This window comes from Nocardia sp. CA-107356 (assembly GCF_050946365.1).
Classification (GTDB): Bacteria; Actinomycetota; Actinomycetes; order Mycobacteriales; family Mycobacteriaceae; genus Nocardia.
This window is the reverse complement of record NZ_CP191992.1, coordinates 10031011-10087725: the sequence shown is the minus strand read 5'-3', so window position 1 is coordinate 10087725 and position 56715 is coordinate 10031011. Positions and strand designations below refer to the sequence as shown.

Sequence of the window (56715 nt, the reverse complement as noted above, 5' to 3'; positions counted from 1 at the left end):
CGGTGGGGACCGGAGCCGGTTCTCGGCGTGCCCGACGAGTTGCCCATGTGCGCACGAAAGTCAGTCGATGTGACCCTCCAGCGGGGGGAACATGGGCGTTGTGCAGTCCGGCCGCCTAGGGTGGTGCGCATGCCGACCGGACTCGCCGCCCGCGACAGGATCGCGGGGCGTCGTGAGCGAGCGCAGCGAGCGAACCAAGAGCGCAGTCGCCCTGCGGGGCACAGCGGAGTCGTGACCCGCAGCGCGGCCCTGGCGGCGGTGGTGGTGTTGCTGTGCGGGTTGACGTTGGCGCTGGCCTATCTGAACAAGGCGCGTTGCGCGGGTGCGCCGTTCGGCGAGGATGGCCGCAGTGCGACCTTCGACGTGATCAAGGATTCGGATGTCTGCTATTCCGATATCCAATTTCTGTGGCTGGGTCGCGATATCGACCAGCATGTCTTTCCTTATATCGACGGCGGCATTACCGATGACGGCGCGCTGACCGGCGGTGCGGTCGAATATCCGGTGCTCAGCGGCGTATTGATGTGGCTCGGCGCGGTCGGCGCCGATAACGACGCGGAATTCCTGCTGCACTCGGCATTATTATTGGCGCCGTTCGCCCTGCTGACCGCGTGGCTGCTGGTCCGGCTGGCCGGGCGGGCGGCGCTGTTGTGGGCGGCGGGGCCGCCGCTGGTGCTCTACGCATTCCACAACTGGGAGCTCCCCGTGGTCTGTATGGCGGTCGCCGCGGTGTACGTGGTGACCGCGCTGACTCGATATTCGTTGCGCACCAGGGGAATTCTGGCCGCCGTACTGCTCGGCATCGGGTTCTGTCTCAAGCTGTATCCGGGTATCTTCGTCCTGCCATTGCTGGCCTATGTGCTCACCGGCGGTCAGCGCGATATGGACGGCCCGACGCCGACTCGGCTGGATGTGCGCGGTGCACTGATGACCGCGGGCGCCGCCATCGGCACGGTGATCGTGGTGAATCTGCCTTTCGCATTCGCCGGTTACGAGGGCTGGCGCGCATCGATCACCTTCCAGCAATTGCGGCAGGCCGATATCACCACGAATTCCATTTGGTACTGGGGACTTCGGCAGATGTTCGGCCAGGACGTCGCGAGCGAGACCGCATTTCAGCATGTGGTGTCGATCGCATCGCCGACGCTGGTACTCGCCTCGTTCGCGCTGGCGATGTGGTTGGGCTGGAAGCGATTCACACGGACCGGCGCCTTCCCGTGGATCGGGGTCAGCGGCGCGATGCTGTGCGGGTTCCTGCTGTTCCACAAGGTGCATTCGCCGCAGTACACGCTGTGGCTGGTTCCGTTCCTGGTGCTGCTCGAGGTGCCGTGGCCGGCGATCGGTGCCTACCTGGTCGCCGATGCGGCGATCGGGATCGGGGTGTTCCGGTACTTCTATTCGATCGGATCCGGCACCTCGGTGGATTCGATGGAGAACGTGGTGCAGTTCGGCGTGTGGGGGCGTGCCGTTCTCCTCGTGGTGTTCTTCTTCGTATTCGTGCGGGCCATGCCGCGCGGAACCCGGCTCGCACCGCCGCCGATACCCAGGTTCGAATCCGGCAGCCTCGTCCCCGTCGGCTAGTTCCCGCACCCGTGCTCCCCAGCTGGATCAGCCACCGGCAGCATCAATGTTCGTAATGTGCCACGACCGCGCCCACACCATCGCGTCTCAGCCCCGGCGGCTGAGCGAGACGGTCAGTCGGTGTGTCTGGCGCGGAAGGCGGCGCTTTTGGCGCGGTTGCCGCAGATGGTCATATCGCACCAGCGGCGCGACTTTCCGCGTGAGGTGTCCAGGTACAGGCGGGTGCATTCGATGCGCCCGCATTCTTTGATCAGACCGCGTTCGGGGCCGCCGAGCATTTCGATGGCGGAGCGGGCGATCGCGGCCAGTGCCGCGTCCGGATCGCCGTGGCGGGTGATCGTCGCATCGGAGCGCAGCGTGAGCCGGGGGAGTGCGCCGCGGGCGAGTTCGTTGACGATCTCGCGGTCCGCGTCGGCGACTGGTTCGTCGCGGGCGGCAGACAGGGCGAGTCGATAGCCCGCTTCACGCAGGCGTACGGCGCGGTCGAATATCGCCGTGTCGCAGTGCGGTGCGGTGTCGAGGAGGTCGGCGGCGCGCAGCCAGGTGTCGAGATCCGCTGGTGTGCCGAGGAAGTCGTCGAACGTCGTGGCACGGGCCTTGACCGTGCCTGCGAAGTCCAAGGCGAGGTTACCGCTCACGAAGACGAACACCCTCTCATAGTAACCACCTTGACAGGTTACCCGCAAAGATGCGAAGTTAATAACCGTCTTAGATGGTTATCCGGCCTGTGCTGGCCGATCGAGGAGTGCACGTGAAGACGCAGCTCTTGGACCCGTTATTTCGAGCGACCGGCAAGCCATCGCTAGCAGCGGGCATGCAACCACTGTTCGTCGTGCTGTGGAGCAGCGCCTTCATCGCGGGAGTCGTCGGCGTCGGCGCCGCACCGCCGATGATGGTGTTGTTCGCGCGGTTCGCCATCGCCGCGGTCCTACTCGCGGTGTACACCACCGTGATTCACGCGCGCTGGCCCAGCGGGGGCCAGCTCAAACATGTCGTCGTCGCGGGATTGCTGATGCAGATCGTGCAGTTCGGCGCTTTCTACACCGCGATGAGCCTGCACGTCTCGGCCGCGATCATCGCCCTGGTGCAGGGGCTCAATCCGGTGGTCATCGCATTGCTCGCCGGATTCATCGGCGAAACCGTCACCGTGCGACAGTGGTTCGGCTTCGGTATCGGCGGTGTCGGCGTCGGGCTGGCCGTGCTCGATCAATCGAGTATGTCGCTGGTCGGTCTGCTGCTATGCGTGGTCGGTTTGCTCGGCCTGAGTGTCGGCACGATCTACCAGAAGCGCTTCGTCCCGCAGGTCGATTCGCGCGCGGCGACCGCGATCCATATGGCTGCGAGCGCACCGGTCGCGGGCGTATTGGCTTGGGGCACCGGACAATTGCATATCTGGGATGCGACGCGATTCGCCGAGTCGCTCACCTGGATGGTGCTGGTGAATTCGATGGTCGCATTCCTGCTGTTGAACGCGATGCTGAAGCGTTGGGAGGCAACGCGGGTCGGCCGATTGTTCTTCGCGACCCCGGCGGTCACCGCCATTCTGGCCTGGCTTTTCATCGATCAGCCGTTGCATCCCCTGGCCGCCGCCGGACTCGGCGTCGGACTGGTCGGCATGGTGTTCGCCTCGCGTCGCCCAACGCCCGTGGTCGAGCAACCGCAGCCCGTGCCCGTGCGGTGAATTACTTACGACCGGCATGCCACTGCATGCCCCAGTTGTACGCCTCGTCGATCGCCCGCTGAGCACCGTTGATGTAGTTCACTTCCCGGTGCACGGTGATGCCCGAGCCCTGATTCTGCAGCAGGGCGATCGCGCAGGAACGCGCACCGTTCACCGGGGAGTCCAGCCGGACCTCGATCTGCGGACCGGAAGTCGGAAACAGCGTGACCACACCATCGGCCGCGGCCCAGTTCGGCACGCCCTCGTAGATGAAGGCGAAGATCAGAATGCGCCGGAACAGTTCGGGCCGAGTGAGATCGATGTGCATATTCTCGCCGCTCGCCGAAGCTCCGCTGCGATCGTCGCCATCGAGCTGGATGAACGGCTCGGACTGCAACGAGCCGAAATTATTGCCGATGGCCTGCACCACACCCTTGGCGCCGTTGGACAGTTCGTACAGGCAGCCCAGGTCCAGATCGACGGCCTTGGATCTGCGGAAGAAGCCCTTCGGACCGCTGGACCAGTTCAGGTTGACCCGCATGATGCCCTGCTGGTCACCGGGTTTGGTGAGTGTGATGCTCGGCGTGGCCTTCGACAGGGTCACCTTGGACAGATTCACGCCAGGAGTGTTGTTCGCCATCGCCATTCCCCCCTCGGGAAAGAGAAGCGGCAGCGGCCAGATGGGCCGCCGCTAGCGACTGCTTGCAGGTCGCTCGAAAAGATCCGCCGCTCGAGTTCCTCGGCTACGTGCCGAAATTCAGCCTACCGGGGTGACCTCTCGTTCGCTCTCGACTTCGTCGGCATCCTCGCCCCGATTCCGAATGATGCTGGTAATGAACGCCGCGCCGATGAACGCCACGCCGACGAGGCCGGTGATGATGTCGTTGATGTGCACGCCGATCGAGACGAACAGGATGACCGCCAGCGCACCGATCGCCCAGTGCGCACCGTGCTCCAGGTACACGTACTCCGACAGCGTGCCCTTGCGCACCAGGTACACCGTGATCGAGCGGACGAACATGGCGCCGATCAGGCCGAGGCCGAGCGCGATGATGATCGGGTCGGAGGTAATGGCGAAGGCGCCGATGACACCGTCGAAGGAGAACGACGCGTCCAGTACCTCCAGGTATAGGAACAGGAAGAATGCGGCCTTTCCAGCGGCCTTGACCAGCTGGGACGGACCGCCGTCGGCCCCTTCTTCGAACTCTTCGGTGTGGAACAGCGAACCGAGCCCGTCGACCACGATGTAGGTGATCATGCCGAGCAGACCGGCGACCAGCACCGTGGCGCGTTCCTCGTCGGTGGCGATGAGCTCCGCGGTCAGCACCAATCCGATGCTCGCGACGACCACCGAGAGCATGTCCAGCTTGCCGAGCCGGGCCAGCGGCTTCTCCAGCCAGGACAGCCAGGTGATCTCGCGCTCTTCGAAGATGAAGTTCAGGAACAGCAGCAGCAGGAACATGCCGCCGAATGCGGCGATCTGCGGATGCGCGTCGGTCAGCAGCTTCTCGTAGCTCGGGCTGCCGTCCGCAAATACCAGCGCGTCATCGGCGGGCGGGTTCAGCGCGAGGTCGAAGGCCTTCACCGGGTTCAGGCCCGCGGTGATCCACACGATGGCCAGCGGAAAGACCAGCCGCATACCGAATACGGCGATCACGACACCGATGGTGAGGAAGATCTTCTGCCAGAACTCGTTCATCCGTTCCAGCACAGTGGCATTGATGACGGCGTTGTCGAACGACAGCGATACCTCGAGCACGCCGAGGATCGCGGCCAGCGCCAGCGCGGTCGGCCCGCCGTAGAGGAACGCCACAATGAGCGATATCACCGTGACGCCGATGGACATCCCGAAAATTCGCAGAACCACGCGGAGACCCTTTCCGTGCGGCGGTCGAATGTTTGTCCGAGCGCCCTTAGCTGATGTAACCCGAGGGCCGTGCAACCCGCGGTGGCGATGATGGTTCCAGCGTGAACGCGGAACCGTCGATTGTCCAACGGTGCGCTGTGGCAAATCGTTCCGTGGACGCGGACAGGGGGCCCGTCGCCGGGCCCCCTGCGCTGATCGTTCGAGCGACCTGCTCCTTAGACGTTCACACCGTAGTCGCGGGCGATACCGGCCAGACCCGAGGCGTAGCCCTGACCGACGGCGCGGAACTTCCACTCGGCGCCGTTGCGGTACAGCTCGCCGAAGACCATCGCGGTCTCGGTCGAGGCATCCTCGGACAGGTCGTAGCGGGCCAGCTCGGTGCCGTTGGCCTGGTCGACAACGCGGATGTAGGCGTTACGCACCTGGCCGAACGACTGCTGACGAGTGTCCGCGTCGTAGATCGAGACCGGGAAGAAGATGCTCTCGATCGTCGGCGGGGTGTTGGCCAGGTCGACCTTGATGACCTCGTCGTCGCCTTCACCTTCACCGGTCAGGTTGTCGCCGAGGTGCTCGATGCTGCCCTCGGGCGACTTGAGGTTGTTGAAGAAGATGAAGTGCTTGTCGGACACGACCTTCTTGTCCGCCCCGGTCGCGATCGCACTGGCATCCAGATCGAAGTCGGTGCCGGTGGTCGTACGAATATCCCACCCGAGCCCGACGGAGACAGCGGTAAGGTTCGGCGCCGCCTTGGTCAGCGAGACATTGCCGCCCTTGGACAAACTGACACCCATGCGGGGTTCCCTTTCAATAGACGTCTGAGGTTCCCAGCATGTCCGAATCGCCGGGTACGCCTTACGACAGTAGTAGGTTTCACCGGACTTGCGTAGGAACTGAGGTAACCCCGGCGAAGTGGTACACCGCCTACCATCGGGGCGTGACAGGCCGCAGGCGTGGATGGTTCCGGTCGTCCGGGAACAACGAATGGATTTCGCAAGCCCGGTCGACAGTGGCGGCCGCGTTTCTCGATATGGATCAGCGTCAGAGCGCGGCCGAGGCCGCGGTACACGCCAGCGAGCAGGTGTTCCCGGAGCGGCGGATGAGTACGCAATGGGAACCCGTGCGGAGCCGGTGTTATGACGCGGCGGGCGCGTATCTGACATTGACCGAGGAATTGGACAATGCCGAGCGCGACAGCACGTCGATGCCACAGGGGCAGGCGCGGGTGGACACCCTGGTCCGGCAGTTGACCGACGCGGCCCGCGCCGTCGACGAATTCTATCGCGGCAACCGAACCCAACTCGAGCACGCGGTCGCGGTGCTCGGCACGGTGCCGCAGTTCGCTCATCAGGTGAAGGTCGCGGCGGCGGGTGTTCGCAGGCAGGCCGCCGAATCCGAATACGCCGACTACCCTTCGGTACGTCAGTACGCCGCCGCGGTGGATGAGTCGCTGCTCACACTGGAGGCCCTCGGTAACGAGGTGCCGGCGGCGACCGTCCGTGCGGCCGCCACCCGTCTGGAATCGGCGACGAAAGCGCTGGCAGAAGCGTTGGCGCAGGCCCCATCCCGTGCCGCGGCCGCGGCCAACGCAATTACCTCGGTCAGCACCAGAATGGCCGCGATGCGCACCCGTGGCGAGCGGTTGGCGCCCGCCTACTCGGAGTTGCTCCGGGAGTTCAATGCTGCGAGTTCGGCGGATCTGGCTAACAATGGGCAGGACAGTCAACAGGCCGTAAATGCCGCCGACGCTGCCCTGGTCCGGGCACGTGCGGCGGCGGCCGAGAACAATCCGGAGTTTGCACTTGAGCTGACCACATCCGCACGGGGCTACCTCGCCGAGGCAGAACAGAAGGTAGACGCTGTCACCAAACGGCTGACATTGCTGCGCGAGGTCCGTGAGAATCCGCAAGAGAAGGCCAAGGCCGTACGATTTCGGCTGCGGGACGCGCAAATGCTCGCGGTGAGCCGTGGGCTCGTCGACGAATGGGGATCTGTGCTCGATGCACAGGTCGACCGAATCGATCGAATCACCGAAAACCTGTCGGGGCGTCACCCCGACTACTGGGCCTATGTGGCCGAATTGGATGCCGTCGCGGAGTTCGTAGCCGGGGTAGTGGATCGAATGAGAAAACAAGCAGGACCACGACGAGAATGAGGCCAGAGGTATGCGGCCACCACCACGAGGGATGAGGACAGCGCAACGATGACCGCGGGCATCGCCGTCCAGCAACAGATCTCCCTGCGAAAGCAATTGCCACTGCGCCATTTCCGGCAGCTGCACGGCCCGGAGGCACGGCGCCTTTTCCATCGACAACCCGAACCGTTCGGCGATCACGCCGACCGGGAACTGCTTGCGCTCGCACTCGGCGCCACCCTGTACGCACCGGCGACCCGGCCGGATCTCGCCGTGACGATCAGCCGGCGGGCCGCGCGCGGAGTGTGCTCGATGGTCATCGATCTCGAAGACGCGGTCGCCGATCACGAGGTGGAGTTCGCCAAACAACAGACCGTCGCGACGCTGAATCTGCTTGCGGACAGCCCTGATCCGAACCCGCTGCTGTTCGTTCGGGTTCGGGACGTGGATACCGTCACCGAGATCGTCGAGCAGCTCGGCGCTGGTGCAGCGGTGTTGACCGGATTCGTCTTCCCGAAGTTCGACAGTGCGAGCGGGCCGAAATATCTCGCGGCGCTCGATGCGGCCGGGGAGCGGCTGAGCCGGCCGGTGTACGGCATGCCGGTACTCGAATCGGCGGCGCTGGTGCATCGCCAGACCCGTGATCAGGAGCTGACGCAGATCGCGGCGCTGCTCGCCGAGCACCGGGAGCGGATACTCGCGGTGCGCGTCGGGGCGACCGATATGTGCTCGACCTTCGGCATCCGCCGCGACCGGGATCTGACGATCTACGACGTGCGAGTGGTCGCCGACGTCATCGCCGATATCGTGAATTACCTCGGGCGTTCCGATGGCTCGGGTTTTGTGATCACCGGGCCGGTGTGGGAGTACTTCGCCGACCATGAGCGAATGTTCCGGCCGCTGCTGCGGACCGCGCCGTTCGAGGAATCCGATGCGGTGCCGTTCCGGCGTTATCTGGTCAGCCGGGATCTGGATGGTCTGCTACGTGAGATCACACTGGACCGGGCCAATGGGATCCAGGGCAAAACGGTGATCCATCCGTCGCATGTGGCGGCGGTGCACGCGCTGTCGGTGGTGACGCACGAAGAGTATTCGGACGCGCTGGATATTCTGCAGGTCGACGTCGGTGGGGTGGCGGCGTCGGGATATCGGAACAAAATGAACGAGATGCGGCCGCATCGCAGTTGGGCGCGCCAGACGCTATTGCGGGCCAGGGTTTTCGGTGTCGCGAACAAGGGTGTTTCGTTCGTCGATCTGCTGACGGCATTGGTGATCGAGTGAGCGGGAATGCTTGGGCGACCAGGAATTTGGGTATCGAACTACGGCACGAACGCTCACACGGTGCTGCCGGATCGGTGGATGTGCTGCCCGCCGAACTGCCGATCGCGACGCTGATCCAGCCCGGGCTGCGGCGCAATCCTCGCCGTGCGCATCTGCTGGTGTCCACCGTGCTCGGGAAGCATCTGCCGACCGATCCGCGAGTGGTACTCGGCGCGGGAAATCGGCTCGGTGACCTGGTGCGTGCGGCACTCGGTGAGCGCGAGGCGGTGGTGCTCGGATTCGCCGAGACGGCAACGGGATTGGGGCATTGCGTGGCGGCCAGGATCGGGGCCGGGTGTTATCTGCACTCGACCCGTCGCGAGGTGCCCACCGCTGCGACGCTGACCGGATTCGAGGAGGGGCATTCGCACGCCACCTCACATATGCTGCAGCCCGCGCCCGCAGATATCTTCGTCAACGATCTGCCGCTGGTGCTCGTCGACGATGAAATCTCCACCGGGGATACCGCGATCGATGCGGTGCGGGCACTGCACGGGTTCTCGCCGCGTTCGCATTATGTGCTCGCGTCGCTGGTGGATATGCGGACCGCGGCCGATCGGGCGCGGTTCGAAGCGGCGGCCGAGGAGTTGGGCGCGCGGATCGACACCGTATGCCTGGCATCGGGGCGCACCCTGCTGCCCGATGATCTGGTCGAGACGGTGTCCGCGATGCCGGATCCAGAACTGAATCAGACTGCGGCGCAGCGTGGTTCGTTCGATCAGATCGAATTGCCCTGGCCCGCTGCGGTGCCCGAGGGCGGCAGACACGGGATTCTGCGATCGGATACCGATGCGTTCGAGGCGGCGCTCGCGCAGGCGGCCGGGGCGTTGCGGGTTCGGCTCGCCGAGGATTTCGCCGAACGGCCCGCGATCGTGCTCGGGCACGAAGAGCTGATGTACCTGCCGCTGCGATTGGCGGCCGAACTCGCCGAGGCCGGGATCGCGACACGATTCCAGACGACCACTCGCTCGCCCGCGTATGTACTCGACGAACCCGGCTATCCACTGCGGCGCGGATTCCGGTTCATCGCACCCGAACCCGGTGAGGCGCAACCGCGCTATCTGTACAACGCGCACTGGATCGAGGACGCGTTGTCGGATCTCGCGGCGATGGGCGACAGCGCGACGCTCGGCGACCCGGCATTTGCCGACGGTGCGATGCTGGGCGACCCGGCGCTGGGCGACCCGGCGCTGGGCGACCCGGCGCTGGGCGAGGGTGCGGCGCTGGGCGACGTTGCGATGTTGGGCGAGGAGGCCTTCGAACACGCGGAGCTGTCCATAGCGACGACACCTGTGCGGTCTGTCGCGGTCGACCCGGTTCTGGTCGTGGTCATCGATGCGCCAGCGGATTCCGCTCAACTGCGCTCCGAGAGTGGATTGATCGATGTGCTGACCGCATCCGGCGCCGACGTCCTGTTGGCGGTGCTGCCGGGCGCGGATCCGCGAATGCTGCACGCCGATCGCAGCGACGCGACACCGATCGCCGTCGTCGTGCCCGAACCGAGAGTGCTATGAGGTCGAACGCTGTGCCGGAATCGAATACCTCCCCGCAATCGGCACTACAGCTGCCGGTACCGCTACACGGCCCGGCCTTCGGATCGTATGCGGCTCACGAGGTTTCCTGGCTGTTGAAGGATCTGTCCGAGGTCGACCTGGAAGCCGATGTCGCCGAGCGCGAGCACCGAATCCAGTCCGGTGCGGCGCATTACGCGGAATCACTGCCGATCGAATATCAGCCGGATGCCGCATATCGCTCGCTGTTCGACGAGGTGCTCGCCGACAGTGCCGAGCGGCTTGCGCTCGCCGTCGCTACGGTATCGGAACTCGTTATCGCCGAACGCGGTGACAATATCGTGCTGGTGTCACTGGCCAGGGCCGGGACGCCGATCGGGATTCTGATGCGGCGCTGGCTGCGCGGCGGGCGCGGGGCGGATCTGCCGAGCCTCGATGTGCCACATTACGCGGTGTCGATCGTGCGCGATCGCGGCATTGATGCCGCAGCGTTGGATTACCTTGCGCGTCATCATGATCCGGCGTCGGTGGTATTCGTCGACGGCTGGACCGGCAAGGGCGCGATCACCCGTGAACTCACCGAAGCGCTCGATGCGTATCACGCCGCTGGCGGCGCGCGATTCGACGACGAGCTCGCGGTACTCGCCGATCCGGGACATTGCGTGCGCACCTATGGCACCCGCGACGACTTCCTCATCGCCCCGGCCTGCCTGAATTCGACAGTCTCCGGGCTGATTTCGCGCACCGTGTTGAACGACACGTTGATCGGCCCCGGCGAGTTCCACGGCGCGAAGTTCTACCGCGATTTGGCGGGCGATGACGTATCCGGCCGCCTGCTCGACACCGTGAGCGCGGCCTTCGATACCGTCCGCGCCCGCGTACCCGCCGAACTGGCCGCCGTGCGCGCTGCCGACCGGACCCCGACCTGGACCGGTTGGGCCTCGGTGGACAAGGTCCGCGAGGCGTACGGCGTCGCCAGCGTGAATTTCGTGAAACCCGGTGTCGGCGAAACGACTCGGGTGCTGCTGCGACGACTGCCGTGGCGGGTGTTGGTGCGTGAGCCGGATGCGCCCGAGCACGCACATATCCGGCTGCTCGCCGCGGCTCGCGGTGTTCCGGTCGAGGTCGTACCCGATCTCGCCTACTCGTGCATGGGATTGATCAAGGACGTACAGCAGTAATGCACCTACGAAAACTACGAAGACATGCTCTGATCGCTACCGATCTCGACCGGACGATGATCTACTCGCGCAACGCTTTCCATGCTGCGACCGACGTGCCGACGGTCTGCGTGGAGCATCTCGAGGGCGCGCCCCTGTCGTTCATGACGACCACCGCCGCCCTGCGGATGCAGACCCTGACCGAACCCGCCGCGGTCATCCCCACCACCACTCGGACCATCAAGCAGTTCGAGCGGATCCAACTGCCCGGCGCTCCTTGGCGATACGCGATCGCCAGTAATGGCGGCAATATCCTGGTCGACGGCGTACCGGATATGCGCTGGCGCATCGATATCGACGCGCAGGTGCGGGCCAGCGGCGCGACGCTACCGGAGGTGAATACCGAACTGCGCGCGCGCATCGACGACTCCTGGGTCACCAAATTCCGCATCGCCGACCATCTGTTCACCTACCTCGTGGTGAAGCCGAAGGAGGTGCCGGCGGGCTTCCTCGCCGAATGGGACGCCTGGTGCCGCCCGCGCGGCTGGTCGGCCTCCCAGCAGGGCCGCAAGATCTACACCATGCCCATGGCCGTCTGCAAGAGCCACGCGGTCCGCGAGGTCCGCCGCCGCCTGATCGACAGCGGCGAACTCACCGATGCGGCGATGACTCTCGCCGCGGGCGACGGCGCCCTCGACGCCGAAATGCTGCGCACCGCCGACTCCGCCATCCGCCCCCGCCACGGCGAACTCGAACAACTCAACTGGACCCACCCCAACCTCACCATCACCCGTGCGTCGGGAATTCTGGCGGGCGAGGAGATCATCAACTGGTTCATCAAGGCAGCCCCGGGATCCGCCGAGTAAGGGCTTGCGTTGACACCGGCGGCAACCTTTAGCGTTGCCGTGACGGTTCGAAGGAGATCGAATGCTGATCGGCGAGCTCGCGGAGCGGGTTGGTACGAGCGCCCGTACGCTGCGGTACTACGAGGAACACGGGCTGGTCCGGGCACAGCGCTCGACCAATGGGTACCGGGTATACGACGAATCGGAGTTGCGGGTCGTACACAAGATCCGGACGCTGCTGGATGTGGGTTTCGACCTCGAGGATATTCGGCCGTTCGTCGCATGCCTACGTGCCGGGAACCCGTCGGGTGATGTCTGCCCCGAGTCCGTAGCCACCCTGCAGCGCAAGCTCGACGAGGTCGACGCGGCCATCGATCGGTTGACCGCGGTGCGCGCGCAGCTGCGCGACCGGATCGGACGGGCCACCCGATGAAATTCGGAATCAGCTACAGCACACCGTATTACGGCACCGACCCGGACCGTCTGATGGCCTTCGCGCAGCATGCCGAGGCGTGTGGTTTCGAGTCGATCTACCTGCCCGACCACATCGCGCTGTATCCGGGTGCGCAGGTCGGCGCGCTCGAAATGCCGTCCACGTTGCCATTTCCCGATCCCCTCGACTGTCTGAGCTTTGTCGCCGCCGCGACCCGGCGCATTCTGCTCGGCACGGGGGTGCTGTTGTTGCCGTATCGGCATCCGGTGGTGCTGGCCAAACGTCTGGCGACCATCGATGTGCTGTCCAAGGGCCGGATGCGGCTGCTGACCGTGGGACTCGGGACACTGCCGCGTGAGGCCGCGGCGCTCGGGGTGGACTTCGCCGGTCGCGGTCGTCGTGCGGACGAGGCGATCGATGTGCTGCGGCTGCTGTGGTCCGGCGGTGCGGACGGCGTCAGTTATCACGGCGAGTTCTTTTCCTTCGACAACCTGTGCGTCTATCCGAAACCACATGAGACACAGCAGCTTCCTATCCACATCGGTGGCTCCAGCCGCGCTGCCGCTCGCCGGGTCGGCCGTCGCGGTGACGGCTATTTTCCGGGTGGCATGCTGATGCCCGCCGAACGTGCCGCCCAGTTGGAGCTCGCCCGTGCGACGGCGGTCGAGGCGGGGCGTGATCCGTCCGCACTCGAGTACACCCGCTGGGGATCGATCGTTATGCCGCCGGAGCGGGTGGCTGGGTTCGCCGCCCAAGGTGTGACCCGCATCGTGGTCGGCGCTACGGCGGCCGACCGCGCCGAGCAGTTCGACGAAATGTCGGCCTTCTCCGAACGTTTCGGGCTCGCGGCGGTCGATCGGGCCGAGTCGGATGCGTAGGTCCGGCGGTCAGCGGCGTCGCCAGCATTGGGCGGAATCGGCCAGGTTCCACCAGGCGACATAGCCGGGGTCCTGATCGATCAACTCCCAATCCGCGTCCAGCGCATCGAAGAAGGCGGTGTCGGCGGTGCGGCCGCCGGGTGGTTCGCCGATGTAGATGAGCAGATCGCCACCGACGCGCTGGTAGGCATCGAGCGCGCCGGATGCCATGGGGTTCTCCCACCCCGGTGGCCAGCAGAGGAACAGCACATCGGCGGCATCGGCAATGTCGCGGTAGGCGTTGGCGTCTCGGAGTTCGTGGATCGGATGCCAGATATGCGGTTGCCCGGCCGCCGAGGGAAAGGATGTGTTGTTCGCGCGGTCCGGTGGATGGGTATCGAAAGCCCTGATCCGCACACCGGATTCGGCGAGTTGGCGGGCCCAGTAGCCGCGCCCCGCGCCGATCTCGGCAACCGATCGCCCGCGCGTGATATCGGCGATCCACCTGAGCGTCTCCGGGGCCGCAACGGCATAGGCGTAGGTCGCCTGCACGACGATCTGCGCATACCCGAGCCGTGCACTGCCTTTCGCACGGCCACCATTCACCTCGCGCCGCCCGCCGTGCTCCGGCGGCCCCGTCGACGCCGACGGCGCGACGATATCCCAATACGGATTGGCACTGTTCCCACCGGTCATGAAGTGCAACAACCGCAGATCGAATGCCGCATCCGCCACCGCATCCCCGGTCCCCGCCAACTGCCCGGCCATCGCCAAATAGTCCGCCACCCGCGGATACGCACGCTCGAACGCGGCTTCGTCCCGCACCAGATCCGCCAGCGCCGCGAGTCGTTCTTGCGGCAGTGCGAAGGGTGGCATCTTTCAATTGTCCAGGGCCCGACCGAAATCAGTGATCGAATCACCTGAGCTGGCCGGTGTTTCGGCTCGGGTTCCTGCCCCCTCGGCGCCAGCCGCACTCCGCCGCGACCGATCGGTCATCGGCGGCTGGAACATCTGATCCCGACCACACTCGAGCATCGTGTCTCAGCGGTTGCGAGTGCGATTGAGCCAGTCGAGGGCATCGCGGAGGGTAGGGGAGCGGTCGATGCCCGGAGGCGGAGCGGAGTCGCGACGGTGGGAGGTGGGATCGGTCGCGGGCCGATGTGGCTGGGTTTCGTAGCGACGAGGATCCGGGCGGGGGTAGGCGGGGTCGGTGGGGAAAGGCAGTCTCGGGGACCGGGATTGCGGCTGGGTGGGGTGGGTCTGCGGCAGGAAGCGGTCGAATATGGAGCCGTCACGGTGGTCCGCGGAGGCGTCCCTGTCGGGGGCGAAGGGGATGCCGGTCGATAGGGCGCGCAAACCGAGGGTCAGCATTTCGCCGACCATGCCGATACCGATGGACAGGGTGGTGGGCCGGGCGTCGTGGTGCATGCCTATTGCGGTGCCGAGGGTGCTGATACCGAAGCCCGCGACCATCGAAACGGCCCATACGGCAACGGTCCACCTGGTGTAGCGCTGCCACAGGTGGCCGTCGCGGGTGAAGATTTCGATGGTGGTACCGCGGACCGCGCCGAAGGCCAGGCCGACGCCGCCGCCGATGATCAGCCAGGTGATATCGGTGCCGTTGAGGTCCGCGACCTTGGTGACGCTGTAGATACCGATCGCCAACAGGATGACCGGCGGGCCGAAGGTGTCGCGGGCGTTCATCGGTTCGCCGTAGAACCGCTTCACCACCACCGCGATGACCGCCACGATCGCGATCACCGATCCGATACTCATGATTGCCTCCCAACGCGATGGCTGTTGTTGGGAAAGCTAATGATCGAGCCCGGTGCCGCGAGTCCGCCGAAGGTAGGACTACGAGGAGGATCCGGAGGTCATTCGGTTCAGTAGTCGCGTTGCTGAGCACCCAGTTGCTGGGCGATGACGCCTTGCAGCCGCTGCAGGCCGCCGACGGTCATACCGCTCTGGAGTTGGCCTTCGATGGTGCGCACCACCGCCGAATCGCTGAGGATCTTCTCGCTGGATTGGATGAGAACCGTTCCGGCACCGGTGAAGTCGAACTGGCGCTCCTCACCGGAATTCACGCCGAAGCGGGCGGCACCGGCGGCGAGGAAGTTGGAGACCCAGCGCTGGTCGTAGTGATGGCTGGGGGACGGGCAATCCGCCCACCCGACAAGGGCTTCCGGGTCGACGCGCAGTGGCGGTTCGGCGAACATGACCGGGCCGTTGGAGGAGGCCAGGAACTTGCCGGTGCCGATGAGGGTGAGGAAGCCGGGAACGATCGACTGGTTCAGCGATAGGCCGGGTTCGAAGGCCAGCAGGTTGGCGGCGCGAATGGTGAGGTTGCCGTTGTCCTCGAGGTCATAGGAGTTGATGTCGTAGCCGCGGTCGCCGATGATCAGCTTGCCGTGGCCCTCGGCGATCACATAGTCGCCGGTGAACAGCGGTGCGGAGAACTGCTGGGAGACCATGTGCAGCAGTCCGCCCTGCAGCCCGTGGGTGAGCATCTGGAACCGCATATCGCCGTAGTAGGCGATCATCGCGCCCTTGCGCATGAACCAGGGCTTGGTCAGGTCGATGCAGTAGGCGTAGCTGTTGCCCGGAATGTTGTCGCTTTCACCGAGATTCAGCGGATTCAAAATCTCACTCATGACTGCGCCTCGTTGGCGCTCGGCTCCGTCATGAGTGATGCACGCTGTAACATGACTTGCTCGCTTCGCTCACTCATGGTTCACAACTTCTCTTCCGAGGCCTGCACATAGACGACGCCCTGTCCGACGCAATGCAATTGCATGGCCTCCCCGGAGCCACGGCCGACCGCGTCGCGCCAGCTCAGCGCCGTCTTCAACTCGGTCTGCACATTGCCGTATGCGGCAACGAAGGCCTGCGGGTCGACCACGATCTGCCAGGGGGTCTGGGGGTTTCCCCCAGATGAACCGAGCGGACCGCCTACTGGAAGTTCCATGAATCCGCCGTGTGCGAGCAAGACCGCCGCACCCTGTCCGGACAGTTGCGTGGTGAACATGCCCTGGCCGGTCAGCGCACCACTCGCGGCGCCGCGCAACGCGCCCATCAGCCCGCCGCCACCGCTGCTGCCGCCCGAACTCATCACGGACACAATCGAACTCTGCAGCGCGGCGGTATTGGCCAGCAGTCGCGAGGCCTCGACGCGCAGTACCGCGCCCGGTTGCATCTGCACCACATGCACCTCCAGCCCGGCGAAGCCGTAATGCACCTGGCCATTGCCCGTCGCCAGCATGGTGCGCTCATGCTCACCGGCCATCATCCGCCCCGCCATGCGCATGATGCCGCCACCGCCCATGCCCGGGGCCGCGCCCGGAATCTGGTGCGGTGCAAAGGAAATATCGCCGGTGTAGAACAGCATCGCGCCATTGCGCGCGACCACCCCGCCCGCCATGCCGACATCGACCTTGACGACCTTGCCGTTGACCTTCTCGAACATCGCAGGCCCCCTTACCGTTCCGCGGGCTGGATCAATACGACGCCCTGACCGTCGAAGCGCAATGAGAACGCCTCCCCGGCATCTTGGCCGACGAAGGTGCGCCACGACACATCGGTGACGAACGACTGACTGAGATTGCCGCGGCAGGCGACGAAGGCATCCGGATCCACGATCAACGGATATTGCGGCGAGACCTCCAGGTGGATCAGCGGCCCACCGGCCGAGAGCAGTGCGACCTGGCCCTGTCCGGTCACCGTGGTGGTGAACAGGCCCGCTCCCGACGATGCGCCGCGCAGACCGGCGAAACGCACATCGGTACGCAGGTTTCCGGCGAAGCAGAGCAGCTGCTGCGATTCCACCTGCAGCGTCTCGTTATTCAGATTCACCACGGTGACGTGCTGACCGTTCACCGCGAAGAAGACCCGGCCATTGCCGCCGCATTCCATCAACGACAGTTTCTCACCGGTGGCGCGCCGCTTGAGTCCGGCGAGTACGCCGTCGCCACCGCCGAAACCGGCCGACTTGAACTGCACATTTCCTTCATAGGCCACCATCGAGCCGGAAATCGCGCGGATACTCGTTCCGGCGAGGTGCGCCTCGATCACCTTTTTCGACTGCTCGAACAGTTGCGCCATGGGGAGTTTGCCTGCTGTCTCGTTCGGGAACATGGTGTTGATCGCCCACATTCCAACTGCGTTTCGCCACCCTAACCGATCTTCGGGGACAGATCTGGGCCATGGCGGTGGTTACTTCGGATCGCGTTGGGCGCGTTTCTCGTAGAGTGGCACCGTACGCACCGACAAGCGAAGGGTCGAACTTGTCCGCAACACTCGCCAAGGGTCAGAATGGCCCGCTGGCCACCAACGACGTGGTGATCTCCGTCCAGCTGACCGCACCGGCGGATCTGTCCGCGCTACTGGTCACCGAGTCGGGGAAGGTCCGTTCCGATGCGGACTTCGTCTTCTTCAATCAGCCCAATGGCCCCGGGGTGAATCTGCAGCCCGCACCGGCCGGGCATCCAGCGTCATTGGCGGTATCGCTGAATGGCGTGCCCGCGGATATCACGCAGATCCGCGCGGTGATCACCCTCGACGACGTAACCAGCAATTTCGGCCGCTTTCCCGCGCCGACGGCGGTGGTGTCGGATTCGGCGGGTAATCAGTTGTACGAGTACCGCATCGACGGTTTGAACACCGAGTCGATCGTGATCGCGCTCGAGCTGTACCGGCGCCAGAGCGAGTGGAAGGTGCGGGCGGTCGGCCAGGGCTACGCGGGTGGTTTCGCGGCGCTGGTCACCGATCACGGTGTGAGCGTCGACGAGTCTCCGGCCGCGACGCAGGTCCCACCGCCACCGGCCTACCAGCCCACCCAGGCCGGACCGGGCTACCCGCCGCCGGCGCCGCCCGCGCACCCGGCGCCGCAGCAGCCGCCGCAGCAGCCGCCGCAGTACCCGCCGACGCAGGCCTACCCGCAGGGCGCACCCGGTTACCCGCCGCCGCCCGGTGCGGGCTACCCGCCCCCGCCCGGACCCGGTGGTTATCCGCCGCCCGCACAGCCCGGCCCCGGCCAGGGCTATCCGCCGCCCGCACAGCCCGCGGCCCAGCAGCAGCCGCCCGCCGAGATCAGCCTGAGCAAAAACGGTCCGGTCAGCCTGGTCAAGGGGCAGCGGGTCACCCTGCGCAAGGAGGGCGGCGCCGCGCTGACCTTCGTGAAGATGGGTCTCGGCTGGGATCCGGTGCGCAACCGTGGCATGTTCGGCAACCGGACCGTCGATGTCGACCTCGACGCGTCGGTCGTGATGTTCGCCGATATGAACGTCGTGGATGTGGCCTACTACGGTCAGCTGACCTCCAAGGACGGCTCGATCCGGCACCAGGGCGATAACCTCACCGGTGAGGGTGAGGGCGACGACGAGGTGATCCTGGTCGACCTGACCCGCATTCCGGCCCATGTCAGCGCGCTGGTGTTCATCGTGACCTCCTACAAGGGACACACCTTCGAGCAGATCCAGAATGCGTTCTGCCGCTTGGTCGACGGCGCCAACAATGCCGAGTTGGCCAGGTACACCCTCGCCGGTGGTATGCCGTTCACCGCGATGGCGATGGCCAAGCTGTTCCGGGTCGGCAGCGACTGGAAGATGCAAGCCCTCGGCGAAGGCTTCCAGGCCAAACATCCCGGCGAGGCGGTTCCGCAGCTGGGCCGGTTCCTCGGCAATTGACGATCAGAACACGAAATAACGGGGCGGACAACGTGATTCAGCTGAAGGCCGGTCAGAATATCGTGCTGACCGGCGATATCGTTCGATTCAGCGCGAAAGCCGGGGCTGCCCTCGATGTTTCCGCGCTCGTGGTGGCGGAGAACCTGCGGGTCTTCGATACCGGCGATTTCGTGTTCTACAACCAGATCGAGACGGCGGGGGTGACGCTGTCGGAGGACGGTGTCACCATCCGGCTCGCCGAGGTGCGTGCCGACGCGAAGGCGGTGCTGCTGGTGGTCAGCACCGATCCGGCCGCGCCAGCGCAGCCCGGTGGGCTCGGCGCGGTGACCGCGGCACTCGCCGTAAACGATATCGCGACAGCCGAATTCGCGATCGATCCGTCCGCGGGCGAGACCGCGCTGATCTGCCTGGAGGTGTATCGGCGCGGGACCGATTGGAAGCTGCGCGCGGTCGGTCAGGGCTACGCGGGTGGACTGGCCGTGCTGCTCACGGCGCACGGTGTCGAGGTCGACGAACCGCCGACACCGCCGTCCGGTCAACCCGCGGGTCAGCACAGTGCGGCCGATCTGCACGATGCCCAACCCGTCAGCACCCCGGGACGTTTCAGCGGTCAGGACACCATCAGCGGTCCCGGCACCGGTGACTCCCGTGCGACCGGTCCGGCGCCGCTCGAGGTCGCGCACGGACTCGAACGCCTGTGGATGATCTTCGAGGATGCCGCGCGTTCGGCCGCCGCGGTCATCTCCTCACGCGATTACGCCATGCAGCGGTTGGATCAGGAACTGTCCGCGGCGGTTTCGGATCCGGCGACCAGGAACACTCCGGCCGTCGAGGACGCGCGTCAGGCCGCACAGCGCCGCTGTGACGACCTGATCGCCACCGCCGAGAGCAACCACCTGCGCGATACCGAACAGCTCATGCGCGAACTCGCCGATGCCGATCGGCAGCTGCCGCCATCGCTGGCCACATGGGATTCACCCGCTTGGGATCGTCCGCCGACGCCGAGCGACGGTATCCGGCTCGGTGAGCTCTACGCGATCGAACGTGGGCCGCTGCGCATTCCGTACTGCGTCCCGGTGCCGCTGACCCGCCCGCTGTGGATCGACACCGAAACCACGGCCGCCGCGACCCCGATCGTCGGCGCGGTGCTGGCCCGGCTGCTCGCGGCCGATCCCGGTCGGCGCACCCTGGTCGACATGATCGATCTGACCGGTGCGTTCGGTCAGCTCGTCGGTCCGCTGACCCCGGTGCTGAACGGCCCGCCGATCACCGATTTCGGCGAGATCTCGGCTCGGCTGCAGACCCTGGTCGATGCCGCCGAATTGGCCGAATTGGCTTATTCCACCGGGAATTTCACCCCGCCGACCGAACACCGGGTGTTGCTCGCCGCCGACTTCCCACACGGCTACCAGGCTGCGGATGCACAGCGCATCGCGGTACTGCTGATGCGCGGCGATCTGATCGGGCTGTCCACGGTGATCGTCGGCACCGATGAATCCGAGTCCAGTGACGGCACGGTGGCAATGCTGTCGCAGTCCTGCCGACATCTGCCGACGATGGACGGCACCCCGTTGTTCGATCCGTGGACCGGCAGTGCGTGGCAGCTGGATCTGGACCTGCTGCCGAGGGAACCGGCGAGACAGGCGCGCTTCCTGCGCACCAGCTAGCTGACCCTTTCGAGCGACCTGCAAGCAGTCGCTAGCGGACCCTTTCGAGCGACCTGCAAGCAGTCGCTAGCGGATGGCCGCCACCCGCGGCCGCAGCGCCTCCGGCAGCCATGGCAGCAGCGGGTCCGGCGCGCGATCGACAATGCCACCCACCGGATCGTCGACGAAATCGCGCCGGACCAGATCCTCCTCCGGCCGATAGATCTGGCGGATGATCAACGCGCACAATACGAGTACCGCGAGATCGCGCAGCAAAACGGTGCCGGTGAACCACTGCTCGGGCAGGCCTTTGCGGTCCAGGCCCAGGTAGTAGAACATGCGTGGCACCCAGACCAGCGCGTCGATGGTCATCCACGCCAGCAGAATTCGGCGATGCGGCAGCGCGAGCACTGCCAGCGGCACCAGCCACAGCGAATACTGCGGGCTCCACACCTTATTGGTGAGCAGGAATGCGGCGACCACCAGGAAGCACAACTGGGCCAGGCGAGGACGACGCGGGGCAGTGAGTGCGATATAGGCGATCACCGCGCAGGCGACGGCGAATGTCAACAGTGACACCAGGTTGAGGATGGTCGGCTGATGGGCGTGGTCGATCTTGCCGTCGAAACCGGCCCAGCCGGTGAACGAGGTGATGACGTTGTAGATGGAGTCCGGATCGGCGTGCCGAGTGGTGTTGAGCCGGAAGAACTCTCGCCAGCCGTTCGGATACAGCAGCAGAATCGGCAGATTGACCAGTAGCCAGGTGCTGGCCGTCGCCGCGACGGTCAGCGCGGCCGCGCCGAGCGGACGGGCACTGAGGAACTGGAGGCGGTACGGGGTTTCGCGCAGCCAGGTCAACGCGGTGTGCCACCCGGTGATATCGCTCAGGCGCAGGCCAAGGCGGGCGCTCGGCACCCGCTGCAGTGGGTCGGCGCGCAGGCACAACACCACGATCGGCCCCAGCAGCAGCAGCGGATACAACTTGGCCGCGCCGCCGAGCCCGAGCAGCAGACCCGCGAGCACCGCTCGCCGGCGCGCCCAGGCGAGCAGGCCGGTCGCGGCGAAAGCCGTTGCGAGCGCGTCGAAGTTGGTGAAAATGTGCACAATCACCAATGGGGAGCAGGCGACCATCGCGGCATCCCAGATCCGCCGCCCGGCTAGTTGCGCCGAGGCCCACACGGTGACCAGCCAGGCCATGGCCAAGCCGACCGCGACCACATTGAAGTAGATGACGACCTGCAACGCACCGGGCAGTGGTGATGCGTCCCAGGTCTTGGCGACCTGCATCGCCGCGTACTGATAGAGCCCGGACAGCACCGGATACTCCATGTACCTGGTTTCCCGGCCGCCGTCCGGGGTCTGCTCGGACCACTGCTTCTTGTACGGGAACGCGCCCTCGTTCAAGCGTTCCGCGCCGTAGAGCGGCACCGTATCCGAGTAGCACATGGCCACGTATTGGCGGCCGTTGTTCCAGTCCAGGGTGAGTGAACCGTCGGAGGCGGTCGTCTGCTGGATGCAGCCCGCCTTACTCGCCCACCCGAGTGCGAGGAAGACCAGCGTGAAAGCGAGCAATACCCGCATCGGGGTCCAGAACCGGACGCGGCCGATGAGCGCGTGGTCACCGACCGGTCCGCCGACGACGGTGCTCAGCTGCGCGCTCAGGGAATCGTTGCGGCTGGGCCGATCCCGGCCGTCACATGAGCGTAGATCGGGTGCGAGCGGCGCAGGCGCGACATAGTGCGCCGCGCCGCTCGCCTGCTCCGGGACGCCGCGGCGCTGCGCCGCGGCGGACTGCGTTGTGCCGGACGGCATCCCATTGGGTTGCGGCGCGCTCCCGTTCGTCCGCTCGTCCACGAGGTGCTGTTCGGTCACGGCACCCGAGGCTACCGGGTGCGCGTTGGTTGGCTGCCGTTGCCATTGCCGTTGCCGGTGCCACCGGGTGGGGGTGATCCGGTCGTCGTCGCCAGCGAGCCATCGGAGTTCACCGTCGGCTGCCCGGGTAGCGGCGTCGTCTCCGACTGCTGCTGCTGTTGCTGCGGCTGGCGCTGCTGCGTCTGCGGTTGCACGCCCGGAATCTGGATCGGCCCGAACGGGGTGTCGATCGTATTCGGGACGATTTGGATCGGCGGCAGCAGCGGTGCCTCTGTGGTCGAGGGCGGGGTGAACGGTGCGGACCACTCGGGCACACCGGCCTGGCCCTTGATGGGCGCGGGCTTCGGGAAGGTTTGATTGGGCGTGCCCTGCAGGGCGCCGTCCATGGTGGCCTTCCAGATATCCGAGGGCAGGCCGGAACCGTAGACCATGCCGCCGCTGTAGTTGCGCAACGCCGAGTTATCGATGGAACCGACCCACACCGCCGTGGACAGCGACGGGGTGTAGCCGACCATCCAGGCGTCCTTGTTCTCACCGGTGTCGCCGAGCTGAGCGGTACCGGTCTTGGTCGCCGACTCGCGGCCGTTGGCCAGGTTGTGGTTGCGCGACCAAGCAGCGATCGGCTTCATCGCGGCGGTTACGTTATCGGCCACCGCTTCCGAGACACGACGTTCGCCGGCCACGTCACCGCGGTCGAGCAGCACCTGCCCGTCGGCGGAGACCACCTTCGTGACGAAGTGCGGTGCGTGGTAGATGCCCGAGGCGGCCAAAGTCGCGTAGGCAGAGGCCATATCGAGGACCCTGGCCTGGTACTGGCCGAGCACGATGCCGTTGTTCGGCGCGGAACCGTCCGGTTCGACGAGGCTCTTGCCGACGCCGGGAATGGTCTCCGGGATGCCGAGCTTGTGCGCCATATCGGCGATCTTCGCCGGACCGTTCTGCATATCCAGCTCCATCCGATAGAAGCTGGTGTTCAGCGAGCGCTTGAGCGCCTCGGCGATAGTGCAGGTACCACACTGCTCACCTTCGACGTTCGTGATCTTGATGCCGTTCACGGTGATCGGCGCGCTGTCGTACATCTCCGACAGCGGTTTGCCCAGCTCCAGGTTCTCCGCGAGACCGAAGACCTTGAACGAGGATCCCGGCTGCAGACCGGCATTGGCGAAGTCGTAGCCCTGACCGTCGTCACCGCCGTAGTAGGCGCGCACCGCACCGGACTTCGGATCCACCGACACCGCCGCGGCCCGCAGCTTTTCCGGCTCGCCCTGCATCGTCTTCTGCGCCGCGTTGACGGCGGCCTGCTGCGCCTTCGGATCGATCGTCGTGGTGATCGACAGGCCAGCTTGATTCATTTGTTGCTCGCTGATGCCTGCGGCCGACAGTTCCTTGAGCACTTGGGTCTTGATCAAGCCCTCGGGACCGCTGTCCAGGCCCTTGTCTTTGGCGGTGGCCACCGGGACCACCTGCGGGAACTGCTGGGCTTGGCGCTCATCGGCCTTCAGATTGCCGCCGGACACCATACCGTCGAGCACATAGTTCCAGCGGGTCTTCGCGCCATCGGGATTCTTCTCCGGATCCAGACCGGAGGGCTGCTGGATGGTGGCCGCGAGCACCGCGCCCTCGGCGATGGTCAGATCCTGGACCGGCTTGCCGAAATAGGCCTTGGCCGCGGCATCGATACCGTAGGCGCCGCGACCGAAATAGATCGTGTTGAGATAGGCGGCGAGGATCTCGTCCTTGCTCCACTGGCGCGCCATCTTCGCCGAGATGACCAGCTCGTGCATCTTGCGGTTCAGCGAGTGTTCGTCGCCGACCAGCGCGTTCTTCACGTACTGCTGGGTGATCGTGGAACCACCACCCGCGCTCTCCTTGCCGAGGGCTTGATCCCTGGCGGCGCGTATGAAGCCGGAGACCGAGAAGCCCGGGTTGGTGTAGAAGTCCCGGTCCTCGGCCGCGATCACGGCGTTGCGCACATGCGGCGGAATCTGGTCGATGGTCACGTCGGTGCGGTTGCCCTCGGGCGGCACGACCTTGCTGATCACCGAGGTGCCATCGCTGGCAAGGATGGTCGCGACCTGGTTGGTTTTGACGTCGCCCGGCTGGGGTACCGAAACCGTCGTGTAGGCGATCAGGAAGACCACGCTCGGCAGCACGATGGACAGGGCTAGCAGCACGTAGATCACCCGGCGCACGATCCGCCACGGCGACTTCTTCTTCGCGCCTGGGCGACGACCGCCCGGTCCGTCGGAGCCGCCGTCACCGCCGTTGCGTCGCGGCGGCGGGCCCGAGGGCGGTGCACCAGCGCTCGCGCGGCGCTCACCGGTGGTGCCGGCGCCGTTGGTACGGCGCGCGCCGGGACGATCCTGGCCGGGACGGGGCGTGGCCGGACGGGGACCGGTGGGTGGTGCCGAGCGTCGATTGCGTTCGGCGACGGCCTCGGTCAGCGACCCGCCGCGCTGGTCCTGCGGACGCTCGATCTTCTGCGTGGCCTGGGCGCCAGGGGGCGCGCTATTGGGTTGTGGGCGACCCTGCGGCGGGCGACCCTGCGGGGGCGGACCAGGTCGCCGCGGCGGCTGTGGTCCGCGCGGCTCGCCCGGATTGCCACCCTGCGGCGGCTGGTTCGGATGGCCGCCCTGCGGCGGACGCGGTGCACCCGGACCGGGTCGCCCCGGTGGGGGACCGCCCGGCCGCTGGCCGGGATACGGGTTCGGAGGAGGTGAACTTCGCTGAGTGCGGCCGCCGTGCGGTTCATCGCCGTAGGGGGAAGTCTCGTAGGGCGAATTCACTGACAAGATCTCCATAACTCGTAAGGGTGTGCGGTGCGCGGTGCGACGATTATCGCCGCGGCGGACGTGTCGAGGCTCCGCGTGTCACCCGACGGGCAGATGACCAGGCACATCATTCGGCTGCGGTGCGCCGGTTGGCCCTGGTGCCGGTGCGTCGCCGCGTCGGCGACGGAGCGGTACCGAGCACATAGGACTGCACCAGATGATTCCAGCTGCAGCTCCGGCATACCTCGACGACATGGACCGAGAACTCCTCGCGAGTCTCCGCGAGGCGTATCAGTTCCTCTGGTGTGCGAGCTGAACCCGCCATTGGGCCGAGGCCGTCGCCGTAGACCCAGGATACGAGCGTCAATTGCTCTTTCCGGCAGATAGGGCATGTGACCTCGCTCCCCCGACCGTGGAACTTCGCCGCACGCAAGAGATAGGGATTCGCATCACAAACCTCGGCGACATCGACACGGCCCGCATAGACGTCAGCCAGCAGCGACCGACGCCGGAGAGCGTAGTCGACCACCTGCCGCTGAATTCGCACGAGAACCAGAGTAGCGGTGCCGCGCGCAGACCGCGCTGGGCTGTGCTGGATCGACCGACCGGTATCTCCGGCTGAACTGGGATATTCCGCGCGACCACGCATTACGATTCGTCCGTGTCCCCCGCTGCATCCGGGCGGTCGACGGCAGCATCCGGACGTATGCGCGCGCGTGACCTCGACCGCGCCAGTGCTTCCAGTGTGTTGGATGCCGCCTGTGCGCAAGGGCAGCTCGGTGCCGACAAGTACCGCGACCGTACGGCGCAGGCGCAGGTCGCGAGGACAATCGGTGAACTCGAAGGTCTGGTCGGAGATCTACCGGCGCCGTCCGCGGTGCGCGATCCGGTGCCCGCGGCGCCTAATGCGCCACGAAACCTTGTGCGCCGCACCGGATCCACCGGAAGTTATCCCGACCACACCCGGGCGCGGGATGCCGATCGTGCCACAACTATCCAACTGCTGGACACCGGCAGGCGCGACGGTCAGCTCTGCGAGGAAGAGCGCAACACCCTTGCCGAACTGGCCGCCGAGGCGAAAGCACTGGGCGAGTTGGCCGCTGTGGCGGTCGCATACCTTCTGGACGTCTCGCATACGTTCGGGTTTGGAGCACGGCGTTTCGCGCGGTGAGTCGGTTTGCGAGGCGCGTCAAAGGTTTGCGAGACCGTGTTTCGAAGCTGGTGCACATCCGGCGACGGTCTGCCTTCACTGCTGGGGGCGCCGATGGGAAGTTCGACCAGTCCTGGTCATTCAGCGCGAAGCCCCGCCCCTCGCATGAGTTGAGGTCGCGGGGCTTCTTGCTGTGCGTGGCCGTGGCGTAGTCATCTCTACCTGCGTAAACCGCACTATGTATCGCCGAGGACTATGCACGTTTATATCGCTCCGATATAGTGGAAAGTCGCATCCATCGGTTAGGTCTGCACACACAGTCAGGGGGTGAAGCCCGATGCTCGAGCTGGCAATCCTCGGGCTGCTCCTCGAAGCGCCCATGCACGGGTACGAGCTGCGCAAGCGGCTGACCGGTTTGCTCGGGCCGTTTCGGGCCTTCTCCTACGGGTCGCTCTATCCGACGCTGCGTCGCATGCAGACGGATGGGCTGATCGCCGAGGAGAACGTCGCGGGCGTCACCCGTCGCGCGCGACGGGTCTATCAGCTGACTCCGGCCGGGCGCGAGCGGTTCACCGAACTGCTCGCCGATACCGGACCACAGAACTACACCGACGACGGCTTCGGCGTCCACCTGGCGTTTTTCAGCCGCACTCCCGCGGAAGCGCGGATGCGGATTCTGGAGGGCAGGCGACGGCAGGTCGAGGAGCGCCGAGAGGGTCTGCGGGAGGCGATCAAGAAGGCCAGTGGCTCACTCGATCGCTATACCCGCCAGCTCCACCAGCTCGGACTGGAATCAAGCGAGCGCGAAGTGCGCTGGCTCAACGAGTTGATTGCGGCGGAGCAATCGACGAAGGCGGCACCACAGAAAGAGGGAAATATCGGCCATGAGTGAAGACAAGAAGGCTGACAACACCACCGAAGTCCGCGTCGCCATCGTCGGCGTAGGTAACTGCGCTTCCTCGCTGGTCCAGGGCGTGCAGTACTACAAGGACGCGGACGAGACCGCGACCGTGCCGGGTCTGATGCACGTCAAGTTCGGCCGGTACCACGTCCGCGACGTCAAGTTCGTCGCCGCGTTCGACGTCGACGCCAAGAAGGTCGGCTTCGACCTGGCCGAGGCGATCTTCGCGAGTGAGAACAACACCATCAAGATCTCCGACGTGCCGCCGAGCGACGTTGTCGTGCAGCGTGGTCCGACGCTGGACGGTATCGGCAAGTACTACGCCGAGACCATCGAGCTGTCCGAGGCCGCACCGGTCGACGTCGTGCAGGTGCTGAAGGACAACAAGGTCGACGTCCTGGTCTCCTACCTGCCCGTCGGCTCGGAAGAGGCGGACAAGTTCTACGCCCAGTGCGCCATCGATGCCGATGTGGCCTTCGTCAACGCGCTGCCGGTATTCATCGCCTCCGATCCGGTGTGGGCCGAAAAGTTCACCGAGGCAGGCGTTCCCATCGTCGGCGATGACATCAAGAGCCAGGTCGGCGCGACCATCACCCACCGCGTGATGGCCAAGCTCTTCGAGGACCGCGGCGTGCAGCTCGACCGCACTATGCAGCTCAATGTCGGCGGCAATATGGACTTCAAGAACATGCTCGAACGCGAGCGGTTGGAGTCGAAGAAGATCTCCAAGACCCAGGCCGTCACCAGCAACCTGAAGAAGGAACTGGGCGCCAACGATGTGCACATCGGCCCGTCCGATCACGTCGGCTGGCTCGATGACCGCAAGTGGGCCTACGTCCGGCTCGAGGGCCGCGCCTTCGGTGATGTGCCGCTGAACCTGGAGTACAAGCTCGAGGTGTGGGATTCGCCGAACTCCGCGGGCATCATCATCGACGCGGTCCGCGCCGCGAAGATCGCCAAGGACCGCGGCATCGGCGGCCCCGTCCTCCCGGCCTCGGCGTACCTGATGAAGTCCCCGCCGAAGCAGCTGGCCGACGACATCGCCCGCCAGCAGCTCGAGGCATTCATCATCGGCGCGGAGTAGCCACACGGTTCGATGAGCGAAGCCGGGCCGGAGAAACTCTGGCCCGGCTTCGCGGTATCTACTGCCGCGTCGAGTGTTGCCGTGACCCGGTTTCGTCCGATTGGTTGGTTGGGGCTGCGGTGGGTCCTGTTGTTCTGCACCGACATCTCGAGATTCGGCTGTCCTGGGATGGTTTGCCGTCCCGTGGTTTTCCGGGCCGTGCTGGGCACGTCGTGTGCCGTACCCGGCTTACCCCTGCAGTCCGGTGGACAGGCCCACAGCTACCAGCCCGGTCAACCGGCTGTGGTTGCGTTCTCGAGCGTTCTTGTCGACAGTAGTCGAATAGTGGTTGTGGCCAGGGGCGGATTCAGGGTTTCGAGCCACCCTTCGACTACGCTCGGGCGTCGCTCAGTCGAGTGAGACGTAGACCTCTACGGAAGTGGGGCCGGTGTAGCGTTCGAGTTCCGCGGTGTGGGAGCGGGTGATGGTGCCTGCGCTTTCGGCCTTGCGTACTTGCGCCCATGCGGTGCGCAGCAGATCGTATGGCTTATCGGAGACAACGAATTTCGCGTAGCGTCCGGACGGGATGCGGGTCAGCACGTCACCGGCGTCCATATCGTCCATCTCGGCGACCTCGTAGCCGAGCACGGCAACGGCGTGGTTGTTCTGTCCGATATAGGCCGCCACCCGCGGTACGTTCTTCTCCCGCGCGAGATATCGGTCCCAGGTGAAGTTCACCAGGTCCAGGTCGCGGGCGGTCACCTCGCGTCCGGCCAGCGGGACGGTGAGTCCGGCCACCAGGCTTTCGTCCAATGTGACAATTTCGAAGTCCACAGCTGTTCCTAACCGTCGACCGGTTCGTCTGCCAGCGCCACGAATACCTCGGCGGTGCGCGCGTCCGGATAGTGTTCCACGTCACCGGTATACGAGCGTACGAAGCGCCCGGCGGCCTCGGCATCCCATACCGCGCGCCAGATGGTCACGATGGTGTCGCCGAGGTTGTCGCCGCTGAGCGTGAACCGCGCGAACCGGCCAGCGGGCACCCGTGCCAGCACATCACCGGGGAGCAGGTCTGCGAGGGTGTGGCAGCGGTAGCCGACGATATGGGTCAGATACGAGTTGATCTCCGGAGCATGGTCGACGTACGCGGTCGTCGGTGGCCCCGGCAGGGTGCGTGCCAGGTTGCGTTTCCACGCCTCCTCGACCTTCGCGCGGCGCGGTCCCTCGACCGCGAGCGCCGGGCTGCGAAGCACTGTGCCCGCCACGAGCGTCTCGGGACGGTCAACGACATTGAAATCCACCGGCGTAGCCCCTATGTCTAGTCTGTCTCCATCTGGCGGCGCTCCGGGCCCATCGCGCGCCGCTGTATTCGATCGGCGGCGGCGTTCGCGGTGCCCTCATCGCACACTGCCTCCTGCGGGCCCCGCCGCTCACGCCGCTGTGTCGTCGCTCGTGCGCATATCCTTCCTCATCGATCTTGTGGCGTCGGCGTCGGCCTGGTTTCCGTCCCCGGCGTGCCGGGCTCGAGTTGATGCCGATACTGATCACCCTGCACTCTGGCCAACGATGCTGCCATGTCATCCGTTCCCGTGACCCCGGTAAACGAACATTCACAGCGAACCATTCAGCCCGGCAGCGGAATGGTCAATCCGGGGAAGATCTCTACTTCTTTGGGCGGTGGTTGCGGTGCGGGCGGGATCACGATGACCGGTGCGGGTGCGGGTGTGGTGCTGGACGACGGGTTCAGGATGTCGTAGCTGCCGCCGGAGGGTTTGTCAGCATTCGGCTGGCTGCCCAACGGTGCCGGCGCCGGGAGTTGCTCGGTCGGCGTGCCGTCGAGTGCGCCGTCCATTACCTGCTTCCAGATATCCGAGGGCAGGCCGGAGCCGTAGATATCAGCGCCGCGCGCGGTGTGGATCGGTTCGGACTGTTCGGTGCCGACCCAGACCGCGGTGGCCAGCGACGGCGTGAAGCCGATCATCCACGCGTCCTTGTTCTGCTCGCTGTTGCCGAGCTGGGTGGTGCCGGTTTTGGCGGCGGAGGGCCGACCGCCGGACAGGCTGTGCCCGTTCGAATATGCGGCGATCGGGAGCATCGCCCCGGCGGTGTTGTCGGCGATACCGCGCGGGATGCGCTGCTGACCCGGCGGTGGCTGCTTGCCGACCTGCTGGTCGGGTGCGCCCCGATCGAGCAGCACCCGGCCGTCGCCCGCGACCACCCGCTGCACGAAATACGGCTGGTGGTAGACACCGGAATTCGCGATCGTCGCATAGGCAGAGGCCATATCGATGGGGCGAACCAGGTACTGGCCCAACACGATTCCGTTGAGCGGCCGCCCGTCTTCCTCGGCCAGCGTCTTACCGGCGACACCGGGAATCTCCTGCGGGATCCCGGCCTGGTGGGCGGCGTCGGCGATCGACTTCGGTCCGTCGAACATCGTCATCGTCAGCCGGTAGAAGCTGGTGTTCAGCGACCGCTTCAGCGCCTCGGAGATCGGGCACTTACCGCACGATTCGCCCTCGACATTGGTGATCCTGGTGCCGCGATCGGTCACCGGTGAACTATCGAGTACCCGGGTGAGCGGAATGTTCTGCTGCAGCGCCGCGATCACCGCGAACACCTTGAATGCGGAGCCGGTCTGCAGCGGTGCCTGTGCGAAATCGAAGCCGATGCCATCGGAGCCGCCGTAATAGGCGCGCACGGCGCCCGAGCGCGGGTCGATCGAGACAATCGCGCTACGCAGTTCGGGTGGCTGCGGGTCGAGCCGATCGTGGATCGCGCCGAGTGCGGCCTGCTGGGCCTTGGCGTCGATGGTGGTGGTGATCTGCAATGCGCCGGTATTCAGTTCTCGCTCGCTGATGCCGGAGGCGCGCAATTCCCGCAGCACCTGGGTGCGGATCAGCCCCTCCGGGCCACGGGCCTCGTTGACATCCGGGATCTCGTTGATCGGGACGATCTGCGGGAACACTGTCGCATCGCGCTCGCCCGGTGCGAGCACACCCATCTCGACCATGCCCTCCAGCACGTACTTCCAGCGCGCCGTCAGATCGGCCAGATGGGTTTCCGGATCGAGGATCGACGGGGTGCGGATGACCGCGGCCAGCACCGCGCCCTCGGCGCGGGTCAGCTGCGGCACCGGCTTATTGAAATAGGCCTTTGCGGCGGCTGCCATGCCGTAGGAGCCACGGCCGTAGTAGATGGTGTTGAGGTAGGCGGCGAGGATGTCGTCTTTGCTCCACTGCCGCGCCATCTTCGACGCGATGATCAGCTCGCGCATCTTCCTGGTCAGGGTGCGCTCGGAACCGAGGAAGGCATTCTTCACATACTGCTGGGTAATGGTGGAGCCGCCGCCGGCATCCTCTTTGCCGAGGATGTTGTTCCGGGCGGCGCGGAGGAAGGCGGTGGTCGAGTAGCCGGGATTGGTGTAGAAGTTGCGGTCCTCGGCCGAGAGCACCGCATCGCGCACCGGTTTCGGTACGTCCGACAGCGGCACCGGAACCCGATTGCCATCGGGGGGAACGACCTTCGCGATCACGCTGGTCCCGTCGGAAGCCAGGATGGTGGCGATCTGATTGGTCTGCACCGAATCGGGATCCGGAATCTCGGCGCTCCAGTAGACGAGCACGAACAGTAGCGACGGCACCGCGACGAAGGTGATGAACAGGGCGAACAGCAGCCGTCGGAAGCGTTCGCCGCGGGTACGCCGAGGTCGATCGGTTGGCGTGGACGAGGGCCGCGACGGTGTGGGTGCGCGACGCGATTTCTCGGGTCTGCTTCTATCCTTGCGCCGTGCCGTACTGGTGCTGTGCTCGTTGAACCCGGCAACGGATGCATACGATGCCGATACCGGTTTTCCCCGGCGACTCCTGCCGCGTTGTCGCCGCTTGCCGAACGAGCTCACGATCATCTCCTCCCGGAGCGTCGGTAAAACTCATCTGCACGGTCACGATCGGAAACTGGGACTTCGGTGGCGCACCCACGCCGAATTGACCCGCGATGCTACCACTCTACGGCTCCGCGACCAGGCCGGTTCGAGCCGTGCCTGCGGCGAGATTCAGCTCTTCACGCCGCCCGCGGTGAGGCCGGAGATGATGCGGCGCTGGAACAACAGCACCATGATGACGAGCGGGATCGTGACCATCGTGCCCGCCGCCATGATCGCGGCATAGGGCTGCACGAGCGGGTTGTTACCGGAGAAGCGCGCGATTGCGACGGTCACCGGTTCGGTCCGATCGCTGGAGAGCAGCCGGGCCAGCAGGTATTCGTTGACCGATGCGATGAACGCCAGGATCGCGGTCGTGAAGACCGCGGGCGCGGCCAGCGGCAGCATGACCAGTCGGAACGCCTGCATCTTGGTCGCACCATCGATGCGCGCGGCTTCTTCGAGTTCCCAAGGCAATTCGGCGAAGAACGAGGCCAGGATGTAGACGGTCATCGGCAGCACGAACGAGATGTTCGGGATGATCATCGCCTGGTACTCACCGATCCAGCCGAGGTTGGTGAACAGCTGGAACAGCGGGGTGACCAGCACCACCACCGGGAACATCGACGCGGACAGGATGAGTCCGGAGACCAGGTACTTGCCCTTGAAGGTCAGCCGCGCCAGCGCGTACGCGGCGAGCACACCGACCACCAGCGCGGCCGCCGTCGTGACCGTGCCGATGATGACGCTGTTGAGCAGCGCCTTGCCGAAGTCGTTGCCGCGGCTGGTATCGAAGGCGTTGCGGAAGTTCTCGAAGGTGACGTGGGTGGGCCACGGGGTGTTGTCGAAGGTGTAGTCCGGATCGCGGAAGGCCGTGACGGCCATCCAGTAGAACGGGGCAAGGCCCCAGATCAGCACGATCAGCGCGCCCAGATACAGCCGCACCGAACCAAGTCGTTTGGTCCAAGGTGTCCGCGCCGCAGGCGTTTTGGTGGTCACCGTGGTCATCAGTGCGCCTCCCGCTGTTCTTCCTGTGTCCGAACGGCATTGGCGCCCAAGACCTTCACCAGCAGGAACGCCACCGCGAAGATCAGCAGGAAGGTGATCGTCGACAATGCGGCCGCACTATTGGGACCTTGGCGAACCTGTTCGACCACCAGCGCCGAAATCGGGCGGGTGGACGGATTGCCCAGCGTCATGATCGCGGGCAGGTCGTAGAGGCGCAGTCCGTCCATGGTGCGGAACAGCACCGCGACCAGCAGCGCGGGCTTGAGCAGCGGCAGGGTGATCTGGGTGAAGCGCTGCCAGGCCGTCGCACCGTCGACCCGCGCGGCCTCGTACACATCGGCCGGAATCACCTGCAGGCCGGCCAACAGCAGCAGAGCCATGAACGGCGTGGTCTTCCATACGTCGGCGGCGATCACCGCGAACCGCGCGGGCCAGGCCTCGGAGGTCCACAGGATGTGAGTGCCGAAGACCCGGTTCACCACGCCGTCGTACTGGAACATGAACTCCCACAACCGGGCGGTGACCGCGGTCGGGATCGCCCACGGCACCAGCACTGCGGCGCGCAGCAGGGCACGGCCCTTGAAGGTCTTGCCCATCACCATGGCCATGCCGAGGCCGAGGGTCGCCTCCAGGGTCACCGTGATCACGGTGAAGAACAGCGTCACACCGATGGCCAGCCAGAACTGCGAGCCGAGGTTGCCGGTCGGGCAGGAGACCGTCTCACCGGCCGCCTGGCACTGCTGCAGCAGCCAGTGGGTGTAGTTCGAGAATCCGGCGCTGCCGCCCTCGACGAACATGCCGGTCGCCGGGTCGAGCCCGGCGTCCTTCTGGAACGACATGTACAGCGCGCGGAAGACCGGATAGCCGACGACCACCGCGAGGGTGATCAGCACCGGCGTGACGAATAGCCACGCCTTACCGGAACGCCGCAGCTCCAACGCCAATGTTCCACCGAATCCGCGCTTGCTCGGCACGCGAGTGGCCGTTCCCGAAGGATCCGACACCGTTTCTCTCTCCTACGGGATGGTCGGGTCCGCTGCTCTTATGCCTACGATCCGGCTGTCTCGATGCCCTTTTGCATACCGGTGATCGCGTCGTCGACGGACTTGGTTCCGTTCAACGCAGCATAAGCGTTGTCCTGGATGGCCTTCGACACCGCGGGGTAGAACGGGGTGACCGGACGCGGCACCGCGTTGGCGATCGAATCCTTGAGCGCGGGCAGATACGGCATCTTCGCGATGAGTGCCGGATCGTCGTACATCGAGGCGCGCACCGAGGGCAGTGCACCGGCCGCGACGATGTGCTGCGCATCCTCGCTGATCAGGAAGCGCAGGAAATCGAGCGCGGTGGCCTTGTTCTTGGAGAACGCGCTGATGGCCGCGTTGTAGCCGCCGAGCGTCGAGGCGCCGACACCGTTCTCGCCGGGCAGCGGCGCGACACCGAACTTGTCCTTCACCGCAGAGGATTCCGAGCCTGCGTCGCCGAAGGTGGACGGCCAGTTGCGCATGAACAGCAGCTTGCCGGTGTTGAAGGCGTTGGCGCTCTCCGGCTCCTTGAAGGTGATGGCTTCCTTCGGGATATCACCGTTCTTGTATGCGTCGACCAGCACCTTCAGTCCAGCGCGCGCCTGCGGGGTATTGACGGTCGGGGTCTTGCCGTTCGCGCCGACAAAGGTGCCGCCATATGCGTTGATGGCCTCGGCCGCATTCACCGTCAGGCCCTCGTACGGTGCGAGTTGACCTGCGTAGCAACCGATGTTGTTCTGCTTGGCGATCGGGCACTGTGCCAGCATCTCGCTCCAGGTCTTGGGCGGATTCGGCACCAGGTCCTTGCGGTAGAACAGCAAGCCGCCATTGGTGTTTCGCGGCGCGGCGTAGAGGGTGTTGTTGTAGGTGGCGCTGGCGACCGTCGGGGAAAGCAGGGCGGAGGTGTCCAGGGAGAAGGTGTCCTTCAGCGGCTGGATCCAGCCCTTCGCGGCGAATTCCGCGGTCCACGGCACGTCGAGGGCGACGACGTCATAGGTGGACTGCTTGGAGCGCATGTGTTCGACCAGGTCGTCGTACTGCTGCGAGGCGTCGTTGGACTGCTCTTTGAACGTCACCTGCTCATCCGGATGCGAGGCGTTCCAGCGCTCGATCAGCTGCTTGACCGCGCCGGTCTCGGTGGTGTCCTTGCCCTCTACATAGGTGATCGGGCCGCGACCGGTGAGGTTCTGGCCGGACGGGTTGCCGCCGCTGTCGTTGGAGCAGGCACTGGTGAACGTCGCCGCCAGCAGCGCCACCGAGGCAGCGGCCAGCGCCGCTCGGGGTACGAGCGACGAACGTAGAGACGACACCTTCTTCAAAGCCATCGCGAACACTCCAAGGTCGAGACGTGAGCAGCAGCACACCCTGCAGGTGCACAAGGCAAGATACATGGTTGTTATATGTGACGCAGCGATAGCGCTCGTAAGAGGGCTAGTCCATCGGCGGGTCCGACGTCACGATTCCGCTGTCGTAGCGGCTCGTTAGGCTGGCTCTGATGACCTCGCCCAATGCGGTTCCCGACCGGATGCTCACCCGGATCGGCGGGTTGCTGCGCCAAGCCGAATCGACCGATAACGAACACGAGGCCGAGGCGTTCCTCGCCGCCGCCCAGCGGTTGGCGACCAGATCCTCGATCGATCTCGCGGTGGCCCGCGCGCATATCGCCGGACGTGAGCGCAGGCCGACCCCGGTGCAGCGGATGATCCCGATCGGCGAACCGGGTAAGAAGGGGCTGCGCACCTACGTGCAGCTGTTCGTGGCGATCGCCGCGGCCAATGATGTGCGCTGTGATGTTGCGCGCACCTCGACCCAGGTCTTCGCGTACGGCTTCGATACCGATATCGATACGTGTGAAGCCCTCTACACGAGCCTGCTGGTGCAGATGGTGCGAGCGTCGGATCAGTACATCAAGTCGGGCCGATACCGTTCGGCCACTGTCGAAAAGATCGTCATGGAGAAGCGCTGGGGTCGCCAGGTTCAGCGCCGGATCCAGGCGCCGGTCGCCCCGGTCACCGCGCGCCTGAACTTTCAGATGGCCTTCGCCGCCCGGATCGGCCACCGTCTGGCCGAGGTGAAGGCGGAAGTGGAGGCCGAGGTGATGCCCGAGACCACCGCGGCCGGTACCGCACTTGCCCTGCGCAATAAGGAAATCGAGCTCACCGACTTCTACAAGCGGACTTCCGAGGCCCGCGGCACCTGGCGCGGCCCGCAGGCGTCGGCGGGGCATTCCGCGGCGGCCCGCCGCGCGGGTGATCGTGCGGGGAAAGCGGCGCGGTTGGGTACGTCCCCCGAAATCGGTTCCGCGCGTGGGCAATTGTCCAGGGGTGGGTCGACGTGAGCGAATCGGTTGAGGTGGTGGGGGTTTCGCTTCCTGCGCGCTGGCGGGTTCGGATTCGGCGGGCCGCCCGGAGCGGAGTCCGGGGCAAGGTGGTCGGGCTCGGTCGGTATCGGGTCATCCGGGTCGGCGGATGCGAACGCCTGAGCCGGGTGTGGTGAGTGCGCGAGATGGCCAGCGCGCCAAGGTGTACGACGCCGAGCAGCTGGTGCGGGGGGTATTCGACCGGGCCGACGAACACGGCAATCGCACGGTAGAGCTCTACGGTTCGCACCTCACGCTGCCGATCGAGCGCCGCTTCGCCTCGGTCGAATCGGTGCAGGTCTACACCGATAGGGTGTTGAGCCTCAACTGGGTTCGGGCGCAATGGGACCGCGCCGCCACACCGGTACGGGTCCGATCCCGCGCCGGAACCGCCGCCGCCCACTATGAGGCCGCGGACGCGGTGCTAGCGGTCCCACTACACACCGGCGCGACCGCATGGGCACTACGCGAACTGGTGATCCTGCACGAACTCGCCCACCACCTGGAACCGGCGGCCGCATCGGTCGCCCCGCACGGCCCCGAATTCTGCGGCCGCTACGTAGAACTGGTCGACGGCATCATCGGCCCGGAAGCGGGCCTGGTCCTCCGCTCATCCATGCTCGGCTGCGGCGTCAGCCTGAGCTGACGTTCGCCGCGCCATCACACTTGCGCCGTCTCCGCGGCGGCCGTCGGCAGCTGATCGTCGGACATCAGGGGTGGTGGACATGCGATTCAGCGCGCTCGGCTGTAGCGTGCGCCGTCGCTGACGTCCGACGCGCCGCCGAATTCGCGCGGTACGGTTCGTCGAGGGAGTGAAGAGGCGATTCGACCCGGGGGCAGCCACCATTTCTCTACCCTCGATCATCGGGGCGGGGGCAGTGCGTGCACTCGGGTCAGGCGGTCTTCCCACCAGCGGGTTCGTGCTGGGTCGGGGTGGCGGTAGCGCTCCAGCAGGCGCGGGTCGGGGGGCGGCGGGGTCTTCGGGACGGGCATGAAGCCGTCGACGGGGCGTAGGGATTCGTGTACGAGGTCGCCGTCGAGCAGGGATAGAGTTCCCAGGCCGCAAGCGAATTCGAGGTCGGGGAGCGCACCGGCGAGGGCGAGTTGGGCGGCGAGGCCGATACTGGTTTCCAGCGCGGAGGACACCACGCACGGCAGCCCGGCGGCCTCGGCGACCTGGAGTGCGCGGCGCACACCGCCCAATGGCGTGCATTTGAGTACCGCGATATCGGCGGCCCCGGCCACCGCGACGCGCAAGGGATCCTCGGCGCGGCGGATGGATTCGTCGGCGGCGATCCGCACATCGACCCGCCGCCGCACCGCCGCCAGCTCTTCGATGGTGCGGCACGGTTGTTCGACGTACTCCAAACCGCCTGCGGCACGATCGATCTGCTCGATCTGCGTCACGGCGGTCTCGACATCCCACACCGCATTGGCATCCACGCGAACCGACCCATCCGGCCCCAGTGCATCGCGTACCGCCTCGACCCGCGCCAGATCCTCGTGCAGTGCATCGGCGTGATCGGCGACCTTCACCTTCGCTGTCCGGCACCCGGATCCGGCCGTGATCGCATACGCCCGCTCCGGATCGACCGCTGGCACCGTGCAATTGATCGGAATCCGTTCGCGCACCGGCTCCGGCCACCCGACCGTCACCTGCTCGACGGCCGTCGCCAGCCAGCCCGCCGCCTCCCGATCGTCGTATTCGGGGAACGGACAGAATTCGCCCCACCCGAGCGGTCCCTTGATCAACATCCCCTCGCGCACCGTGATGCCGCGGAACCTGGTCCGCATCGGGATCGCGTATACGAAGGTCTCGATCATTACTGTGCAGCCTAGAGGCCATCAATGCCGACGACCGGCTGACATCGTCTCGCTGGTGGTGAATCCGAGCGCCCAACTCGGACTGCCCGAGGTCAGCCGCGCACTGTTCGCCGCTGTAGGTGCGGCGCTCAGCTGATCGAGTCGGCGTTCGGATGCGGCGGCCTGATCGGCTGGGCCAGGTGATCCGTCGCGCACTGTTCGCCGCTGTAGGTGTGGCGCTCAGCTGATCGAGTCGGCGTTCGGATGCGGCGGCCTGATCGGCTGGGCCAGGTGATCCGTCGCGCACTGTTCGCCGCTGTAGGTGTGGCGCTCAGCTGATCGAGTCGGCGTTCGGATGCGGCGGCCTGATCGGCTGGGCCAGGTGATCCGTGATAGGGCAGTAGCGGAGCGCGTCTATCCGGACGGCGGACGATGATCCACGGTGGATCGGCGCGCCGTGCCTGTCCGGCGCGGATGGGTGCGCGGATCGGACTGGACCGGTCATTCTGGGGTATGGGATCGAGTCCGTGGGGGCCGCGGCCGGCGAATGCCGTACGCGCCGTGCTCGGATCGGTTATCGCGATCGGATTCGCGTGGCTGGTGGCGTCTTTCGTGCCGCTGTACGAATTGCTCGGGCGCGGGGCCGATCCGGCCGGGGGTGTGCGCTATCTGCCGGTGGCGTATTGCGTCGCGTGGGTCGGCATCGCACTGTCCGTGGTGGCTGTCGGCATCATGGTGGTCGAGAAGATTCGGTACCGCCGTCGCGTCGCATGGGTGCCGTTGCTCGCGGTGCCGTTGGTCGCCGAGTCGTGGTTGCTCGGGTTTCTGCTCGCGGTGGTATTGGTTTCGATCTGAGCTGTGCCGACCGGCAGCTGGTGCTTCGAGCCGGGCACCCGCAGTTCGGGTGCCCGGCTCCAAGCGGGACGCCGTTGGCTCAGAGCCGTTCGAGGATCGTGGCGTTCGCCAAACCGCCGGCCTCACACATGGTTTGCAGGCCGTAGCGGGCGCCGCGCTCCTGCATGGCGTGCACCAGCGTGGTCATCAGACGTGCGCCGGAAGCGCCGAGTGGATGCCCGATGGCGATGGCGCCGCCATTGACATTCACGCGCGACAGATCCGCACCGGTGTCGTGCGCCCAGGCCAGCACCACCGGCGAGAAGGCCTCGTTGATCTCGACCAGGTCGATATCGGAGAGCTGCAGCCCGGCGCGCTGCAAAACCTTTCGCGTCGCCGGGATGACGGCGGTCAGCATGAGCAGCGGATCGTCACCGGCCACCGCGAAGCTGTGCAGCCGGGCCAGCGGCTTCAGCCCGAGTTCCGCGGCGCGGTCGCTGGTCATGATCAGCACCGCGGCACTGCCGTCGCTGACCTGGCTCGCGGTCGCCGCGGTGATCTGCCAGCCGATTTCCGGGAAGCGCGCGGCCATGGCCTCGTCGTAGTAGGCGGGGCGCAGTGTGCCGAGGGTTTCCAGGGTGCTGCCGACGCGGATGCCCTCGTCGGTCTCCAGTCCGGCGAGGGGCGCGAGTTGACCGGTGAACGAGCCGTTCTTCGTCGCCAGCGCGGCCTTTTCGTGGCTGCCGAGCGCGAACTCGTCGAGCTGGGCACGGGTCAGCCCCCAGCGCGCCGCGATCAGTTCGGCGCTGATGCCCTGTGACACCAAACCCTCCGGGTAGCGTTCGGCGAAGCCGACACCGGAGAAGTCCTCGGACGCGATCAGGTTGGCGCCCATCGGAATGCGGCCCATCGACTCGACACCGGCCGCGACCACGATGTCGTAGGCACCGGCGATCACGCCCTGTGCGGCGAAATGAATGGCCTGCTGACTGCTGCCGCACTGGCGATCGACCGTGGTCGCGGGCACGGATTCCGGATATCCCGCGGCCAGCGCGGCCCGCCGGGTCATATTGGCGCCCTGCTCGCCGACCTGGGTCACGATGCCGCCGATCACATCGTCGATGAGCACCGGATCGATGCCACTGCGCGCGACTACTTCCCGCAGGCTATGCGCCAGCAGGTCCACCGCGTTGACGTTATGCAGCGCCCCGTTCGGCTTGCCCTTGCCGATCGGTGTCCGTACCGCTTCGACAATCACCGCGTCTCTCATGGTGGTTCCTTTCGAACCGCGAGCCCGGCCCCTAGGTCTGGCTCTATTGGCTTATAGTCAGGTTAACGCCTGGGTATAGCAGACTCAAGCCAGATATCGCTATGATGTTCGTCATGGCAGCCGTGATGGAAGGACCGTTGGCCGATCTGAGTGCGTGGAAGCCCACGGAATGTTCGATCGCGAAGGCGATGGATATCGTCGGCACCCGCTCGGCGATCCTGATCCTGCGCGAGGCCTACTACGGCACCACCCGCTTCGACGGCTTCGCGGCGCGCGTCGGCATCACCGACGCGGCGGTCTCCGGCCAGCTCCGCAAGCTCACCGAGGCAGGCCTGCTCAGCAAACGGCCGTACCGGGAAGAGGGCAAGCGCACTCGGCACGAGTATGCGCTCACGGATATGGGTCGCGACCTGTTGCCCGCGGTGCTCGCGCTCATGCAATGGGGCGATACATACCTGCAGCCGGGTCCTGCGCCGCTGCTGCTGGTCGAGGAGTCGAGCGGCGCACCGGTTCGAGTCCAGGTGCGCAGCGAAAGGGGTCGTGAGATCGACTTGGACGAGCTCGGGGTCAGGCTCAACCCCGACTATGCGCGGGCCCGTTCAGCGAAGTGATCGCCCGAGCGTTGGGCGCGGCGAGTCGACCCGCCGCGCCGCTGATGGGCGCGGGACAACTCAGCCGGTGACAACGGCGTAGTTGATGTCCTCGGTGCCGAACTTGTTGTAGAGGTGAACCCACAGCAGGACAAGCGGTTCGGTGCTCCGCGCGGTCACCAGGCCGCCGAGGTCGATGATCTGCTCATCGGTCCAGCCGAAGGATTTCAGCAGTCCGGCCACCTCGGATTTGGCCGACTCGTCATCGCCGCTGAGAAAGACGTTGTGCCGACCCGGAATTCGGGACGGGTCGACCATGAGCTGATTGTTCATGGTGTTGAGGGTCTTGACCACCCGTGCGTCCGGGAAGGCCCGCTGGATCTCCTCGGCGACGCTGCCCGCCTCGGGGGTGAGCACCTTCGGCGGGAATCCGGCCGAGAAATCCAGCGCATTCGATACGTCCACAATGACTTTCCCGCTCAGATTCGCCGCACCCGCGGCGGTGAGCGCGGCCACCGAGACGGTGCCGGATGTCGCATTGATCACGAGTTCGGCATCGGCCGCGGCATCGGCGAAAGTGCCATGGTCACCACCGGTTTCGCGCGCCCATTCGGTCGCCGCCGCATTGTCGGCGGTCCGCGACCCGAGCGTCACCGCGTGGCCGAGCTCGACCAACTTGCCCGCCAGCCTGCGTCCGACCTGCCCGGTCCCCAGCACCGCTACCTTCATCGTCCGCTCCTCGCGCCGATCCCGTCTGAGCGTCGAGTTTACGAACGCTGCACGGCTTGCGCGTGGCCTTCCGCCGTGGGCGAACGGCAGGGGTATCACGGCTGGAGTCGCGTCGGGTGAGCGCGGCGATCGACGCGGAGCACCTAGACTCGCACGAAAATCCGAGGGGGAGATATGTCGTCGTCCACATCGTCGCGTCCATGGGGCTGTCTGCTGCCGCTGGCTGCCGTGGTTCTATCGTTTGCGAGCCTCGCGCTGTACGTGAAACTTCTGTCCATGTACGAGGAGTCTCATCCACCGGCCGCTGCCCCGCCCGACTTGTGCGCGGCGATCGGTCCCGGGCTTTTCGAGCGATTGGTTCCGGATGGTGTGCCCGAGCCCAAGGCGATCTACTCCTCGGGTCCGGATGCGGCTTGCCAGTACTACACCACCAAGGACCGTCCGATCGGCCCCGACACGTATGGCTTCCTGGGGGTGCGGCTGCTGCGTTATGGCCAGGTCGGCTGGGACTCGGGTGCCGACCGCGCCGCCGACGCGCTCGTCTCATCCTGCGGGAACAGCGCGCTCGCCGGGCAGTTCCACACCGCGAGCGGTCTTGGGGACGCGGCCTGTGCTGTCTACAACGACGAGGGTAAGGACGGCACCGCGATGGGTTCGGCCGTGGTCCGACGCGGCGCGGACCTGTTCTGGGTGGACTTCTACACGCACCCCGGCACCGCTCGACAAGCTCAGCAGTCGGTCGCCGAGATAGCGGTCGCGGCCCTGGCAGGAGTCCATTGATCGGACCAATGGCGGTCCGCTGAATGTTCAGAATCTGTTCTGAGCGTGCACTTTTCGTTGGTAGCTGGCAAGAATTGCCGGATCCGGCGGAAAAGTGCACGCTCAGTGACGTCGCGATCAGGGCCTCAGGCCAGGCGACGACCGTCCACAGCGGAGAAGAAGTAGGTGTGTTCGGGTGTGGCCGACAATTGCACCCGGGTGCCCTTCTCGGGCGGGTTACGCCAATCCGCACGCGCCACAATGGTTTCGCCCGCGCCGTTCGTCGCGCCCTCGGCGATCGTGCGGCCGTAGATGTACGCGTCGGAGCCGAGCTCCTCGACCACATCGACCTCCATCTGGATGCCCGACTTGTCCGGCGCCCCACCGATCTCCAGATGCTCGGGCCGGACGCCGACCGACACCGAACCCTCGGCCGCATCCGCGACCGATCGCGGCACCGGCAGCGTGGTCCCGCCGAGTTCCACCGCACCATCGGCGACCGGCAGCGTGTACAGATTCATCGCGGGCGACCCCATGAACCCGGCGACGAACACGTTCGCCGGATCCCGGTACAGATCGCGCGGTGTCGCGCACTGCTGCAACAGCCCGTCCTTGAGTACCGCGACCCGATCGCCCATTGTCATCGCCTCGACCTGGTCGTGCGTGACGTACACCGTGGTGGTGCCGAGGCGGCGCTGCAGCTGGGCGATCTGCGTGCGGGTCTGCACCCGCAGCTTGGCGTCGAGATTCGACAGCGGCTCGTCCATCAGGAATACCTGCGGCTGGCGCACGATCGCCCGCCCCATCGCGACACGCTGCCGCTGACCGCCGGACAGCGCCTTCGGCTTGCGATCGAGGTACGGCTCGAGGTCGAGCAGCTTGGCCGCCTCGAGCACCCGCCGCTCCTTCTCCGCCTTGGCGACCTTGGCCAACTTGAGCGCGAAGCCCATATTCTCCGCGACGGTCATATGCGGGTATAGCGCGTAGTTCTGGAACACCATCGCGATATCGCGTTCCTTGGGTTCGGCATGCGTGACGTCGTTGGCGCCGATCAGAATGCGCCCGCCGTCGACGTCCTCGAGTCCGGCGAGCATCCGCAGCGAGGTCGACTTGCCGCAACCGGAAGGACCGACCAGGACGAGGAATTCCCCGTCGGCGATCTCCAAATTCAGCTTGTCGACGGCAGGTTTGGACGAGCCGGGGTACAGCCGGGTCGCGCTATCGAAGGTCACGGTGGCCATGACAAATCACATCCCATCACCGGCAGGAACGTGCCGGACGATCCGAGTAAGGGTTGACCGGCGATATTACTGGATGTGCTCGCTTCGCACACGATGTGCTCGAGTTCGCGCAAGGAATCCGGTATTCGTCACAGGATCTCCACGTCCATTATTGCCACGCCGAAGGTCGGTGACCCCGGTAGCCTCGATCGGGGAACCAGATCGAGCGACGAGGAGCAATCTCATGACCCGACCGGTTCGAATCGGAGTACAGCTGCAGCCCCAGCACGCGCCCGAGTACGGACTCCTGCGCGACGCCGTACTGCGAGCTGAGGACGTGGGCGTCGACATCGCTTTCAACTGGGATCACTTCTACCCGCTGACCGGCGATCACAATGGTGCGCATTTCGAATGCTGGACCATGCTCGGCGCATGGGCCGAGCAGACCGAACGGATCGAGATCGGCGCGCTGGTCACCGGCGGCGGTTATCGCAATCCCGATCTGCTCGCCGATATGGCGCGGACGGTGGACCACATCAGCGACGGCCGACTCATCCTCGGCATCGGCGCGGGGTGGTTCCAGAAGGACTACGACGAGTACGGCTACGAATTCGGCACCGCAGGAACCCGGCTGACGCTGCTCAAAGAGAATATGGCCCGGCTCACCGCCCGGCTGAAGAAGCTGAATCCGCGGCCGACCCGGGAGATCCCGATCCTGATCGGCGGCGGTGGCGAGAAGAAGACGTTGCGACTGGTCGCGGAATACGCCGATATGTGGCACACCTTCGCCGATCTCGAGGCGATCGCGCACAAGAACAAGGTGCTCGCCGACCATTGCGCGGCCGTCGGCACCGATCAGGCGAAGATCGAGCGCTCGGTGCAGTGGCCAGGTGTGGAGCAGGCCGCGATATTCGTCGAGGCCGGGGTGAGTCTGTTCACCATCGGGGTCAGTGGGCCGAAGTTCGACCTCAGCGAGGTCGAGCGGGCGGTCCGGTGGCGTGATGAAGTCAATCCGGAGCCGGTCAGCGGTTTGGCGTAACCCGGGCAGCGGTGTAGCACCGGTCGGTGCCGGGGTTCGAATCACTGTGATCGGAATTCCGGCATCGGGCGAGGGTGCCGCGTCCGCGCCCGCTCGGCGGCCGCGAGCTGGGACGGCGCGGTCCGGCCGATCACGAGCGCTCCGGGGTAGCTGCGGATTAGCACCGATCGGACGCTAGGGTTACCCGTCATGGCTGGTCTGCCCGCTGTGCGGTCTCGTGCGTTGATCGCCGTGATATTGCTTGCCGTCGGCCTGGCGGCCACGGCCTGCGGTTCCGGCGCCGATTCCGATCGAAACCAATGCACCCCGCCCGGAGTGAGTGCGGCATCGGCCGCCCCGACGAACCTGGGCTCGGCGGCCTCGGCCGGGGCGGACAAGTACACCACGGCGAGCACATTGCCGTTGTCGGCGATCGATACCGGCAAGCTGCGGCTGATCACGCCGGGCAAGCTCACCGTCGGCACGCTGTCGGACGCGCCGCCGAGCATCTGCTTGAATCCGGCGGGCTCGTTCACCGGCTTCGACAATGAGCTGCTGCGCGCGATCGGTGCGAAACTCGGTCTCCAGGTGGAGTTTTCGGGCACCGAATTCGCGCCGCTGCTCTCGCAGGTCTCCGGCGGTCGCTTCGATATCGGCTCGTCGAATATCACCACCACCGCCGAGCGCCGCGAGCGCGTCGGTTTCACCAATGGCTACGACTTCGGTTACTTTTCCCTGGTCGTACCGAATGGCAGTGCCATCAAGGGCTTTTCGGATCTGGGGCGCGGCACCAGGATCGCCGTCGTGCAGGGCACGGTGCAGGACGATTACGTGGTCAACCAACTGCATCTGGATCCGGTGAAATTTCCGGACTACGCCACCGCGTACGCGAATCTGAAGTCCGGTCAGGTCGACGCCTGGGTCGCGCCGTCGGCGCAGGCCGAGGGGCAGGTGAAGCCGGGCGACGGTACTTCGATCATCCAGAACACCTTCAGCCTGGACAATTTCGTCGGCTATGCGGTCGCCAAGAACAACCAGCCGCTGATCGATGCGCTCAATAGCGGTCTGGACGCCGTGATCGCCGACGGCACCTACGCCGAGCTCTACACCGACTGGGTGCCGCGGCAGCTGCCGCCCGGTTGGAAGCCCGGCTCGAAGGCCGAACCCGCACCGCAACTTCCGGACTTCGCCGCCATCGCGGCCGAGAAGAAGCCGACCGACAATGCGGCGAACGCGCCGAAGTCCACACTGCGGCAGTTGCAGGAGACCTTCTTCGACTGGTCGTTGTACCGCAAGGCTTTTCCCGACCTGTTCAAGACCGGCCTGCCCAATACCCTGATCCTGGCGGTGGTTTCGGGTGTCCTCGGAACCGTGCTCGGCATGCTGCTCGCGGTGGCGGGCATTTCCCGGACCCGCTGGCTGCGCTGGCCCGCCCGCGTCTACACCGATATCTTCCGCGGCCTGCCCGCCGTGGTGATCATCCTGATCATCGGCCTCGGCATCGGCCCGGTGGTGCGAAATATCACCGGCAACAACCCGTATTGGCTCGGCGCGATCGCACTTGCCCTGCTGGCCTCGGCATATATCGGTGAAATCTTCCGTTCCGGTATTCAATCCGTGGAGCCGGGTCAGCTGGAGGCCGCCCGCGCCATCGGTTTCGGCTACCGCCAGGCAATGACATTGGTGGTGATCCCGCAGGGGGTGCGCCGGGTGCTGCCCGCGCTGATGAACCAATTCATCGCGTTGATCAAGGATTCATCGCTGATCTACTTCCTCGGCCTGCTCGCCACCCAGCGCGAACTGTTCGCGGTCGGCCGAGATCTCAACGCGCAGACCGGAAATCTCTCGCCGCTGGTCGCCGCGGGCCTGGTCTACCTGCTGCTGACCATCCCGCTCACGCATCTGGTCAACTACATCGACCGCCGCATGCGCACCGGCCGACCCGACCAACCCATCGACCAGGTCGAGGCGGCCACGATCACGGAAGGGCGCGGATAAACCATGAGCGAGCGTAGCGAGAACACAGCGCCAGCAGGCATGAGTGCCTCCCTCACCGGAACCGGTCTGCACCTGAGGCTCGGCAACAACCATGTGCTGCGCGGCGTCGATATCCACGTCGATGCGGGTAAGACCACCACCGTCATCGGGCCGTCCGGCTCCGGCAAGTCGACGCTGCTGCGCGTGTTGAACCGCCTGCACGAACCCGATCAGGGCGATGTGCTGCTGGACGGCAAGTCGGTGCTCACCGAGGATCCCGATACGCTGCGCCAGCGCATCGGCATGGTGTTCCAGCACTTCAATCTGTTCCCGCACAAGACGGTCGCCGAGAATGTGGCGCTCGGGCCGCGCAAGCTGCGCGGCCTGTCCAAGGATGCGGCGCGTGCGCTGGCCATCGAACAGTTGGAGGTCGTCGGCCTGGCCGAGAGGGCCGATTCGCGCCCGGCGAATCTGTCCGGCGGTCAGCAGCAGCGCGTCGCCATCGCCCGCGCGCTGGCCATGCAGCCGGAGATCATGTTCTTCGACGAGGCCACCTCGGCGCTGGATCCAGAATTGGTGAAGGGCATTCTCGCGCTCATGGCCGATCTGGCAACCAAGGGAATGTCGATGATCGTGGTGACACACGAAATGGGTTTCGCGCGCAGTGTCTCCGACAGTGTGCTGTTCATGGACGCAGGTCAGGTCGTCGAAACCGGCACACCGGACGCGCTGTTCGACAACCCGGAGACCCCACGTCTGCAGCGGTTCCTCTCCCAGGTTCTGTGACACCCAGCACACCTCTAGTAAACTCAATGGATGCGCACCTGTTAATGTGTCGCCGTTCTCGGCGCCGCATATCCAGCGATGGGAAACGAGGAGGTCCGATGACCACAGCGCATATCGAGCACACCGAACACCAGCACGTCCACGGCCCCGATTGTGGCCATACCCAGGTCGAGCACGGCGACCACGTCGACTACGCCCACGACGGCCACCTGCATCGCGAACACAACGGCCACTACGACGAATGCGAACCCAGCGCCCACGTCGAACACCCAGGTCACGACCACGTCCACGGCCCGAACTGCGGCCACGAAGCCGTCCAACACGGTGACCATGTCGACTATCTGCACGACGGCCACCGCCACGCCGCCCACAACGGCCACTACGACGACCACTGAGCTCGATCGAATCGCCGCGCCGCCGTATCGGCCCGCAGCCCGGTGTGCGCGGCATTCGACAACCCAGCCACCCGCACCGCGGATGAGTCCGGTCGGGCCCTGCATGAATCGGTAGGTGGATCTATCTCGCCGCGGTGGCACCGTCCCTCGCGGCCGCCGGTGTAGCCCCGGATCCGATCCTCGCCGCCCACTCGCTGACCCGCGGCCATCGATGCCTTCGCCTGCACAATCCTCGGCTCCTGGACCTCGGATTGCTGCAAACCACTACCGCCGCGATCCCCGAATCTCCGCGCCTACCAGACCCCCACGGCGCAGGTCACCCGAAACCGGCTCGTCAGCAGACTCGGACTCGAGTAGACATGGCGGGATGGGTGATTCAAGGGTCCGAGTGCGGCTGCTCACCGTCGACGACTGGTCGGCATTGCGGAGCATTCGGCTGCGTGCCTTGGCCGATGCACCGCAGGCATTCGCGTCGACGCTGGAGCACGCGCTGGCCAGGACCGATCAGGATTGGCGGGAGCTGCTGGTACATCGAGCGCAGTTCGTGGCGAGTGTCGATGGCAGCGATGTCGGGACGGCCGCCGGGCTGGATGATCCCGAACGGGCAGGGGCGCACCTGATTTCGATGTGGGTCGATGGAAAGGTACGGGGCACAGGGGTTTCGGATCTCCTCATTCGAGCTGTGATCGACTGGGCGATCGATGCAGGGCATCGCAAGGTGTGGTTGGAGGTTGCGGTGGGCAACGCGGCAGCCGAGCGGTTGTATCTACGGCACGGGTTCGTGCGAACCGGGGTGCAGGCAGTGATCGCGCCCGATGATCCGCGGCCGGAATTCGAGATGCTGTTGGAGCTGTGAAGTGCGGGGGAGGGGGTGCTGCGGCTCGCTCCTGCGGGAACGCTGGTCGTGGCTGATATAGCGTGGCTGTCGAGGCAGTCGGTTTCGGTGCGGTGGGGGTCGAGGCGGTACACAGTCGAAGGGCGAGGAGCTTGCGGCCGAAGATTGCGGTGATGTGGGCTTTTGCGGCGGTCGGCGTGGTGTTGGTCGGCGGGTGTGGGGTGGCTTCGGACAATTCCGGGGCGGCTGATCGACCGGGGGCGTTGGTATCGCAGCGGCCGTGGACGAATGGTGGTCCTACGATCTCGGCGGCGGCTGGATCGGCGACATATCTGCGGTATATCTCGACGGCACCGGGCGATTCGCCCATTGAAGTGTCGGGTGCGGTGTTCTTGCCGAAAGGGGATGCGCCAGCGGGGGGCTGGCCATTGGTTGCGTTCGCGCACGGTACGTCCGGGGTGGTGCGCGATTGTGCGCCGACCAATTCGCCCGTACTGTTCGGCAATGACACCTTGGTCGCGGGGTTGCTCGATGACCGTAAGGCCGTGGCGATGACCAATTATCAGGGGCTCGATGGGCCTGGTAAGGCGCCATATCTGGATGCGCTGTCATCGGGGTACGACGTGCTCGACTCGGTTCGGGCGGCGCGGGCGCTCGGATTGCCGTTGTCGACCGACATCGTGCTCGTCGGGCTCTCGCAAGGCGGGCGTGCAACGGAATCGGCGGCCGAAACGGCGAAAACTTATGCGCCCGAACTGAAGATCCTCGGCAACGTGCTGCTGTCGCCCGCATTGCATGTCGACGTGGCTCAGAGCATCGAGTCGAAAACGCTGAGTCCCGGCCAGTATTTGATCCTGCCCTATCTAGTGGAAGGCGTCGGATACGGCGATCCCGGATACTCCTTCGACAAGGTCCTGCACGGCGAATCGCGCACTGCCGCACCGCGTGTGGAAGCGAGTTGCGCCGGACAATTCAATGCTCAGGACTTAGCGGTCGCCCGGTCGGCGACCCCGGCCGCGGCCGAATTCGTCGACGACAACGCCCGGCGCGTATTCGCGGACTTCGAAACCCGCGGAAATCTGCCCGAGACCGCCACCGATATCCCCACCTATATCGCGCGGGGTGCCGCCGACGACCTGGTCGACACCGCGTGGAGCGATCTGGCGGTCAGCGAAATGTGCCGGATCGGAATTCCGGTGCACGACACCGTGGTACCGGGCGGCCACGCGGCCTTCCACGCCGATACCGCGCAGTGGACGGCATTCATCAACGACCGATTCGCGGGCGCGCCCGTCCCGGCAACCACCTGCGCCCGATGACGACCCGCCTGAAAATCGGTGCCGCACTGCTGATCCTGTCGATGTCGTATTACATCGTCGAGCTGATCGTGGCCGCACGCTGGCCCGCACCGCACGCCTACAGTTGGTCACGCAATATGATCAGCGATCTCGGCGTCCCCGAATGCCTCGGTGATATGCGCCGATACGGCGGCGGCACCACGCGTGACCGGTTCATCTGCTCGCCGTGGCACGCACTGATGTCAACGGAATTCGTCCTTCTCGGCATCCTCGTGCTCGCCGCAGCGATGCTGCTGTCGCCACTGCTGCCGAAAACCCCGCTGGCCGAGGCGATTCCGTATCTGGCCCTGATCAACTGCCTCGGCAACGTGTTGGTCGGCGTCTTCCCGGGGAGTGCGAACGAGGTTCCCGGTGGCAGTCACATACGCGCCGTACTGCATCCCACCGGCGCATACCTGGAACTGTTCTCCGGCGTCGCGATCATGGCGATCATCGCCTGGCTGTACCGGTCGCACCCCGGTTACACCGCATTCACTCTCGCCTTGCTGGCCGTGAGCATCGTCGGCATGGTCGCCTCGCTGACCAGCGAGCATCTCGGCCCCGGCACGGCCGAACGCCTGGCCATCGACCCCTTCGTCTGGTGGCGAATCGGCACCGGTGTCGTGCTGCTCGCGGTGGCTCGGCGTCCGGACGTCATGGCATCGCGCTGACCGCATACGTATAGGTCGGCGAAAAGTACTGATAGATGACTGATTCGGCACCCCCTGCGCTGCCCATAACGTAGTTCCTGTCAGCAAGAACGACAGAGAAACCACAGGTCAGAAGCCTAGGAGGCCATCATGAACGAGCTCGTCGCCCAGTACCTGGAAGTCTGGAACACCACCGACGCCGCCGCCCGCAAGGCCGGAATCGAAGCCGTGTTCACCACCGACGCCACCTACACCGACCCGCTGGCCGCGGTCGCCGGACACGACCAACTCGACGCGGCCATCGCCGGCGTCCAAGCCCAGTTCCCGGGGTGGGTGTTCACTCTCGCCGGACCGGTCGACGCCCACCACGACCAGGTGCGATTCAGCTGGGAACTCGGCCCCGCCGACGCACCCGCGGTCGTCATCGGCTTCGATGTCGCGGTCGTCGAGAACGGGCGCATCGCCAACGTCTACGGCTTCCTCGACAAGGTCCCCGCCACTGCCTGACCCGGCCACCTCGTCCCCGGTGGCCGCGGGTCAACCGCCGTCCGAAATCGCTACCCCAGAAGGAAATACCGACCATGACCACCTCCTCTGCCATGTCCACCCTGCTCGCGCCCGGCCAGAACCTGCTGCGTACCGCCCTGCGCCTGGACGCCGTCGTCACCGGCGTCAACGGCCTTGCCTACCTGGCACTTTCGGGCCCACTGGAATCGCTGCTCGGCCTGGACAGCAAGATCGGTATCCCGATCGGCGTCTTCCTGACCCTCTACGGCATCGGTGTCGCCCTCATCGCCATGGCCGAGACCATCAACACCAAGGCCGCGGGTGTCGCCGCCGCCGGCAACGCCGTCTGGGTGGTGGTCAGTTTCGCCGCCCTCATCGAAGGCGCCCTCGACGTGAACCTGGTCGGCTCGATCTGGACCGTCCTGCAAGCGGCGACCGTCGGCGGCTTCGCGGCCCTGCAGTACCTCGGTATCCGCAAGGCCCGCTGAATCTTGGAACCAATCGACCAACTCCGCGAAACGCGGCATCGGCACCCGCCGATGCCGCGTTCGGCGTTTGTGGTCGGTACCGCCCTCTAGAGTCGAGCCCGTGCTCGAGGCAACCAAGATCCCCACCGAGTTCGGCACCTTCGACGCGTTGACCAGCGGTGCACCCGGTGGTCGCGAAGTCTTGCTGCTGCACGGTTTTCCGGAGGCCGCCATCGCGTGGGAATTCCAGCTCACCGCGCTCGGCGGCGGTGGTTGTCATGTGGTGGCCCCCGATCAGCGTGGCTATTCGCCCGGCGTGCGCCCCGACAAGGTCGCCGACTACCGCGTCGAGGAGTTGATCGGCGATGTCATCGCCATCGCCGACCGATTGGGTTGGCAGCGTTTCGATCTCATCGGCCACGACTGGGGCGCCCACATCGCCTGGGCGGTGGCGGCGGCACTCCCGAAACGAATCCGCACCCTCACCGCCGTCTCGCAGCCGCACCCCGCCGCCTTCCTACAGGCCATGGCCGAGGACGAGGATCAGGCCCAGCGAGCCCAGCACTTCTCCTACTTCCGCCAGCCCCGCACCCCGGAACGCGCCCTGCTCGCCGATGACGCCGCCGCCCTGCGCAAGATCTTCGATTGGAAAGTCCCGCAGGAGCGCATCGACGACTACATCCACCGCCTCACCCGCCCCGACGCCCTCACCGCGGCCCTGAACTGGTACCGAGCTCTCCCCCTCGCCGGTCCCACCGCCCCGATCACCGTCCCGACCCTCTACGTGTGGAGTACCGAGGACACCGCCATCGGCTCCACCGCCGCCCTCGCCACCGCCGACTACGTCACCGGCCCCTACCGCTTCGAAATGCTCGAAGACATCTCCCACTGGATCCCCGAAGAAACCCCCGAATCCCTCACCCGCCTGATCATGGAACACCTCCTCGCCCATCGCACCTAGTACCGAGCGCGTCGCGACCCATCCGGCTCGCCAGCGATGCCGAATGTGTAATATGTTGAACATGAGTACACACAGCCTGCGGGATCTGCGGATGCAACTCGGGGCCATTGTGCGCGGGGTCGCCGCGACCGGCGAAGAGGCGATCGTCACCGACAGCGGCAGCGAGGTCGCGGTCATCATCTCGATGGCCGACTATGAGCGGCTGCATGAACATGCCGACCTGGTAGACGCACTGCGGCTGCGCCATCTGCGTGGTGAGCCATACGAGACGATGACTATGTCCGAGATGCTCGATGCTCTGGGTGTGGACCCGGCAACGGTGCTGGCCTCGTGAGAATCGAATTCCATCCGGATGTTCTGAAACAACTGCAGAAACTTCCTCGCGACGTATTCGAGGTCGCGCTGCACGCCATCATCGCGCTGAGTAAGGAACCGCGACCCACCGGCGCGAAGAAGCTTGTCGGAAACCAAGACTGGCGCATTCGGATAGGGCAGTACCGCATCGTATACGGGATCGACGATGCGGCGCGGGTGGTGACCGTCTTTATCGTCGCGAAGCGCTCCGACGCCTATCGCTAGGTGCGGACGGTGGCGAAGGCGGACCAGAGGAGGGGGGAGTGTTCGATGGTGCGTTCGGTGCGCCAGGCGGCCAGGCGGGATCGTTGCCAGGTGGCGAGGGTGGTGACCGGGTCCTGATGTTCGTGGGCGGCGTCGATGGCGCAGATGGCGTCTTGGAGGGGGTGGACTTGCGGGGGTGCTCCGGCCAGGCGTTGGAAGGCGAGGTCGGTGGGGAGGGGCCAGCGGCTGGCGGTGACGAGTTCGGCGCCACCGTTGATCATGGCGGCGACCAGGCCCAGTGCCTCGCTGAAGCGCATATCACCGCCGCTTTCGCAGGCGATCAGCGCGACTCGGCTCGGGATGGGCCACAGTTGTGGTCCGGCAATGGGTTCCGTGGCGAGGGTATGGGTGCCGAGTAGTAGGTCTTTGGCCGAGAGCGGGCGGTGCGCTCGAATGGGTGTGGCGAAGCCGATGGCCTCGGCAGCGCAGGCCAGATGTAGTTCGGAGGCCTCGCTCTGTCCGGATTCGGGGGCTGCCGCGGTCACATGTCCCACATAGGTGAGGCGGCTGGCGCCACCGCGCAGTGCCTCGCTCAACCAGCTTCGATCGATATCCGTGCGCCGGAATGCTTCGGTCGGATCGTCCACCGCGGGTAGCAGCCTGCCCTGGTTTCGGTATTCGGTGACCCGCTGGGCCAGTGGAGCCGCAGGATCCATCCGGCCGAGTACCGATCCGAGCGCCGCGTCGGCACGGAAGCCGGGGACGCGTGGGTCGAGGACCGCCACCACCGGCAATTCCCGCGTCTCGGACCAGGTACGCGCCGTGCGGTCCGGGCCGTGCACAATGCTGGCCGGGGCGAGCAAGCTGATATCGGCGAGATCCACCAGGCGCAACTCCGGACCGGGAGCGATGATCTCCCAGGGAACCTGGGCCACTCGGGGCGAGGGCTGCAACCGAATGTGCGGGCGTGTCCCACGCGTATGCAGGTCATACAGCTGCGCGGCCAGGCCGTAGGGCAGCAGTGCGCGGGAAAGTGACTGCGCGAGGAGATATTCCGAGTCAGGTGAGGCGAAAGCGCCAGTGGTCATGGCGCGTTCGAGTCCGCCCGGTTGCGCGGGGTCGGGCAGCGCCGCCGTGAGCCGTTCGACAGCCTCGGCGACCGCCGTACCGGGCAGCATGCTCGCACCCCGCTCATAGTCGTTTCCGAGCCAGCGCCAGGACATGTACAGATCGCCCGCATCCGCCATCCGCACGATGACGGTCGGTTGTTCCGGTGTGGTCATGCGGGCAGCACCCGACTCTCGCGCACCCGATATCCGTAGCGGTGCTCGGCGGCATCGATATACGCGGCCAACGCGATATGGCCATCCGGCGCCACCGCCACCCGCGGCGGCGGCGCGACCGGAAGTCCGGCACTGGCCGCGACCTCGGCCAGCGCCGTGCCGAGCTGCGGTGCCGACCCCTCCTGGGGTCCGGTGCCCACCAGCACGGTGGGCTGCACTTCCTCGGCCGAAATCGCGGGCGGATCGAACAATTCGAGCGGCAGCCGGGGCGGTACGCTGGCCGCTGATCTGGCGATATCCAATGTCGTGCCCGCACACTGTGTTTCGATGAGATCCACGATCAGCGGACCGTTGCCGGACAGGTAGGCGAACCGGAAGGCCATACGTACCGCCGGATCAGCGATCTGGCGGTTCCATTGCTCGCGTTGATTGCCGTTGGGCAGCGTATAGCGCACCGCATCGATGGCCAGCGCCGAGGGAATCGCGAGTTCTATCGCCCGCGCCAACAGCTCGCCCTCCGGCGTTTCGGCCGTCTCGATGACCGCCTCCAATAGCGCCGCATGCCAGAAATCGATTTGGGCGCAATGCAATCCGAGCCCGCGCTCGGCATAGGCGGCGAATGCCTCGGCGATGAGCTCTTCGCCCTCGTCGTAGCGGCCGGTCGCGTACGCCACCGTCGCCAGGCGCACGCGCACATCGGCGGCATCGAGCACCGCGCCCGATTCGAGGAAGTACCGCAGGCTGCTGCGGTAGCGCTGTTCCGCCGCGTCGATATCGTCGCGTCCCTCGGCGAGAAAACCCATGGTCTTCAGACCGACACCGGCCCGATAGCCGAGTCCGGCCCGCTCGAAATACTCCTGACTGGACATCAGCGGCGGTTCGGCCTCGTCGAACCGGTCCAACCTGACGTACATGACGGCCAGATTCTGTTCCGTCTCGGCGACGGCATTGCGATCACCGGCCGCGTCGAATGCCGCGAGTGCCTGGCCCATGAAGTCGACGGCGAGTTCGCGCCGCCCGGTCTCGAAGTAGATCCCGCCGAGCGTCGAGAGCGGATGTCCGGCCAAATGCGGTGCGAAACGGACCGCGGCGTCCAATGATTCGGTGGCGAGCTCGATGGCGTAGGCCCAGCTCTGGCGGTGGAACGCCACCGCGGTCAGCGACAGCAGACAGGCCACCCGCTGCATACTTTCGTCATTGTGTTCGGTGAGCAGCGCCCGCGCCTGTTCCAGCGCCTCCTGCGCACCGTCCAGATCGCCGATGTGCTGTAGCGCCTGGGAGAGGTTGATCAGTGCGGCGGTCCGCTTTTCGATCGCATCGGCGGGCATCGCCGCGAGCGCCTCGCGGAACATGACGATCGCCTCGGCATGATCGCCGAGTTCATCGCACATGCTCGCGGCATTGACCAGTGCGCTGATCCGCAGCCCATCCGTACTCGTTCGAGCTATCTCCTCGAACAGCCGCCTGGCCTCGCCGATATCGCCGCGCTGGTAGGCGGCCGCCCCCTCGGCGAGTAGTTCACGGCCGTCGTCGGCGGGCATTGTCAGAAGTCCGAATCCGATGCGGCGGCGGCGATCTCGGCCAACAGCGGCGCGTCGACGGAATCGTCGGCGCCGGTGGCCCGCCGCAACCGCGCGGCCGCGAGCTCGCGAATTCGGCGTCGCATCTCCGGGCCGCCCAACTCGGGATCCGGGGTTGGGCCGAGGCCGGGTACATAGACATCCACCGCCGAGACGGAGTCCGATGGTGTGGTCGCCGCACCGGTCCAGAGATCGCCGATCAGGTTCAGCTCGGCCTCGGCGGTACCGACGGGGGTGGTGATGAATGCGTGCGGGCGCAGGTGCGCCGGTGTGGCCGAACCCAATTGGGGTGCGGCGACCGCGGTGACACGGACCGTCGTGGAACCCGAATTCCGTATCGACTCCCACGACACCGCCCGCTCGGAGGCATCGATGAGCCCAGGTGGGCACCGC

General features: G+C 65.9%; 55 protein-coding genes and 1 pseudogene (1 of these 56 only partly in view). 31 read left to right on the top strand and 25 right to left on the bottom strand.

Annotation, left to right across the window (positions count from 1 at the left end):
- The first annotated feature begins 129 nt into the window (after positions 1–129).
- Positions 130–1581 carry a glycosyltransferase family 87 protein gene (locus ACQP1G_RS45355; protein WP_433196827.1) on the top strand — a complete coding sequence of 484 codons (1452 nt, stop codon included), beginning with the start codon at positions 130–132 and terminating at the stop codon, positions 1579–1581.
- Positions 1582–1694: 113 nt separating this feature from the next.
- Here ACQP1G_RS45355 and ACQP1G_RS45350 read toward each other — a convergent pair whose 3' ends face one another.
- Positions 1695–2231: a CGNR zinc finger domain-containing protein gene (locus ACQP1G_RS45350; protein ID WP_433196825.1), complete on the bottom strand. Its 537-nt coding sequence runs from the start codon at positions 2229–2231 to the stop codon at positions 1695–1697.
- A gap of 101 nt (positions 2232–2332) precedes the next feature.
- Between ACQP1G_RS45350 and ACQP1G_RS45345 the strand changes: the two genes are divergently transcribed.
- Positions 2333–3262, top strand: coding sequence for a DMT family transporter (locus tag ACQP1G_RS45345; protein WP_433196823.1), 930 nt, complete (start codon positions 2333–2335; stop codon positions 3260–3262).
- Position 3263: 1 nt separating this feature from the next.
- Here ACQP1G_RS45345 and ACQP1G_RS45340 read toward each other — a convergent pair whose 3' ends face one another.
- The 3 genes from ACQP1G_RS45340 to ACQP1G_RS45330 form a co-directional block, all read right to left on the bottom strand.
- Positions 3264–3881: a TerD family protein gene (locus ACQP1G_RS45340; RefSeq protein ID WP_433196821.1), complete on the bottom strand. Its 618-nt coding sequence runs from the start codon at positions 3879–3881 to the stop codon at positions 3264–3266.
- Positions 3882–3998: 117 nt separating this feature from the next.
- Positions 3999–5108: a DUF475 domain-containing protein gene (locus ACQP1G_RS45335; protein WP_433196819.1), complete on the bottom strand. Its 1110-nt coding sequence runs from the start codon at positions 5106–5108 to the stop codon at positions 3999–4001.
- A gap of 215 nt (positions 5109–5323) precedes the next feature.
- Positions 5324–5899, bottom strand: coding sequence for a TerD family protein (locus ACQP1G_RS45330; RefSeq protein WP_327094937.1), 576 nt, complete (start codon positions 5897–5899; stop codon positions 5324–5326).
- Between the two features lie 143 nt (positions 5900–6042).
- On the opposite strand from ACQP1G_RS45330, the gene ACQP1G_RS45325 reads away from it, so the two are divergent.
- The 7 genes and pseudogenes from ACQP1G_RS45325 to ACQP1G_RS45295 all read left to right on the top strand — a co-directional run bounded on the left by ACQP1G_RS45325 (position 6043) and on the right by ACQP1G_RS45295 (position 13386).
- Entirely contained in the window at positions 6043–7260 is a 1218-nt protein-coding gene (locus ACQP1G_RS45325) for a hypothetical protein (RefSeq protein ID WP_433196817.1), read from the top strand.
- 48 nt (positions 7261–7308) lie between these two features.
- Positions 7309–8520: an HpcH/HpaI aldolase/citrate lyase family protein gene (locus tag ACQP1G_RS45320; protein WP_433196815.1), complete on the top strand. Its 1212-nt coding sequence runs from the start codon at positions 7309–7311 to the stop codon at positions 8518–8520.
- Positions 8517–9710 (top strand): annotated as a pseudogene (locus ACQP1G_RS45315) (phosphoribosyltransferase family protein); the annotation flags it as partial. The gene ACQP1G_RS45320 and the pseudogene ACQP1G_RS45315, both read left to right, overlap by 4 nt.
- Before the next feature lie 413 nt (positions 9711–10123).
- The gene (locus ACQP1G_RS45310) at positions 10124–11251 is read left to right on the top strand and encodes a cysteine protease StiP family protein (RefSeq protein ID WP_433209418.1); all 1128 of its coding nucleotides are present in this window, start codon (positions 10124–10126) and stop codon (positions 11249–11251) included.
- Complete coding sequence (locus ACQP1G_RS45305) at positions 11251–12096, top strand: HAD family hydrolase (protein ID WP_433196813.1); 846 nt, start codon at positions 11251–11253, stop codon at positions 12094–12096. The genes ACQP1G_RS45310 and ACQP1G_RS45305 overlap by 1 nt, the downstream gene beginning before the upstream one ends.
- 61 nt (positions 12097–12157) lie before the next feature.
- Positions 12158–12508, top strand: a complete 351-nt coding sequence (locus ACQP1G_RS45300) for a MerR family transcriptional regulator (protein ID WP_433196811.1) — start codon at positions 12158–12160, stop codon at positions 12506–12508.
- Positions 12505–13386: an LLM class F420-dependent oxidoreductase gene (locus tag ACQP1G_RS45295; RefSeq protein WP_433196809.1), complete on the top strand. Its 882-nt coding sequence runs from the start codon at positions 12505–12507 to the stop codon at positions 13384–13386. Before ACQP1G_RS45300 ends, ACQP1G_RS45295 begins: the two co-directional genes overlap by 4 nt.
- A 9-nt stretch (positions 13387–13395) precedes the next feature.
- Here the strand turns inward: ACQP1G_RS45295 and ACQP1G_RS45290 are convergent, their stop codons facing one another.
- The 5 genes from ACQP1G_RS45290 to ACQP1G_RS45270 all read right to left on the bottom strand — a co-directional run bounded on the left by ACQP1G_RS45290 (position 13396) and on the right by ACQP1G_RS45270 (position 17463).
- Positions 13396–14241 carry a hypothetical protein gene (locus ACQP1G_RS45290; protein ID WP_433196807.1) on the bottom strand — a complete coding sequence of 282 codons (846 nt, stop codon included), beginning with the start codon at positions 14239–14241 and terminating at the stop codon, positions 13396–13398.
- A gap of 165 nt (positions 14242–14406) precedes the next feature.
- Positions 14407–15141 carry a hypothetical protein gene (locus tag ACQP1G_RS45285; RefSeq protein WP_433196805.1) on the bottom strand — a complete coding sequence of 245 codons (735 nt, stop codon included), beginning with the start codon at positions 15139–15141 and terminating at the stop codon, positions 14407–14409.
- 107 nt (positions 15142–15248) lie between these two features.
- A complete protein-coding gene (locus tag ACQP1G_RS45280) occupies positions 15249–16016 on the bottom strand; it encodes an AIM24 family protein (RefSeq protein ID WP_433196803.1) in 768 nt (255 codons plus the stop codon).
- 80 nt (positions 16017–16096) lie between these two features.
- Entirely contained in the window at positions 16097–16828 is a 732-nt protein-coding gene (locus tag ACQP1G_RS45275; RefSeq protein ID WP_433196801.1) for an AIM24 family protein, read from the bottom strand.
- An 11-nt stretch (positions 16829–16839) separates the two neighbouring features.
- A complete protein-coding gene (locus ACQP1G_RS45270) occupies positions 16840–17463 on the bottom strand; it encodes an AIM24 family protein (protein ID WP_433209415.1) in 624 nt (207 codons plus the stop codon).
- Positions 17464–17645: 182 nt separating this feature from the next.
- On the opposite strand from ACQP1G_RS45270, the gene ACQP1G_RS45265 reads away from it, so the two are divergent.
- Together ACQP1G_RS45265 and ACQP1G_RS45260 are read left to right on the top strand one after the other, a co-directional pair.
- Positions 17646–19046: a TerD family protein gene (locus tag ACQP1G_RS45265; RefSeq protein ID WP_433196799.1), complete on the top strand. Its 1401-nt coding sequence runs from the start codon at positions 17646–17648 to the stop codon at positions 19044–19046.
- A 32-nt stretch (positions 19047–19078) separates the two neighbouring features.
- A complete protein-coding gene (locus tag ACQP1G_RS45260) occupies positions 19079–20713 on the top strand; it encodes a TerD family protein (RefSeq protein ID WP_433196797.1) in 1635 nt (544 codons plus the stop codon).
- Between the two features lie 66 nt (positions 20714–20779).
- On the opposite strand, the gene ACQP1G_RS45255 is transcribed toward ACQP1G_RS45260, so the two are convergent.
- The 3 genes from ACQP1G_RS45255 to ACQP1G_RS45245 form a co-directional block, all read right to left on the bottom strand.
- Positions 20780–22564 (bottom strand): glycosyltransferase family 87 protein, encoded by a 1785-nt coding sequence (locus ACQP1G_RS45255; protein ID WP_433196795.1) that lies wholly within the window; start codon positions 22562–22564, stop codon positions 20780–20782.
- A gap of 11 nt (positions 22565–22575) precedes the next feature.
- Complete coding sequence (locus tag ACQP1G_RS45250) at positions 22576–25008, bottom strand: transglycosylase domain-containing protein (RefSeq protein ID WP_433209412.1); 2433 nt, start codon at positions 25006–25008, stop codon at positions 22576–22578.
- Between the two features lie 454 nt (positions 25009–25462).
- Positions 25463–25882 carry a DUF5318 domain-containing protein gene (locus ACQP1G_RS45245; protein ID WP_433196793.1) on the bottom strand — a complete coding sequence of 140 codons (420 nt, stop codon included), beginning with the start codon at positions 25880–25882 and terminating at the stop codon, positions 25463–25465.
- Positions 25883–26041: 159 nt separating this feature from the next.
- Between ACQP1G_RS45245 and ACQP1G_RS45240 the strand changes: the two genes are divergently transcribed.
- The 3 genes from ACQP1G_RS45240 (at position 26042) to ACQP1G_RS45230 (ending at position 28470) form a co-directional block, all read left to right on the top strand.
- The gene (locus ACQP1G_RS45240; RefSeq protein WP_433196791.1) at positions 26042–26506 is read left to right on the top strand and encodes a DUF1707 SHOCT-like domain-containing protein; all 465 of its coding nucleotides are present in this window, start codon (positions 26042–26044) and stop codon (positions 26504–26506) included.
- Between the two features lie 316 nt (positions 26507–26822).
- Positions 26823–27377 (top strand): PadR family transcriptional regulator, encoded by a 555-nt coding sequence (locus ACQP1G_RS45235; RefSeq protein WP_040697429.1) that lies wholly within the window; start codon positions 26823–26825, stop codon positions 27375–27377.
- Positions 27370–28470, top strand: coding sequence for an inositol-3-phosphate synthase (locus ACQP1G_RS45230; protein ID WP_433196789.1), 1101 nt, complete (start codon positions 27370–27372; stop codon positions 28468–28470). Before ACQP1G_RS45235 ends, ACQP1G_RS45230 begins: the two co-directional genes overlap by 8 nt.
- Positions 28471–28857: 387 nt before the next feature.
- Here ACQP1G_RS45230 and ACQP1G_RS45225 read toward each other — a convergent pair whose 3' ends face one another.
- The 6 genes from ACQP1G_RS45225 to ACQP1G_RS45200 all read right to left on the bottom strand — a co-directional run bounded on the left by ACQP1G_RS45225 (position 28858) and on the right by ACQP1G_RS45200 (position 35729).
- A complete protein-coding gene (locus tag ACQP1G_RS45225) occupies positions 28858–29283 on the bottom strand; it encodes a GyrI-like domain-containing protein (RefSeq protein WP_433196787.1) in 426 nt (141 codons plus the stop codon).
- An 8-nt stretch (positions 29284–29291) separates the two neighbouring features.
- Positions 29292–29750, bottom strand: coding sequence for a GyrI-like domain-containing protein (locus ACQP1G_RS45220; protein WP_433196785.1), 459 nt, complete (start codon positions 29748–29750; stop codon positions 29292–29294).
- A gap of 323 nt (positions 29751–30073) precedes the next feature.
- Complete coding sequence (locus tag ACQP1G_RS45215) at positions 30074–32356, bottom strand: transglycosylase domain-containing protein (RefSeq protein WP_433196783.1); 2283 nt, start codon at positions 32354–32356, stop codon at positions 30074–30076.
- 147 nt (positions 32357–32503) lie between these two features.
- Positions 32504–33379, bottom strand: coding sequence for a carbohydrate ABC transporter permease (locus ACQP1G_RS45210; protein ID WP_433196781.1), 876 nt, complete (start codon positions 33377–33379; stop codon positions 32504–32506).
- Positions 33379–34383, bottom strand: a complete 1005-nt coding sequence (locus ACQP1G_RS45205; RefSeq protein ID WP_433196779.1) for a carbohydrate ABC transporter permease — start codon at positions 34381–34383, stop codon at positions 33379–33381. Before ACQP1G_RS45205 ends, ACQP1G_RS45210 begins: the two co-directional genes overlap by 1 nt.
- A gap of 44 nt (positions 34384–34427) precedes the next feature.
- Positions 34428–35729 carry an ABC transporter substrate-binding protein gene (locus ACQP1G_RS45200; protein ID WP_433196777.1) on the bottom strand — a complete coding sequence of 434 codons (1302 nt, stop codon included), beginning with the start codon at positions 35727–35729 and terminating at the stop codon, positions 34428–34430.
- 170 nt (positions 35730–35899) lie between these two features.
- Between ACQP1G_RS45200 and ACQP1G_RS45195 the strand changes: the two genes are divergently transcribed.
- A complete protein-coding gene (locus ACQP1G_RS45195) occupies positions 35900–36742 on the top strand; it encodes a DUF2786 domain-containing protein (protein WP_433196775.1) in 843 nt (280 codons plus the stop codon).
- Positions 36743–36872: 130 nt separating this feature from the next.
- Complete coding sequence (locus tag ACQP1G_RS45190; protein WP_433196773.1) at positions 36873–37409, top strand: TIGR04338 family metallohydrolase; 537 nt, start codon at positions 36873–36875, stop codon at positions 37407–37409.
- Between the two features lie 215 nt (positions 37410–37624).
- Here ACQP1G_RS45190 and ACQP1G_RS45185 read toward each other — a convergent pair whose 3' ends face one another.
- Entirely contained in the window at positions 37625–38587 is a 963-nt protein-coding gene (locus ACQP1G_RS45185; RefSeq protein WP_433196771.1) for an o-succinylbenzoate synthase, read from the bottom strand.
- Positions 38588–38998: 411 nt separating this feature from the next.
- Here ACQP1G_RS45185 and ACQP1G_RS45180 point away from each other — a divergent pair, with 411 nt between their 5' ends.
- Entirely contained in the window at positions 38999–39421 is a 423-nt protein-coding gene (locus ACQP1G_RS45180; protein ID WP_433196769.1) for a hypothetical protein, read from the top strand.
- Positions 39422–39500: 79 nt separating this feature from the next.
- On the opposite strand, the gene ACQP1G_RS45175 is transcribed toward ACQP1G_RS45180, so the two are convergent.
- Entirely contained in the window at positions 39501–40670 is a 1170-nt protein-coding gene (locus ACQP1G_RS45175; RefSeq protein ID WP_433196767.1) for a thiolase family protein, read from the bottom strand.
- A gap of 101 nt (positions 40671–40771) precedes the next feature.
- On the opposite strand from ACQP1G_RS45175, the gene ACQP1G_RS45170 reads away from it, so the two are divergent.
- Positions 40772–41281 (top strand): winged helix-turn-helix transcriptional regulator, encoded by a 510-nt coding sequence (locus ACQP1G_RS45170; RefSeq protein ID WP_433196765.1) that lies wholly within the window; start codon positions 40772–40774, stop codon positions 41279–41281.
- Positions 41282–41341: 60 nt separating this feature from the next.
- Here ACQP1G_RS45170 and ACQP1G_RS45165 read toward each other — a convergent pair whose 3' ends face one another.
- On the bottom strand, positions 41342–41989 hold the full coding sequence (locus ACQP1G_RS45165) for an NADPH-dependent F420 reductase (RefSeq protein WP_433196763.1): 648 nt from the start codon (positions 41987–41989) through the stop codon (positions 41342–41344).
- A gap of 276 nt (positions 41990–42265) precedes the next feature.
- Here ACQP1G_RS45165 and ACQP1G_RS45160 point away from each other — a divergent pair, with 276 nt between their 5' ends.
- Entirely contained in the window at positions 42266–42769 is a 504-nt protein-coding gene (locus ACQP1G_RS45160) for a hypothetical protein (RefSeq protein WP_433196761.1), read from the top strand.
- A gap of 125 nt (positions 42770–42894) precedes the next feature.
- Here ACQP1G_RS45160 and ACQP1G_RS45155 read toward each other — a convergent pair whose 3' ends face one another.
- On the bottom strand, positions 42895–43989 hold the full coding sequence (locus ACQP1G_RS45155) for an ABC transporter ATP-binding protein (RefSeq protein WP_433196759.1): 1095 nt from the start codon (positions 43987–43989) through the stop codon (positions 42895–42897).
- A 223-nt stretch (positions 43990–44212) separates the two neighbouring features.
- Between ACQP1G_RS45155 and ACQP1G_RS45150 the strand changes: the two genes are divergently transcribed.
- The 12 genes from ACQP1G_RS45150 (at position 44213) to ACQP1G_RS45095 (ending at position 53480) form a co-directional block, all read left to right on the top strand.
- The gene (locus tag ACQP1G_RS45150; RefSeq protein WP_433196757.1) at positions 44213–45007 is read left to right on the top strand and encodes an LLM class F420-dependent oxidoreductase; all 795 of its coding nucleotides are present in this window, start codon (positions 44213–44215) and stop codon (positions 45005–45007) included.
- Positions 45008–45196: 189 nt separating this feature from the next.
- Positions 45197–46984, top strand: a complete 1788-nt coding sequence (locus ACQP1G_RS45145) for an ABC transporter substrate-binding protein/permease (protein WP_433196755.1) — start codon at positions 45197–45199, stop codon at positions 46982–46984.
- A 39-nt stretch (positions 46985–47023) separates the two neighbouring features.
- A complete protein-coding gene (locus ACQP1G_RS45140) occupies positions 47024–47749 on the top strand; it encodes an amino acid ABC transporter ATP-binding protein (RefSeq protein ID WP_433209409.1) in 726 nt (241 codons plus the stop codon).
- Between the two features lie 98 nt (positions 47750–47847).
- On the top strand, positions 47848–48144 hold the full coding sequence (locus tag ACQP1G_RS45135; protein ID WP_433196753.1) for a hypothetical protein: 297 nt from the start codon (positions 47848–47850) through the stop codon (positions 48142–48144).
- A gap of 367 nt (positions 48145–48511) precedes the next feature.
- A complete protein-coding gene (locus tag ACQP1G_RS45130; protein ID WP_433196751.1) occupies positions 48512–49000 on the top strand; it encodes an N-acetyltransferase family protein in 489 nt (162 codons plus the stop codon).
- A gap of 365 nt (positions 49001–49365) precedes the next feature.
- Positions 49366–50298, top strand: a complete 933-nt coding sequence (locus ACQP1G_RS45125) for a lipase family protein (RefSeq protein ID WP_433196749.1) — start codon at positions 49366–49368, stop codon at positions 50296–50298.
- The gene (locus tag ACQP1G_RS45120) at positions 50295–50987 is read left to right on the top strand and encodes a hypothetical protein (protein WP_433196748.1); all 693 of its coding nucleotides are present in this window, start codon (positions 50295–50297) and stop codon (positions 50985–50987) included. The genes ACQP1G_RS45125 and ACQP1G_RS45120 overlap by 4 nt, the downstream gene beginning before the upstream one ends.
- 129 nt (positions 50988–51116) lie before the next feature.
- A complete protein-coding gene (locus ACQP1G_RS45115) occupies positions 51117–51473 on the top strand; it encodes a nuclear transport factor 2 family protein (RefSeq protein ID WP_433196746.1) in 357 nt (118 codons plus the stop codon).
- Between the two features lie 74 nt (positions 51474–51547).
- Positions 51548–51961 (top strand): hypothetical protein, encoded by a 414-nt coding sequence (locus ACQP1G_RS45110; RefSeq protein WP_433196744.1) that lies wholly within the window; start codon positions 51548–51550, stop codon positions 51959–51961.
- A gap of 100 nt (positions 51962–52061) precedes the next feature.
- On the top strand, positions 52062–52901 hold the full coding sequence (locus ACQP1G_RS45105) for an alpha/beta fold hydrolase (protein WP_433196742.1): 840 nt from the start codon (positions 52062–52064) through the stop codon (positions 52899–52901).
- A 61-nt stretch (positions 52902–52962) separates the two neighbouring features.
- Positions 52963–53235 (top strand): type II toxin-antitoxin system Phd/YefM family antitoxin, encoded by a 273-nt coding sequence (locus tag ACQP1G_RS45100; RefSeq protein ID WP_433196740.1) that lies wholly within the window; start codon positions 52963–52965, stop codon positions 53233–53235.
- The gene (locus tag ACQP1G_RS45095; protein WP_433196739.1) at positions 53232–53480 is read left to right on the top strand and encodes a type II toxin-antitoxin system RelE family toxin; all 249 of its coding nucleotides are present in this window, start codon (positions 53232–53234) and stop codon (positions 53478–53480) included. The genes ACQP1G_RS45100 and ACQP1G_RS45095 overlap by 4 nt, the downstream gene beginning before the upstream one ends.
- Here the strand turns inward: ACQP1G_RS45095 and ACQP1G_RS45090 are convergent.
- The 3 genes in view from ACQP1G_RS45090 to ACQP1G_RS45080 are tightly spaced (at most 2 nt apart) and all read right to left on the bottom strand, a layout consistent with a single transcriptional unit that may run on beyond the window.
- Positions 53477–54742: a CHAT domain-containing protein gene (locus ACQP1G_RS45090; RefSeq protein WP_433196737.1), complete on the bottom strand. Its 1266-nt coding sequence runs from the start codon at positions 54740–54742 to the stop codon at positions 53477–53479. The two genes, ACQP1G_RS45095 and ACQP1G_RS45090, sit on opposite strands and share 4 nt — an antisense overlap.
- Positions 54739–56283 (bottom strand): tetratricopeptide repeat protein, encoded by a 1545-nt coding sequence (locus ACQP1G_RS45085; RefSeq protein ID WP_433196735.1) that lies wholly within the window; start codon positions 56281–56283, stop codon positions 54739–54741. Before ACQP1G_RS45085 ends, ACQP1G_RS45090 begins: the two co-directional genes overlap by 4 nt.
- A gap of 2 nt (positions 56284–56285) precedes the next feature.
- Positions 56286–56715, bottom strand: partial view of a hypothetical protein gene (locus ACQP1G_RS45080; RefSeq protein WP_433196733.1) — the final stretch only. Its footprint extends 617 nt past the window's final position; 430 of the gene's 1047 nt are visible here — the last part of the coding sequence; its start codon lies off the right edge, out of view; it ends in the stop codon at positions 56286–56288.

Coding starts and splice junctions, on each gene's coding strand:
- ACQP1G_RS45170 (WP_433196765.1), top strand. CDS start 40,772: ATGATGTTCGTCATGGCAGCCGTGATGGAAGGACCGTTGGCCGATCTG.
- ACQP1G_RS45215 (WP_433196783.1), bottom strand. CDS start 32,356: ATGATCGTGAGCTCGTTCGGCAAGCGGCGACAACGCGGCAGGAGTCGC.
- ACQP1G_RS45230 (WP_433196789.1), top strand. CDS start 27,370: ATGAGTGAAGACAAGAAGGCTGACAACACCACCGAAGTCCGCGTCGCC.
- ACQP1G_RS45185 (WP_433196771.1), bottom strand. CDS start 38,587: ATGATCGAGACCTTCGTATACGCGATCCCGATGCGGACCAGGTTCCGC.
- ACQP1G_RS45115 (WP_433196746.1), top strand. CDS start 51,117: ATGAACGAGCTCGTCGCCCAGTACCTGGAAGTCTGGAACACCACCGAC.
- ACQP1G_RS45085 (WP_433196735.1), bottom strand. CDS start 56,283: ATGCCCGCCGACGACGGCCGTGAACTACTCGCCGAGGGGGCGGCCGCC.
- ACQP1G_RS45275 (WP_433196801.1), bottom strand. CDS start 16,828: ATGTTCGAGAAGGTCAACGGCAAGGTCGTCAAGGTCGATGTCGGCATG.
- ACQP1G_RS45195 (WP_433196775.1), top strand. CDS start 35,900: ATGACCTCGCCCAATGCGGTTCCCGACCGGATGCTCACCCGGATCGGC.
- ACQP1G_RS45355 (WP_433196827.1), top strand. CDS start 130: ATGCCGACCGGACTCGCCGCCCGCGACAGGATCGCGGGGCGTCGTGAG.
- ACQP1G_RS45180 (WP_433196769.1), top strand. CDS start 38,999: ATGATCCACGGTGGATCGGCGCGCCGTGCCTGTCCGGCGCGGATGGGT.
- ACQP1G_RS45235 (WP_040697429.1), top strand. CDS start 26,823: ATGCTCGAGCTGGCAATCCTCGGGCTGCTCCTCGAAGCGCCCATGCAC.
- ACQP1G_RS45160 (WP_433196761.1), top strand. CDS start 42,266: ATGTACGAGGAGTCTCATCCACCGGCCGCTGCCCCGCCCGACTTGTGC.
- ACQP1G_RS45200 (WP_433196777.1), bottom strand. CDS start 35,729: ATGGCTTTGAAGAAGGTGTCGTCTCTACGTTCGTCGCTCGTACCCCGA.
- ACQP1G_RS45110 (WP_433196744.1), top strand. CDS start 51,548: ATGACCACCTCCTCTGCCATGTCCACCCTGCTCGCGCCCGGCCAGAAC.
- ACQP1G_RS45270 (WP_433209415.1), bottom strand. CDS start 17,463: ATGGCGCAACTGTTCGAGCAGTCGAAAAAGGTGATCGAGGCGCACCTC.
- ACQP1G_RS45285 (WP_433196805.1), bottom strand. CDS start 15,141: ATGAGTATCGGATCGGTGATCGCGATCGTGGCGGTCATCGCGGTGGTG.
- ACQP1G_RS45300 (WP_433196811.1), top strand. CDS start 12,158: ATGCTGATCGGCGAGCTCGCGGAGCGGGTTGGTACGAGCGCCCGTACG.
- ACQP1G_RS45190 (WP_433196773.1), top strand. CDS start 36,873: ATGCGAACGCCTGAGCCGGGTGTGGTGAGTGCGCGAGATGGCCAGCGC.
- ACQP1G_RS45155 (WP_433196759.1), bottom strand. CDS start 43,989: ATGGCCACCGTGACCTTCGATAGCGCGACCCGGCTGTACCCCGGCTCG.
- ACQP1G_RS45305 (WP_433196813.1), top strand. CDS start 11,251: ATGCACCTACGAAAACTACGAAGACATGCTCTGATCGCTACCGATCTC.
- ACQP1G_RS45340 (WP_433196821.1), bottom strand. CDS start 3,881: ATGGCGAACAACACTCCTGGCGTGAATCTGTCCAAGGTGACCCTGTCG.
- ACQP1G_RS45140 (WP_433209409.1), top strand. CDS start 47,024: ATGAGTGCCTCCCTCACCGGAACCGGTCTGCACCTGAGGCTCGGCAAC.
- ACQP1G_RS45210 (WP_433196781.1), bottom strand. CDS start 33,379: ATGACCACGGTGACCACCAAAACGCCTGCGGCGCGGACACCTTGGACC.
- ACQP1G_RS45120 (WP_433196748.1), top strand. CDS start 50,295: ATGACGACCCGCCTGAAAATCGGTGCCGCACTGCTGATCCTGTCGATG.
- ACQP1G_RS45150 (WP_433196757.1), top strand. CDS start 44,213: ATGACCCGACCGGTTCGAATCGGAGTACAGCTGCAGCCCCAGCACGCG.
- ACQP1G_RS45135 (WP_433196753.1), top strand. CDS start 47,848: ATGACCACAGCGCATATCGAGCACACCGAACACCAGCACGTCCACGGC.
- ACQP1G_RS45100 (WP_433196740.1), top strand. CDS start 52,963: ATGAGTACACACAGCCTGCGGGATCTGCGGATGCAACTCGGGGCCATT.
- ACQP1G_RS45090 (WP_433196737.1), bottom strand. CDS start 54,742: ATGACCACACCGGAACAACCGACCGTCATCGTGCGGATGGCGGATGCG.
- ACQP1G_RS45320 (WP_433196815.1), top strand. CDS start 7,309: ATGACCGCGGGCATCGCCGTCCAGCAACAGATCTCCCTGCGAAAGCAA.
- ACQP1G_RS45295 (WP_433196809.1), top strand. CDS start 12,505: ATGAAATTCGGAATCAGCTACAGCACACCGTATTACGGCACCGACCCG.
- ACQP1G_RS45175 (WP_433196767.1), bottom strand. CDS start 40,670: ATGAGAGACGCGGTGATTGTCGAAGCGGTACGGACACCGATCGGCAAG.
- ACQP1G_RS45165 (WP_433196763.1), bottom strand. CDS start 41,989: ATGAAGGTAGCGGTGCTGGGGACCGGGCAGGTCGGACGCAGGCTGGCG.
- ACQP1G_RS45130 (WP_433196751.1), top strand. CDS start 48,512: ATGGGTGATTCAAGGGTCCGAGTGCGGCTGCTCACCGTCGACGACTGG.
- ACQP1G_RS45280 (WP_433196803.1), bottom strand. CDS start 16,016: ATGAGTGAGATTTTGAATCCGCTGAATCTCGGTGAAAGCGACAACATT.
- ACQP1G_RS45330 (WP_327094937.1), bottom strand. CDS start 5,899: ATGGGTGTCAGTTTGTCCAAGGGCGGCAATGTCTCGCTGACCAAGGCG.
- ACQP1G_RS45240 (WP_433196791.1), top strand. CDS start 26,042: ATGCGCGCGCGTGACCTCGACCGCGCCAGTGCTTCCAGTGTGTTGGAT.
- ACQP1G_RS45290 (WP_433196807.1), bottom strand. CDS start 14,241: ATGCCACCCTTCGCACTGCCGCAAGAACGACTCGCGGCGCTGGCGGAT.
- ACQP1G_RS45145 (WP_433196755.1), top strand. CDS start 45,197: ATGGCTGGTCTGCCCGCTGTGCGGTCTCGTGCGTTGATCGCCGTGATA.